63 protein-coding genes and 1 tRNA gene (1 of these 64 only partly in view) are annotated in these 53,625 nt (G+C 68.0%); 37 read left to right on the top strand and 27 right to left on the bottom strand.

The annotated features are described in order from the left end of the window. The 3 genes from ppsA to J7I44_RS00720 form a co-directional block, all read left to right on the top strand. Positions 1-1,514: the 3' portion of a phosphoenolpyruvate synthase gene (gene ppsA / locus J7I44_RS00730; RefSeq protein WP_209614546.1), read on the top strand. 874 nt of this gene lie to the left of the window's left edge; 1,514 of the gene's 2,388 nt are visible here — the last part of the coding sequence; its start codon lies off the left edge, out of view; it ends in the stop codon at positions 1,512-1,514. A gap of 85 nt (positions 1,515-1,599) precedes the next feature. After that, positions 1,600-1,689 (top strand) — tRNA-Ser (locus J7I44_RS00725). A 105-nt stretch (positions 1,690-1,794) separates the two neighbouring features. After that, positions 1,795-2,499, top strand: a complete 705-nt coding sequence (locus tag J7I44_RS00720) for a PP2C family protein-serine/threonine phosphatase (RefSeq protein ID WP_209614545.1) — start codon at positions 1,795-1,797, stop codon at positions 2,497-2,499. A gap of 190 nt (positions 2,500-2,689) precedes the next feature. On the opposite strand, the gene dnaQ is transcribed toward J7I44_RS00720, so the two are convergent. From dnaQ to J7I44_RS00705, 3 genes are read right to left on the bottom strand one after another with little or no spacing between them, the layout of a single operon-like run. Next, positions 2,690-3,424 (bottom strand): DNA polymerase III subunit epsilon, encoded by a 735-nt coding sequence (gene dnaQ / locus J7I44_RS00715; protein WP_209614544.1) that lies wholly within the window; start codon positions 3,422-3,424, stop codon positions 2,690-2,692. Next, positions 3,421-3,864 carry a ribonuclease HI gene (gene rnhA / locus J7I44_RS00710; protein ID WP_245187829.1) on the bottom strand — a complete coding sequence of 148 codons (444 nt, stop codon included), beginning with the start codon at positions 3,862-3,864 and terminating at the stop codon, positions 3,421-3,423. The genes dnaQ and rnhA overlap by 4 nt, the downstream gene beginning before the upstream one ends. 18 nt (positions 3,865-3,882) lie before the next feature. Next, positions 3,883-4,563, bottom strand: a complete 681-nt coding sequence (locus J7I44_RS00705) for a methyltransferase domain-containing protein (RefSeq protein WP_209614542.1) — start codon at positions 4,561-4,563, stop codon at positions 3,883-3,885. Between the two features lie 205 nt (positions 4,564-4,768). On the opposite strand from J7I44_RS00705, the gene gloB reads away from it, so the two are divergent. From gloB to J7I44_RS00685, 4 genes are all read left to right on the top strand, one after another. Beyond that, positions 4,769-5,533: a hydroxyacylglutathione hydrolase gene (gene gloB / locus J7I44_RS00700; protein ID WP_209614541.1), complete on the top strand. Its 765-nt coding sequence runs from the start codon at positions 4,769-4,771 to the stop codon at positions 5,531-5,533. Continuing rightward, positions 5,530-6,780 carry a transglycosylase SLT domain-containing protein gene (locus J7I44_RS00695; RefSeq protein WP_209614540.1) on the top strand — a complete coding sequence of 417 codons (1,251 nt, stop codon included), beginning with the start codon at positions 5,530-5,532 and terminating at the stop codon, positions 6,778-6,780. Before gloB ends, J7I44_RS00695 begins: the two co-directional genes overlap by 4 nt. A 250-nt stretch (positions 6,781-7,030) precedes the next feature. Further along, positions 7,031-8,359 (top strand): amidohydrolase family protein, encoded by a 1,329-nt coding sequence (locus tag J7I44_RS00690; protein ID WP_209614539.1) that lies wholly within the window; start codon positions 7,031-7,033, stop codon positions 8,357-8,359. 24 nt (positions 8,360-8,383) lie between these two features. Continuing rightward, a complete protein-coding gene (locus tag J7I44_RS00685; RefSeq protein ID WP_209614538.1) occupies positions 8,384-8,962 on the top strand; it encodes a DUF6624 domain-containing protein in 579 nt (192 codons plus the stop codon). 93 nt (positions 8,963-9,055) lie between these two features. On the opposite strand, the gene J7I44_RS00680 is transcribed toward J7I44_RS00685, so the two are convergent. Beyond that, positions 9,056-10,069, bottom strand: a complete 1,014-nt coding sequence (locus J7I44_RS00680) for a methyltransferase (protein WP_209614537.1) — start codon at positions 10,067-10,069, stop codon at positions 9,056-9,058. A gap of 478 nt (positions 10,070-10,547) precedes the next feature. Between J7I44_RS00680 and J7I44_RS00675 the strand changes: the two genes are divergently transcribed. The 6 genes from J7I44_RS00675 to J7I44_RS00650 all read left to right on the top strand — a co-directional run bounded on the left by J7I44_RS00675 (position 10,548) and on the right by J7I44_RS00650 (position 15,183). Continuing rightward, entirely contained in the window at positions 10,548-11,030 is a 483-nt protein-coding gene (locus J7I44_RS00675) for an Hsp20 family protein (protein ID WP_209614536.1), read from the top strand. Between the two features lie 162 nt (positions 11,031-11,192). Beyond that, complete coding sequence (gene msrB / locus J7I44_RS00670; RefSeq protein ID WP_209614535.1) at positions 11,193-11,654, top strand: peptide-methionine (R)-S-oxide reductase MsrB; 462 nt, start codon at positions 11,193-11,195, stop codon at positions 11,652-11,654. Then, complete coding sequence (gene msrA / locus J7I44_RS00665; RefSeq protein WP_209614534.1) at positions 11,651-12,160, top strand: peptide-methionine (S)-S-oxide reductase MsrA; 510 nt, start codon at positions 11,651-11,653, stop codon at positions 12,158-12,160. Before msrB ends, msrA begins: the two co-directional genes overlap by 4 nt. Before the next feature lie 366 nt (positions 12,161-12,526). Then, positions 12,527-13,615 carry a sugar-transfer associated ATP-grasp domain-containing protein gene (locus J7I44_RS00660; RefSeq protein ID WP_209614533.1) on the top strand — a complete coding sequence of 363 codons (1,089 nt, stop codon included), beginning with the start codon at positions 12,527-12,529 and terminating at the stop codon, positions 13,613-13,615. A gap of 21 nt (positions 13,616-13,636) precedes the next feature. Beyond that, on the top strand, positions 13,637-14,476 hold the full coding sequence (locus J7I44_RS00655) for an exodeoxyribonuclease III (protein ID WP_209614532.1): 840 nt from the start codon (positions 13,637-13,639) through the stop codon (positions 14,474-14,476). A 347-nt stretch (positions 14,477-14,823) separates the two neighbouring features. After that, positions 14,824-15,183, top strand: a complete 360-nt coding sequence (locus J7I44_RS00650; RefSeq protein WP_209614531.1) for a DUF1428 domain-containing protein — start codon at positions 14,824-14,826, stop codon at positions 15,181-15,183. A gap of 140 nt (positions 15,184-15,323) precedes the next feature. Here the strand turns inward: J7I44_RS00650 and J7I44_RS00645 are convergent, their stop codons facing one another. From J7I44_RS00645 to J7I44_RS00635, 3 genes are all read right to left on the bottom strand, one after another. Continuing rightward, complete coding sequence (locus tag J7I44_RS00645) at positions 15,324-16,877, bottom strand: POT-type proton-dependent oligopeptide transporter (protein ID WP_209614530.1); 1,554 nt, start codon at positions 16,875-16,877, stop codon at positions 15,324-15,326. Between the two features lie 114 nt (positions 16,878-16,991). After that, on the bottom strand, positions 16,992-17,447 hold the full coding sequence (locus J7I44_RS00640) for a hypothetical protein (protein WP_209614529.1): 456 nt from the start codon (positions 17,445-17,447) through the stop codon (positions 16,992-16,994). A gap of 104 nt (positions 17,448-17,551) precedes the next feature. Continuing rightward, complete coding sequence (locus tag J7I44_RS00635) at positions 17,552-18,175, bottom strand: TMEM175 family protein (protein WP_245187828.1); 624 nt, start codon at positions 18,173-18,175, stop codon at positions 17,552-17,554. A 187-nt stretch (positions 18,176-18,362) separates the two neighbouring features. Here J7I44_RS00635 and J7I44_RS00630 point away from each other — a divergent pair, with 187 nt between their 5' ends. From J7I44_RS00630 to J7I44_RS00610, 5 genes are all read left to right on the top strand, one after another. Further along, the gene (locus tag J7I44_RS00630) at positions 18,363-18,785 is read left to right on the top strand and encodes a DUF937 domain-containing protein (protein WP_209614528.1); all 423 of its coding nucleotides are present in this window, start codon (positions 18,363-18,365) and stop codon (positions 18,783-18,785) included. A 26-nt stretch (positions 18,786-18,811) separates the two neighbouring features. After that, complete coding sequence (locus tag J7I44_RS00625) at positions 18,812-19,219, top strand: DUF3597 domain-containing protein (protein WP_342451857.1); 408 nt, start codon at positions 18,812-18,814, stop codon at positions 19,217-19,219. Between the two features lie 467 nt (positions 19,220-19,686). Beyond that, entirely contained in the window at positions 19,687-20,409 is a 723-nt protein-coding gene (locus J7I44_RS00620) for a hypothetical protein (protein WP_209614527.1), read from the top strand. Beyond that, positions 20,406-20,855, top strand: coding sequence for a phage holin family protein (locus tag J7I44_RS00615; RefSeq protein WP_209614526.1), 450 nt, complete (start codon positions 20,406-20,408; stop codon positions 20,853-20,855). Before J7I44_RS00620 ends, J7I44_RS00615 begins: the two co-directional genes overlap by 4 nt. Further along, positions 20,852-21,571 (top strand): DUF3618 domain-containing protein, encoded by a 720-nt coding sequence (locus J7I44_RS00610; protein ID WP_209614525.1) that lies wholly within the window; start codon positions 20,852-20,854, stop codon positions 21,569-21,571. Before J7I44_RS00615 ends, J7I44_RS00610 begins: the two co-directional genes overlap by 4 nt. 242 nt (positions 21,572-21,813) lie before the next feature. Here the strand turns inward: J7I44_RS00610 and J7I44_RS00605 are convergent, their stop codons facing one another. From J7I44_RS00605 to J7I44_RS00590, 4 genes are all read right to left on the bottom strand, one after another. After that, positions 21,814-22,917 (bottom strand): glycoside hydrolase family 18 protein, encoded by a 1,104-nt coding sequence (locus J7I44_RS00605; protein WP_209614524.1) that lies wholly within the window; start codon positions 22,915-22,917, stop codon positions 21,814-21,816. Between the two features lie 64 nt (positions 22,918-22,981). Further along, on the bottom strand, positions 22,982-23,434 hold the full coding sequence (locus J7I44_RS00600; RefSeq protein WP_209614523.1) for a YybH family protein: 453 nt from the start codon (positions 23,432-23,434) through the stop codon (positions 22,982-22,984). A gap of 33 nt (positions 23,435-23,467) precedes the next feature. Then, positions 23,468-24,316: a methyltransferase domain-containing protein gene (locus J7I44_RS00595; protein ID WP_209614522.1), complete on the bottom strand. Its 849-nt coding sequence runs from the start codon at positions 24,314-24,316 to the stop codon at positions 23,468-23,470. A gap of 61 nt (positions 24,317-24,377) precedes the next feature. Then, entirely contained in the window at positions 24,378-24,887 is a 510-nt protein-coding gene (locus J7I44_RS00590; protein ID WP_209614521.1) for a DUF2938 domain-containing protein, read from the bottom strand. Between the two features lie 108 nt (positions 24,888-24,995). On the opposite strand from J7I44_RS00590, the gene J7I44_RS00585 reads away from it, so the two are divergent. Together J7I44_RS00585 and J7I44_RS00580 are read left to right on the top strand one after the other, a co-directional pair. After that, the gene (locus J7I44_RS00585) at positions 24,996-25,442 is read left to right on the top strand and encodes a helix-turn-helix domain-containing protein (RefSeq protein ID WP_209614520.1); all 447 of its coding nucleotides are present in this window, start codon (positions 24,996-24,998) and stop codon (positions 25,440-25,442) included. 90 nt (positions 25,443-25,532) lie between these two features. Continuing rightward, a complete protein-coding gene (locus J7I44_RS00580) occupies positions 25,533-26,087 on the top strand; it encodes a hypothetical protein (RefSeq protein ID WP_209614519.1) in 555 nt (184 codons plus the stop codon). 62 nt (positions 26,088-26,149) lie between these two features. Here J7I44_RS00580 and J7I44_RS00575 read toward each other — a convergent pair whose 3' ends face one another. After that, positions 26,150-27,592, bottom strand: a complete 1,443-nt coding sequence (locus tag J7I44_RS00575; protein WP_209614518.1) for a phospholipase D-like domain-containing protein — start codon at positions 27,590-27,592, stop codon at positions 26,150-26,152. Positions 27,593-27,712: 120 nt separating this feature from the next. Between J7I44_RS00575 and J7I44_RS00570 the strand changes: the two genes are divergently transcribed. The 3 genes from J7I44_RS00570 to J7I44_RS00560 all read left to right on the top strand — a co-directional run bounded on the left by J7I44_RS00570 (position 27,713) and on the right by J7I44_RS00560 (position 29,242). Beyond that, positions 27,713-28,177 carry an NUDIX hydrolase gene (locus tag J7I44_RS00570; RefSeq protein ID WP_245187827.1) on the top strand — a complete coding sequence of 155 codons (465 nt, stop codon included), beginning with the start codon at positions 27,713-27,715 and terminating at the stop codon, positions 28,175-28,177. A 96-nt stretch (positions 28,178-28,273) separates the two neighbouring features. Further along, positions 28,274-28,783, top strand: coding sequence for a hypothetical protein (locus tag J7I44_RS00565; protein WP_209614516.1), 510 nt, complete (start codon positions 28,274-28,276; stop codon positions 28,781-28,783). A gap of 150 nt (positions 28,784-28,933) precedes the next feature. Continuing rightward, a complete protein-coding gene (locus tag J7I44_RS00560) occupies positions 28,934-29,242 on the top strand; it encodes a YetF domain-containing protein (RefSeq protein WP_209614515.1) in 309 nt (102 codons plus the stop codon). Positions 29,243-29,358: 116 nt separating this feature from the next. On the opposite strand, the gene J7I44_RS00555 is transcribed toward J7I44_RS00560, so the two are convergent. The 3 genes from J7I44_RS00555 to J7I44_RS00545 all read right to left on the bottom strand — a co-directional run bounded on the left by J7I44_RS00555 (position 29,359) and on the right by J7I44_RS00545 (position 30,920). Continuing rightward, entirely contained in the window at positions 29,359-29,805 is a 447-nt protein-coding gene (locus tag J7I44_RS00555) for a BON domain-containing protein (RefSeq protein ID WP_209614514.1), read from the bottom strand. A 71-nt stretch (positions 29,806-29,876) separates the two neighbouring features. Then, entirely contained in the window at positions 29,877-30,302 is a 426-nt protein-coding gene (locus J7I44_RS00550) for a hypothetical protein (protein ID WP_209614513.1), read from the bottom strand. Between the two features lie 33 nt (positions 30,303-30,335). Beyond that, positions 30,336-30,920, bottom strand: a complete 585-nt coding sequence (locus tag J7I44_RS00545; RefSeq protein ID WP_209614512.1) for an HD domain-containing protein — start codon at positions 30,918-30,920, stop codon at positions 30,336-30,338. A 407-nt stretch (positions 30,921-31,327) separates the two neighbouring features. On the opposite strand from J7I44_RS00545, the gene J7I44_RS00540 reads away from it, so the two are divergent. Continuing rightward, on the top strand, positions 31,328-32,845 hold the full coding sequence (locus J7I44_RS00540) for a serine hydrolase domain-containing protein (protein ID WP_209614511.1): 1,518 nt from the start codon (positions 31,328-31,330) through the stop codon (positions 32,843-32,845). A 66-nt stretch (positions 32,846-32,911) separates the two neighbouring features. Here J7I44_RS00540 and J7I44_RS00535 read toward each other — a convergent pair whose 3' ends face one another. Together J7I44_RS00535 and J7I44_RS00530 are read right to left on the bottom strand one after the other, a co-directional pair. Beyond that, the gene (locus J7I44_RS00535) at positions 32,912-33,307 is read right to left on the bottom strand and encodes a DOPA 4,5-dioxygenase family protein (protein ID WP_209614510.1); all 396 of its coding nucleotides are present in this window, start codon (positions 33,305-33,307) and stop codon (positions 32,912-32,914) included. A gap of 98 nt (positions 33,308-33,405) precedes the next feature. Next, positions 33,406-33,609: a hypothetical protein gene (locus tag J7I44_RS00530; protein ID WP_209614509.1), complete on the bottom strand. Its 204-nt coding sequence runs from the start codon at positions 33,607-33,609 to the stop codon at positions 33,406-33,408. Positions 33,610-33,714: 105 nt separating this feature from the next. Here J7I44_RS00530 and J7I44_RS00525 point away from each other — a divergent pair, with 105 nt between their 5' ends. From J7I44_RS00525 to J7I44_RS00510, 4 genes are all read left to right on the top strand, one after another. Beyond that, on the top strand, positions 33,715-34,662 hold the full coding sequence (locus tag J7I44_RS00525) for a LysR family transcriptional regulator (protein ID WP_209614508.1): 948 nt from the start codon (positions 33,715-33,717) through the stop codon (positions 34,660-34,662). 171 nt (positions 34,663-34,833) lie between these two features. Continuing rightward, positions 34,834-35,118 carry a hypothetical protein gene (locus J7I44_RS00520; RefSeq protein WP_209614507.1) on the top strand — a complete coding sequence of 95 codons (285 nt, stop codon included), beginning with the start codon at positions 34,834-34,836 and terminating at the stop codon, positions 35,116-35,118. Positions 35,119-35,231: 113 nt separating this feature from the next. After that, positions 35,232-35,711, top strand: coding sequence for a VOC family protein (locus J7I44_RS00515; protein WP_209614506.1), 480 nt, complete (start codon positions 35,232-35,234; stop codon positions 35,709-35,711). Between the two features lie 275 nt (positions 35,712-35,986). After that, positions 35,987-36,196, top strand: coding sequence for a cold-shock protein (locus tag J7I44_RS00510; RefSeq protein ID WP_209614505.1), 210 nt, complete (start codon positions 35,987-35,989; stop codon positions 36,194-36,196). 70 nt (positions 36,197-36,266) lie between these two features. On the opposite strand, the gene J7I44_RS00505 is transcribed toward J7I44_RS00510, so the two are convergent. Then, on the bottom strand, positions 36,267-36,425 hold the full coding sequence (locus tag J7I44_RS00505; protein ID WP_209614504.1) for a hypothetical protein: 159 nt from the start codon (positions 36,423-36,425) through the stop codon (positions 36,267-36,269). Between the two features lie 247 nt (positions 36,426-36,672). Between J7I44_RS00505 and dbpA the strand changes: the two genes are divergently transcribed. From dbpA to J7I44_RS00490, 3 genes are all read left to right on the top strand, one after another. Continuing rightward, positions 36,673-38,052 (top strand): ATP-dependent RNA helicase DbpA, encoded by a 1,380-nt coding sequence (dbpA, locus tag J7I44_RS00500; protein ID WP_209614503.1) that lies wholly within the window; start codon positions 36,673-36,675, stop codon positions 38,050-38,052. A 99-nt stretch (positions 38,053-38,151) separates the two neighbouring features. After that, positions 38,152-39,009, top strand: a complete 858-nt coding sequence (locus J7I44_RS00495) for a PA4780 family RIO1-like protein kinase (protein ID WP_342451858.1) — start codon at positions 38,152-38,154, stop codon at positions 39,007-39,009. A 126-nt stretch (positions 39,010-39,135) separates the two neighbouring features. Beyond that, complete coding sequence (locus J7I44_RS00490) at positions 39,136-39,318, top strand: hypothetical protein (protein ID WP_209614501.1); 183 nt, start codon at positions 39,136-39,138, stop codon at positions 39,316-39,318. A 221-nt stretch (positions 39,319-39,539) separates the two neighbouring features. On the opposite strand, the gene J7I44_RS00485 is transcribed toward J7I44_RS00490, so the two are convergent. Then, entirely contained in the window at positions 39,540-40,235 is a 696-nt protein-coding gene (locus J7I44_RS00485) for an ion channel (RefSeq protein ID WP_245187826.1), read from the bottom strand. A gap of 474 nt (positions 40,236-40,709) precedes the next feature. Continuing rightward, complete coding sequence (locus J7I44_RS00480) at positions 40,710-40,922, bottom strand: DUF1328 domain-containing protein (RefSeq protein ID WP_245187825.1); 213 nt, start codon at positions 40,920-40,922, stop codon at positions 40,710-40,712. Positions 40,923-41,193: 271 nt separating this feature from the next. On the opposite strand from J7I44_RS00480, the gene J7I44_RS00475 reads away from it, so the two are divergent. Next, complete coding sequence (locus J7I44_RS00475) at positions 41,194-41,889, top strand: NAD-dependent epimerase/dehydratase family protein (protein WP_209614499.1); 696 nt, start codon at positions 41,194-41,196, stop codon at positions 41,887-41,889. 240 nt (positions 41,890-42,129) lie between these two features. Here J7I44_RS00475 and J7I44_RS00470 read toward each other — a convergent pair whose 3' ends face one another. From J7I44_RS00470 to J7I44_RS00460, 3 genes are all read right to left on the bottom strand, one after another. After that, a complete protein-coding gene (locus tag J7I44_RS00470) occupies positions 42,130-44,181 on the bottom strand; it encodes a M13 family metallopeptidase (protein ID WP_209614498.1) in 2,052 nt (683 codons plus the stop codon). 124 nt (positions 44,182-44,305) lie between these two features. Then, positions 44,306-45,283 carry a hypothetical protein gene (locus J7I44_RS00465; RefSeq protein ID WP_209614497.1) on the bottom strand — a complete coding sequence of 326 codons (978 nt, stop codon included), beginning with the start codon at positions 45,281-45,283 and terminating at the stop codon, positions 44,306-44,308. Next, the gene (locus J7I44_RS00460) at positions 45,280-46,107 is read right to left on the bottom strand and encodes a YaaW family protein (RefSeq protein WP_209614496.1); all 828 of its coding nucleotides are present in this window, start codon (positions 46,105-46,107) and stop codon (positions 45,280-45,282) included. The genes J7I44_RS00465 and J7I44_RS00460 overlap by 4 nt, the downstream gene beginning before the upstream one ends. Positions 46,108-46,285: 178 nt before the next feature. Here J7I44_RS00460 and J7I44_RS00455 point away from each other — a divergent pair, with 178 nt between their 5' ends. From J7I44_RS00455 to J7I44_RS00440, 4 genes are all read left to right on the top strand, one after another. Beyond that, positions 46,286-46,942, top strand: a complete 657-nt coding sequence (locus J7I44_RS00455) for a DUF3348 domain-containing protein (protein ID WP_209614495.1) — start codon at positions 46,286-46,288, stop codon at positions 46,940-46,942. An 11-nt stretch (positions 46,943-46,953) separates the two neighbouring features. Next, positions 46,954-49,050: a DUF802 domain-containing protein gene (locus tag J7I44_RS00450; RefSeq protein WP_209614494.1), complete on the top strand. Its 2,097-nt coding sequence runs from the start codon at positions 46,954-46,956 to the stop codon at positions 49,048-49,050. 124 nt (positions 49,051-49,174) lie between these two features. After that, positions 49,175-49,828, top strand: coding sequence for an OmpA family protein (locus J7I44_RS00445; protein WP_209614493.1), 654 nt, complete (start codon positions 49,175-49,177; stop codon positions 49,826-49,828). Continuing rightward, positions 49,818-50,342 (top strand): DUF2894 domain-containing protein, encoded by a 525-nt coding sequence (locus J7I44_RS00440; protein WP_209614492.1) that lies wholly within the window; start codon positions 49,818-49,820, stop codon positions 50,340-50,342. Before J7I44_RS00445 ends, J7I44_RS00440 begins: the two co-directional genes overlap by 11 nt. 126 nt (positions 50,343-50,468) lie before the next feature. Here J7I44_RS00440 and J7I44_RS00435 read toward each other — a convergent pair whose 3' ends face one another. From J7I44_RS00435 to J7I44_RS00425, 3 genes are all read right to left on the bottom strand, one after another. Continuing rightward, on the bottom strand, positions 50,469-50,957 hold the full coding sequence (locus J7I44_RS00435) for an SRPBCC family protein (RefSeq protein WP_209614491.1): 489 nt from the start codon (positions 50,955-50,957) through the stop codon (positions 50,469-50,471). Then, positions 50,954-51,295, bottom strand: coding sequence for an ArsR/SmtB family transcription factor (locus tag J7I44_RS00430; protein WP_209614490.1), 342 nt, complete (start codon positions 51,293-51,295; stop codon positions 50,954-50,956). The genes J7I44_RS00435 and J7I44_RS00430 overlap by 4 nt, the downstream gene beginning before the upstream one ends. A gap of 75 nt (positions 51,296-51,370) precedes the next feature. After that, on the bottom strand, positions 51,371-51,874 hold the full coding sequence (locus J7I44_RS00425; RefSeq protein WP_209614489.1) for a hypothetical protein: 504 nt from the start codon (positions 51,872-51,874) through the stop codon (positions 51,371-51,373). Between J7I44_RS00425 and J7I44_RS00420 the strand changes: the two genes are divergently transcribed. Continuing rightward, positions 51,861-52,958 (top strand): right-handed parallel beta-helix repeat-containing protein, encoded by a 1,098-nt coding sequence (locus J7I44_RS00420; RefSeq protein WP_209614488.1) that lies wholly within the window; start codon positions 51,861-51,863, stop codon positions 52,956-52,958. The two genes, J7I44_RS00425 and J7I44_RS00420, sit on opposite strands and share 14 nt — an antisense overlap. A gap of 55 nt (positions 52,959-53,013) precedes the next feature. Here J7I44_RS00420 and J7I44_RS00415 read toward each other — a convergent pair. Then, positions 53,014-53,625, bottom strand: a 612-nt coding sequence (locus tag J7I44_RS00415) for an ISL3 family transposase (RefSeq protein ID WP_209614487.1), incomplete at its 5' end; no start/stop codon positions are given.

The following is a 53,625-nucleotide window of genomic DNA, read 5'->3' as shown; positions in this document are numbered from 1 at the left end:
AGGACGTGCAGGAGCTGGCCAAGCAGGCGCTGGTGATCGAACAGCACTACGGCCGCCCGATGGACATCGAGTGGGCGAAGGACGGCAACACCGGCAAGCTCTACATCGTGCAAGCGCGCCCGGAGACGGTGAAGTCGCGCGCCCACGCCACGCAGCTGGAGCGCTTCCAGCTCAACGAGAAGGGCAAGGTGCTCGCCGAGGGCCGTGCCATCGGCCAGAAGATCGGCTCGGGCAAGGCGCGCGTGGTCAAGTCGATCAGCCAGATGCACGAGTTCCAGAACGGCGACGTGCTGGTCGCCGACATGACCGACCCCGACTGGGAGCCGATCATGAAGCGCGCCGCCGCGATCGTGACCAACCGCGGCGGCCGCACCTGCCACGCCGCAATCATTGCGCGCGAGCTGGGCGTGCCGGCAGTGGTCGGCACCGGCAACGCGTTGCAGACGATTCCCGACGGCGCGGAAGTGACCGTGTCTTGCGCCGAGGGCGACACCGGCACGATCTACGAAGGCAAGCTCGCCTTCGACCGCATCACCGCCGACCTGGGCGCCATGCCCGAGGCGCCGCTCAAGATCATGATGAACGTGGCCAACCCGGAACGCGCGTTCGACTTCGGCATGCTGCCCAACGCCGGTATCGGTCTGGCACGGCTGGAGATGATCATCGCCAGCCACATCGGCGTGCACCCGAAGGCCCTGCTCGAATACAACCGCCAGGACGCCGAGACCAAGGCCAGAATTGACGAGCGCATGGCCGGCTATGCCGATCCGGTGAGCTTCTACGTCGACCGCCTGGCCGAAGGCATCGCCACCATCGCCGCCTCGGTGTACCCGAAGCCGGTGATCGTGCGCCTGTCCGATTTCAAGTCGAACGAATACGCCGGCCTCATCGGCGGCTCGCGCTACGAGCCCCACGAGGAGAACCCGATGATCGGCTACCGCGGCGCCAGCCGCTACGTCGATGCGGGCTTCGCCGAGTCCTTCGCGCTGGAATGCAAGGCGGTCAAGAAGGTCCGCGAGACGATGGGTCTGTCCAACGTGTGGGTGATGATCCCGTTCGTGCGTACCCTGGGCGAAGGTCGCAAGGTGATCGAGGTGCTTCAGAAGAACGGCCTCAAGCAGGGCCAAAGTTTTGATGGAGAGCCGGACCTCAAGGTCATCATGATGTGCGAGGTGCCCTCCAACGCCCTGCTCGCCGACGAGTTCCTGGAGATCTTCGACGGCTTCTCGATCGGCTCCAACGACCTCACCCAGCTCACCCTGGGCCTGGACCGCGACTCGGGCATCGTCGCCAGCCTGTTCGACGAGCGCGACCCGGCGGTGAAGAAGCTGCTCGCGATGGCCATCAAGACCGCGCGCGAGAAGGGCAAATACGTCGGCATCTGCGGCCAGGGCCCGAGCGACCATCCGGACCTGGCCGAGTGGCTGATGGACCAGGGCATCGAGTCGGTCTCGCTCAACCCCGACACGGTGGTCGACACCTGGCTGCGGCTGGCCAAGAAGAAGGCCGGTTGAGGTCGGCGCGGGGGTGCCGGGAGCGCTTGTCAGGACTCCCGGCTCCACGTAAAATCGCCGGCTCGCGTCGACCCGCGACCTTTTCGGAGAGGTGGCAGAGTGGTCGAATGTACCTGACTCGAAATCAGGCGTACGTGTAAGCGTACCGTGGGTTCGAATCCCACCCTCTCCGCCAGTGAAGACAAACGCCCCCTCGTGGGGCGTTTTGTTTTTCCGCCGTTGCTTTTGCGGAGCGCGGGGCCATGGCATGCTGCGTGGCGCTCGCACCTTCAGGCACCCCATGATCGAGTTCGGACACGGTACCCACGTCGGCCTGCGCCGCGCGCGCAACGAGGACACCTATTACGCCGATCCGGCGTTGGGCCTGTTCCTGGTCGCCGACGGCATGGGTGGGCACCAGCATGGCGAGGTCGCCTCGGCGCTCGTGCGCGATGCCATCGTCGAGCAGGTCGCGCGCGGGCGTGGGCTGGTGGAGGCGGTGCGTGGCGCCGGCGAGCGGTTGTTCCGGCACTCCAGCGCCACGGCGGACCAGTTCCCGATGGGCACGACGGTGGCGGCTCTGCGGCTGGGTGGCGACCGCTACGAGGTGGCCTGGGTCGGCGACAGCCGCATCTACCTGTGGCAGGGCGGCGCGCTGCGCCAGGTCAGTCATGACCATTCGCTCGTGCAGGAATTGGTCGCGGCCGGCCAGCTCGATCCGGCGCTGGCCGACAGGCATCCACAGCGCAACGTGCTGACCCAGGCGCTGGGGGTGACCGCGACCGAACAACTCCATATCGGCATGGCCAGAGGACCGGCCGAGCCAGGCAGCCGCTTCATGCTTTGCAGCGACGGCTTGACCGAAAGCCTGTCCGACGCCGCCATCGCGCGCATCGTCGGGCGCACCGACCTTGCTGCGCAGGAATGCGTCGATCACCTGCTGTTGGCCGCACTGGACGGCAGCGCGGACGACAACATCACGGTGATCCTGGCGCGCGTCAGCTAGCGCTTGCGCGTCCCATTTCCTGTAAGCCGGGGAAGTGAGTATCGCGCGCCCCACAGCCGTCAAAAACCGCACAGCTCAACGCGCCCGACGCGCCATGTAGGAGCGCCCCTGGGCGCGACCGCCATGCCACATCGGACGCCGCGATCGCGCCCAAGGGCGCTCCTGCAAAAAGCGGCGTATTCGGCGGCGATCAGGCCTCGGCCAGCGCCGGCTCGGGTTGTTCCAGGCGACGCCACACGCTGCCGCCCTGGGCGGCCTTGTCCAGCGCATCCAACCGGCTTTCGTGCGCGGCGATTTCGCTCGCGTCTGCGCGCAGCACGCGCGGGCGGCGCAGCAGGGTGACCGGGGCCAGCACGGCTGCGCCGGATTCCTCGTGGGCGCCCTCGAAGGCCAGGTCCAACGCGACCTGGCCGGAGGTCATGTAGAGGTAGACGTCAGCCAGCAGCTGGGCGTCGATCAGTCCCCCGTGCAGGTCGCGCGCGGAGTTGTCCACGCCCAGGCGCTTGCACAATGCGTCCAGGCTGTTGCGCTGGCCGGGGTAGCGCTCGCGCGCCATCGCCAGCGTGTCGATCACGCGGCAGCGATCGGCAATGCAGCCCAGGTGTGCACCCACGCGCGCCAGCTCCGCGTCGAGGAAACCGACGTCGAAGCTTGCGTTGTGAATGATCAGTTCGGCGTCGCCGATGAACTCGAGGAACTCCGCGGCGACCTCGGCAAAGCGCGGCTTGTCCAGCAGGAACGCGTCCTCGATGCCGGTAACCTGCCGCGCGCCCTCGTCGATCGCGCGCTCGGGGTTGAGATAGGTCTGCCAGTGCCGACCGCTCGGTCGGCGCTCGATGAGCTCCACGCAGGCGATTTCGATCAGCCGGTGACCCTGGCGCACTTCCAGGCCCGTGGTCTCGGTATCCAGAACGATCTGTCTCATGCCCTGCCCCTGTGGCGCTCGGCCTGCTCGCGCGCGGCGGTATCGACGCGCTCGTTTTCCACGTGGCCCGTGTGGCCGCGCACCCACGCCCAGCGTACCTGATGCGGCGCCTTGGCCGCTGCCAACCGCTCCCACAGATCCTGGTTCTTCACCGGCTTCTTGTCGGACGTGCGCCAGCCGTTGGCGACCCACTTCGGCAGCCACTGCTCGATGCCCTGCATCACGTAGCGCGAGTCGGTGGTCAGCACGACCTTGCATGGACGCGTGAGCGCCTCCAGTGCGCCGATCGCGGCCATCAGCTCCATGCGGTTGTTGGTGGTGTCCGCCTCGCCGCCGGAAAGCACACGCTCGACACCCTTGGCACGCAGCAGTGCGGCCCATCCGCCCGGCCCGGGGTTGCCCAGGCACGCGCCGTCGGTAAACGCTTCGACTTCAGTCATCATTCCTCGCGAAGAAAATCAGGCGGCGGCGCTGCGGCGCGCACCCGGCGCCAGACCGGCGACCGGCGTCGCGGCAATGGCCCGCGGGCGCAGCCGGATCGGCGCGGCGGCCAGTCGACGCTTGCGCGCGATCAACAGATAACCGCCGCCGAGCGGACCGCCGTGGTGGGGCACCACGGCCGAGCTCGGCCACATCGGACCGACCCGTTGCACGCGCTCGACATTGAGTTCGACCCCGCGCAGCCAGTGGCCGATGCGCAGCGGGGATTCCAGATTCACGCCGCGCTGGCGGCGCCAGAGCAGCCAGGGCAACCAGCCGCTGGCCGGATGCATGCCGGTGAGCGCGAGTATTCCGCCCGGAGCAAGCACGCGGGCCGCCTCGCGCAGCAGGAACGGCGGGTCGGACGCCACCTCCAGGGCATGGCTGAGCAGCACCAGGCCGAAGGCGTCGTCGAGGAAGGGCAGCGGCTCGTCCAGGCGCATGCGCAGGTCGCCCGCGCCCTGGTTGCCGTCCAGGTGCAGATGAACCCAGCGGTCCAGCATCGGCAAGGCCGGCGGCCGGGCGCGCGCGATCGCCGATACCTGCAGCGCATACGCGCCGGCACAGCGTTGCAGCTCCGGAGCGAGCGCCTGCGCTTCTGCGGCGAGCAGGCCGCGCATCGGCTTGCTGTCGTAGACATCTTGATTGCGCTCGGCCATATCGCGCCCGTTTTGCCGCAAAAGCGAAGTGTAGCCGCTGGCGGTCGCAAGCGCGTCACAGGTCGCGGAACCGGCCGCCTGCCTGAACACAGGTCACACATTTAACGGCTCACTAACGAGCCACCGGCATACGGCACTTATAGTCGGCCGGTTCGCGCAAGCCGGATGCCTGCGCCAGTCGATACGAAGACTGCGGAGACCCTCCTTGCACGTCGTACCGTTACCGGCGCTTGCCGACAATTACATCTGGTTGCTGCACGACGATGCCGGCCAGGCGATCGTGGTCGACCCGGGCGACGCGGGCCCTGTCGAGGCCGCCCTGTCCGGGCGAGCGCTGCAGTTGCGGGCGATCCTGCTCACCCATCATCACGGCGATCACGTCGCCGGTGCCGCCGCATTGCGCGAGCGCCACGGCGCGACCGTCTACGGCCCCCGCGACGAACGCATCGGCGCGGTCGACCGCCGCGTCGGTCAGGGCGATGTGGTCTCGCTGGACCGTCCGCGGGCGCGCTTCGAGGTCATCGACGTTCCCGGCCACACCCGCAGCCACATCGCCTACGCCGGCGAAGGCCTGCTGTTCTGCGGCGACACCCTGTTCAGCCTCGGCTGCGGGCGCCTGTTCGAAGGCACGCCGGCGCAGATGCTTGCCTCGCTCGAACGGCTTGCCGCGCTGCCGGGCGACCTGAAGGTCTGCTGCGGCCATGAGTACACCCAGGCCAACGGCCGCTTCGCGCGTGAGGTCGATCCGGCCAATCCCGCGTTGGCCGCCCGCTGCGAGGAGGCCGCCGAGGCACGCGCGCACGGCCGCCCCACCCTTCCCGTGCCGCTGGCCAGCGAGCTGGCCTGCAACCCCTTCCTGCGCATCGACAGCGAGCCGCTGACCGACTGGGCCAGCCGCGGCCACGCCGGTGGCAGCCGGGTCGAACGCTTCGCTGCGCTGCGCGCCGCAAAGGACGCCTTCCAAGGATGAAACATGTACTGCGACCCCTGCCGCTCCTCCTGCCGCTGCTGCTGGCCGCGTGTGCCACCGCGCCGCTGCCGCAGGCCGAGCCGCCCCGTGTGGAAGCACCCACGGCCACGGTGCCCGAGGTGACCGCCGCGCCCGGCGCGGCGCAACTGCCGGTGACCACCACCAACGTCTGGGAACGCCTGCGCGACAGCTTCGCGATGACCGATTGCGCGGCCGATCCGGCGATCGACACCTGGGCCCGCCGCTACACCCGCTCGCCCAGGCACTTCGAGGCGCAGATGCAGCGCATCCTGCCCCGGCTGGTGTACGTGGAGGCGAGCGCCATGCGCCATGGCGTACCGGGTGAGTTCGCCCTGCTGCCGTGGGTGGAGAGTCACTTCAACCCGGTCGCGCCGCAGCACAAGCGCGCTGCCGGCATGTGGCAGATCATGCCCGGCACGGCGCGCCACATGGGTCTGAGCGTCGAACCCAGCTACGACGCACGGCTCGATCTGACCGAGTCGACCGACAAGGTGATGGCGCTGCTGAGCCACTACCACGACTACTTCCAGGACTGGCGCCTGGCCGACTATGCCTACAACGCCGGTCGTTACGGCATCGACCGCCTGGTCAACCGCGAAGGAGCACCGGCGGCCGAGCCCGCGGTGCCCACGCTGCCGGTTCGCGCGAGCACCCGCGCGCACCTGGTCAAGCTGATGGCGATCGCCTGCGTGGTCCAGCAGCCGGAGCGTTTCCACGTCACCCTGCCCACGCTCGATACCGACCAGCAACTGGTTGCCGTCGAAGTGAACCGGCGCATTTCGCTGAAAACCGTGGCCCGCCAGGTGGGCCTGCCGCTGGAGGCGCTGACCGTCATCAACGCTGGCTACCGCAACGGCATCATCGACACCCGGCACGGCGGTCGCGTGCTGTTGCCGCGCCGGCATGCCGACCGGCTGCGCACGACGTTGCTGGCGCAGGCGGTCGGTGACTCCGACGATCGGGTCGCCAGCGTGAGTGCGCGGCCTGCGCTACCGGAGCTGGGCGACGACGATGTTCCCGCCACCCGCAAGGCGGAGCACATCCCGGCCACGCCCGCGGCCGGAGCGGCGGATCCGCCGGCGGTCCACGTGGTCCATCGCGGCGACACGCTGTTCGACCTCGCCCACCGCTATCACGTGCAGATCGCTCAGCTGAAGCGCTGGAACCACCTGCGCGGCAACGCGATCCGCATCGGGCAGAAGCTCAGGGTCAGGGCGCCCGAGTGAGGCCTCACCCGATGCTACCGACACGCGTAGCCCAGCCAGGCCGGGAGCACCAACCCGTCCCATGGATGCGCGTGCCGTCGCCCGCATCCTGCAACGACACGCGTGCCTGGAAAACCGGCAGCCCCGTGTAGCAGCACGCCTGCGCGCGATCCGGATCGGTCGCCCGCAAGGTGGTCGGCACAGGCCCTTCGGAAGCAGCCAGGTCGGTGATACAACAGTCGGCCTGCTTCCACGGGAAAGGAACACGCCCATGCCATTGCCGTGCCTCCACCGCTCCCTTCCCGCGCTGCTCGGCGGTCTCCTGCTCGCAGGCGCCGCCAGCGCTACCACGCCCAAGGCCGCCGACCACCCCTGGCTGCTCAAGGCCGACCGCGTGTTCGACGCCCGCAGCGAACAGGTACACGCAGGCTGGGTGGTGCTGGTCCAGGGGGACAGGATCGCGGCGGTCGGTCCGGCATCGCAGGTGAAGCTGCCGCCCGGCACGCAGACCATCGACCTGCCCGGCACCACGCTGCTGCCCGGACTGATCGACGCCCACTCGCACATCTTCCTGCACCCGTACAACGAGACCCTGTGGAACGACCAGGTGCTCAAGGAAACGCTGCCCTACCGCACCATCCAAGCCGTGCAACATGCACACGACACGCTGATGGCCGGCTTCACCACGCTGCGCGACCTGGGCACCGAAGGTGCCGGCTACGCCGACGTGGACGTCCAGCGCGCCATCGACCAGGGATTGATCCCCGGCCCGCACCTGTTCGTCGCCACGCGCGCGACCATCGCCGCGCACTGTTATGGCCCCGGCCCGACGGGTTTTCGCAGCGACCTGGACCTGCCGCAGGGTGGCATACCGGTCAGCGGCGTGCCGCAGATGATCGACGCGGTGCGCGACCAGGCCGGCCACGGCGCCGACTGGATCAAGATCTACGCCGACTACCACTGCGGCAAGAGCCACGGCTCGGTCCCCACCTTCAGCGAGGAAGAACTCAAGGCCGGTGTGGAGACCGCCCACTCGCTCGGGCTACCGGTTTCGGTGCACGCCACGACCGCCGAAGGCATGCGCCGCGCCGTGCTGGCCGGCGTCGACACCATCGAGCACGGCTACGGCGGCACCCGCGAGGTGTTCGAGCTGATGAAGCAGCATGGCGTGGCCTACCTGCCCACGCTGGAAGCCGAAGCGGCCTACGCCCAGTACTTCCGCGGCTGGAAGCCCGGCCAGCCGCTGGATGCCGACATGCAGCAATCGGCCCGTGCCTTCAGGCTGGCGCTGGACGCCGGCGTCACCATCGGCAACGGCAGCGACGTGGGCGTGTTCACCCACGGCCAGAACTACAAGGAGCTGGAGTGGATGGTCCGCGACGGCATGCGCCCGGCGCAGGCGCTGCTTGCCGCCACCGCGGTCGACGCGAAGATCCTGCGGCAGCAGGACCGGTTCGGGCAGCTCAAGCCAGGACTGGAAGCCGACATCATCGCCGTGGAAGGGAATCCCACCGGCGACATCGGCGTGTTACGGCACGTGTCGTTCGTGATGAAAGACGGGGTGGTCTACAAACAAGGCGCGACGGAAAAGCCGCGCTGACCGTTCACTTCGAAGGAACCCATCGTGGACAAAGCGCTGGAAAAGCAGCTGATCGACCTCGACGATCACGACCAACGGATCCGGGCAGAGCTCGCGGCGGATGGTTCCTTGTTCGATGGCTACCATTCGCGGATGGAAGCGGTCCATCGCGCCAATGCCGCTCGGCTTCGGGCGATCATCGCGGATCACGGATGGCCTGGATTCTCGCTGGTCGGAGAGCGCGGCGCCCAGGCGGCCTGGCGCATTGCACAGCACTCGATCGGCGAACCGGCTTTCATGCGTCAATGCCGCGATCTCCTACGCCAGGCAAGCGCAAACCATGACGCGCATGCCTGGCAGCACGCATACATGGACGACCGGATCAGGGTATTGGAGGGTCTGCCCCAGCGATATGGGACGCAGTTTCGCGATGGTGACCACGGCCCCGAGCCATTTCCCATGGAAGACCCCGAGAACATCGAAGCGCGGCGGCAAGCGCTGGGCCTGCCACCTCTCACGGAAATCGTTGCTCGGGCCGGCAAGAATCCATCGCCGGTTCGAGGGGATCCAGCCACCCGCGAAGCCGAAGAGCTGGCTTGGCGCAAACGTGTGGGTTGGGTCTGACTCCCGCCCAGACCATGAACCAAGCGACGGCGACCTTGCCGGGTGCGAGATCGCACCAGCCCTGGAGTTTCCGCCCGGATCGTCGCGCCACAGCTACCGTATTCCCACCACCATCGAGTCAGGCCCCACCAGATGTTCGACGCGCGTCTGGCGAAAGCCCGCCTCTTCCATCCACCCCGCGCAGTCGGCCCCGGTGTAGTCGAACCCGCCGGGCGTCTCGATCAGCATGTTGAGGCTCATCAGCAGGCCAAACGCGTTTTCCCTGCGCTCGTCGTCGATGATCGACTCGTACACCACCAGTGCGCCGCCCTCGGGCAACGCGTCGTAGGCCTTGCCGATCAGCATGCGTTTGGTCGGCAGGTCCCAGTCGTGCAGGATGTGGCCCATCAGCACGACATCCGCCTTCGGCAACTCCTGGTCGAAGAAGCTGCCCTGGGCGAACGCCACGCGGTCGTCGACGCCGATTGCGCGGATGTAGTTCTCGAAGATCGGACGTACCCCCGGCAGGTCGAAGCCGGTCCCGCGCAAGTGCGGGTTGGCGAGCGCGATCTGCGCGGCCAGGTCGCCCTGCGCGGTCCCCACGTCCACGAAACTTCGATGGTCCTTCCACGGGAACTTCCGGGCGATCGCCAGGTTTGCGCCGCGGCTGATGCCGGTCATTGCGGCCAGGAACTGTTCCAGCCGGGCGGGATCGGCATACAGCGTGTCGAACAGGTTGGGGCCGCCGTGCGCGACCTCGTTCTGCGGCAGGCCGGTGCGCAGCGCCAGGGTCAGGCCGCGCCAGAACGGATACAGGCGGGTGTTGGCCATCTCCAGGATGCCGCCCACGTACGACGGCTTGGCGCGATCGAGGAACAGGTCGGTTTCGGCGGTGTTCGCGTACACGCCATCGGTGCGCACGAGGAACCCGAGCGCAACCAGTGCGTCGAAGAAGTCGCGCGCCGAGCGCGGGTGCAGGCCCAGCGCGTCCCGCAGCCCCACCAGATCGGCTGGCCCGCGCGCGAGCTGGGTGAACACGCCGAGCTCGATCGCGCTCAGCAGGGTCTTGGAAGCCCAGAACGCCAGGCCGGTCTGCAGGATGGCATCGGGAGAAGGTTGCGCTTGCATGGGCTCGCTCCGTCCGTAACCGCGCTGGCGGTGGTGGGTGCGTCGGCCCGAGGGCATGCGTAACCGGAACCGGGGGGTCGGCGAAGCATCGTATGTTCCCGTCCGGATGTGCGGTCGGGCGGCACATCATGCCACCGGTTTTGTCGAAGGCTCTTCACATGCGCCTATGGCTCTCTCTAGCCGGTTCCTGCAGCCGCCAGGGCCTGCTCATCCAGTGGCAGGAGGGCCTGCCGGCGCCCTTCGTGAGGCGCCAAACAGTCCGGCTGCTACCGGCAGCTGCTGGCGCGCGTCCGCGAGGTCGCGCCGCGGGCGAAACCACTGGCATCCGCTACCACGTTTGGCCACCTAAACGTCCGCTGAAACGGTGAACTTGAAAGTCGACGCGACGCACCCAAGTGCCGATCGCCAGCTCGTAGCTGGCACCACCGGGCCTTCGGCCGGTGGTCCACTCCATGTTGCTCTTGAGGAGGATATGGTCATGCGCACGATGTTCGATCTGGCCCCGCTGCATCGGTCCAGCATCGGGTTCGACCGCATTTTCGACATGCTCGAAAACGCCACCCGCGTCCAGGCGGCGGATAACTGGCCGCCCTACGACACCGTCAAACTGAGCGAGGACCGCTATCGCATCACCATGGCGGTCGCGGGCTTCCGTCGCGACGAACTGGACATTGCGTTGCAGCCCAACCTGCTGGTGGTCACGGGCGAGCGCAGGAACAGCGAGCAGCAGGGCGACTACCTGTACCGGGGCATCGCCAGTCGCTCGTTCTCGCGGCGCTTCGAGCTTGCCGACCACGTAAAGGTGACCGGCGCCAACCTCGCCGACGGTCTGCTTACCATCGAGTTGGAACGCGAGATCCCCGAGGCCATGCGACCGCGCCGCATTGCCATTGGCAACGCGGGTGCGGACGCCGCGCTCGAATCGAGCGGCCAGCGTCAGCTCGAGGCGCAGGCTGCCTGACCTCCGTCCGGCTCCGGACGCGCCGGAGCCCGGCGACTGCGGTGAACCTTGGCGGCCCGCCCGGCGGCGGGCCGCCTTTTTCCCAGCCGCCGACGCTTGGACCGAATCGGCTCGCCCCCATGTCCTTCCCTGGACCCACACATCGGACTCCCGGAGGCCGCCATGCCCGACTACCGCAAGACGCCCGAGGCGCTCGCCCGCCTCACCCCCGAGCAGTTCCGCGTGACCCAGCAGAACGGCACCGAGCGGCCGTTCGACAACGCCTTCAACGACCACCACGAGCCTGGCCTCTACGTCGACGTGGTCTCGGGCGAGCCGCTGTTCACCTCGCTGGACAAGTTTGACGGCCACTGCGGCTGGCCGAGCTTCAGCCGCCCTGCCGAGCCGGCGCATGTGCTGGAGAAGCGCGACATGAGCCACGGCATGATCCGCACCGAGGTGCGCTCCAGCCACGGCGACAGTCACCTGGGCCACGTCTTCCCGGATGGCCCGCGCGAAACCGGCGGCCTGCGCTATTGCATCAACTCCGCCTCGCTGCGTTTCGTCCCGCTCGACGCGCTCGAGCGCGAGGGGTATGGCGACTACTGCAAGCTGTTCGACACGACGAAGGAGGCCCACCGATGAGTACCGAACGTGCCGTCCTCGCCGGCGGCTGCTTCTGGGGCATGCAGGAACTGCTGCGCCACCAACCGGGCGTGATTTCCACCCGCGTGGGTTATGCCGGCGGCGACGTGGCCAACGCCACTTACCGCAACCACGGCAGCCACGCCGAGGCGGTAGAGATCCTGTTCGACCCGCAGAAGATCAGCTTCCGCCGCCTGCTGGAGTTCTTCTTTCAGATCCACGACCCGACCACGCCCAACCGCCAGGGCAACGACCGCGGCACCAGCTACCGCTCGGCGATCTACTACACCACCGAGGAGCAGGAGCGCGTGGCCGAGGAGACCCTGGCCGACGTCAACGCCTCCGGCCTGTGGCCGGGCAAGGCGGTGACCGAGATCGAGCCGGCCGGCGATTTCTGGGAGGCCGAGCCGGAGCACCAGGACTACCTGCAGCATTACCCCACCGGCTATACCTGCCACTTCGTGCGGCCGGACTGGAAACTGCCGCGGCGCGCCGAGGCCCGCTGACGATACGGAGGCATGGCGGTCGCGCACAGGGTGCGCTCCTACAAGGGAGGGCGAGGTCGCCTGTAGGAGCGCCCCCTGTGCGCGACCCCGGGTCGCCCCGCACTGCCCATTCACAACGCCTTGAACTCGCGCCCGGTATCACGCGCAGGCCCTTCCCGCACGCAAGGGCAGCCAAGAACCCCGGAACCGAACCGGGCCCCGCCTGACGATCGAGGAAGCCATCCACGCCGCGGCCTGGCGCGTCACCAGCAAGCATCTGCCGCCTGCCCCGAGCGCTCGACCGGACACGGCCACTTCCGTTACCGACACCGCTGCGGCCTCTGCTGCAGCGCCTTTCGTCGTTCCCCGCCGAGGAACCGAACGCCGATGTCCCTGTTCCCCAAGTCACTGAAGAAGACCAGCCTGGCCGCCGCCAGGCGCCTGTACACCGAGCTGCAGCAGACGCAGCGCCAGGCGCACTACAACCAGCAGGCGCAAGCGGTGCTGCGCGCGGTGGAAAGCCAGCGCGGGCCCACGGACCGCTCGGCCGTGCGGCAGGCGGACGAGTACGCGCGGGAGGTGCTGGGCAGCACCCGCTACGCGCCCTGGCTGCACGTCTACGCTGCGGTGAGCGGCAGCTTCCGCGAAGGCTGGATTCCCGACAACTACTACGGGCTGGTAGTCGATCCGCACAAGAGCGGCGAAGTGGCCAAGGTCGCACTGATCAAGTCCTTCACCAACCGCATCCTCAACACCGAGGCGCTGCCGGACCTCGCCTACGTCATCGACGGCCTCTGCTACGCGCGCGACTACCGCCCGGTGTCGCAGCGCGAACTGGCCGACATTCTCTTCGCGCGCGACGACCGCGCCGTGTTCAAGGCCGACAACTCCTACCAGGGCCGCAGCGTGAGCTTCATGACGCGCGAGGACTTCCCCGCGGAGGGCCATCTGCCACTGCCCGACGGCGTGTTCCAGGCACCGATCCGCCAGCACGGCTTCTTCGCCGCGCTGAGCCCGAGCGCCACCGCCACGTTGCGCATCACCACCGCCCGCGAGCTCGACGGCAGCATCGCGGTGAAGGCCGCCTACCTGCGCCTGGGTCGCGTCGATGACGACATCGTGCGCAGCCGCAGTCACGTGCGCGTGGCGGTCGATCCGGCCATCGGTGCGCTGGACGAGACCGGCTTCCTGCACGACTGGCGCACCATCGACGCGCACCCGGATACCGGCCTGCGCTTCGCCGGCCGGGTCATCCCGCACTTCGCCACCGCCACGCAGCTGTGCCGCTCGCTGCACCAGGGTTGCCCGCACATGCCGTGCCTGGGCTGGGACCTGTGCATCGACGAGGACGACCAGCCGCGGCTGATGGAGTGGAACGCGCGCTACAACGACATCAAGTTCTCCGAGGCCACCCGCGGCCCCTGCTTCCGCGGCCTGGGCTGGGAGAACCTCTGGAGGCAGCACGCGGCGGCCTGAGTCCACGCACCCCGGCAGCCGATGCGCATCGTTTCCTGGAACGTCGAGAACCTCGCGCCCTGGCTGGCGGAAGGCACCTCCGGCTTGCCGGACCTGCATGCCCGGCTGGGCTCGCCTGACGTGCTGTGCCTGCAGGAAGTGCGCATCCGCCCGCAGGACCAGGCACTGGTCGCTCGGATGCAGGCCGCCCTGCCCGGCTTCACCTGCCACGCCTCGCTCAACCGCGATCCGCACAACGGCCGTTTCCGGGGCGGTCGTGCCTACGGCGTGGCGACCTGGCTACGCGACGGGCTCGAGGCGACGCCCCTGCGTTTCCCCTGGGATACCGAAGGGCGCGTGATCGTCTCGGGCCTGCCCGCGCTGGGCATGGCGATCGCCAACGTCTACGCGGTCAACGGCACCGCCCGCCCGCACTGGGACACCGAGCGCGACGCGCCGCACGGCGACCGCCACCAGTTCAAGCAACGCTTCATCGAGCGCCTGGGCGAAGAGATGCGGGTGCTGCAGGCCGGCGGCATGGAGCTGGTGCTGATCGGCGACTGGAATGTCTCGCGCACGCGCCAGGACACCACGCCACGGCTGCGCACGGAGGAGCCGCATGCGACCGCGCGGCGGCGCTTCAACGAGGAGTTCGTCGTCGGCCTGGGACTGATCGATGCCTTTCGCGAGCTGCATCCGGACACCCGCGCGTACACCTGGTTCCACCCGCGCAGCCGGCATCGGCTGGATGCGGCGCGGGTGGATTTCGCGCTGCTGGGCGAGGGGCTGCTGCCGCGCCTCGCCGGCGCCGGTATTGATGACGACCCGGCCCTGCGCCCTGGCAGCGACCACGCGCCCTTGTGGGTCGAGCTCTGCGGGTGACGGAGCGGGACACCCGGCACAGCCGCCACTCCCCGCAAGCCTTGGCCCCTCACCCCAACCCTCTCCCCGCAGGGGAGAGGGAGCAGGGGCACGCTTCTGCCCCCCCCCCGCGGGCGCAGAAGCTCGCAACAAGCTCCCTCTCCCCTGCGGGGAGAGGGTTGGGGTGAGGGGGCGGGGCTCGCCTCGAACTCCCCTCGTGCGGACGCGCACACCGAGCTCCCTGTCCCCTCCGGGGAGAGGGTTGGGGTGAGGGGCCGGGCTCGCCTCGAACTCCCCTCGTGCGCGCGTGTCGATTTTCCACGGCCTCGATCGTCTACAAGAGGCAACCGGCCAGAGGAGTCCATGCCATGTCCTACATCGACGGTTTCGTGATCGCCGTGCCCACGGCCAACCGGGACAAGTTCATCGAACACGCCCGCACGCTCGATCCCTATTTCCTCGAACACGGCGCCACGCGCGTGGTCGAGTGCTGGGGCGAGGATGTGCCCGAGGGCAAGGTCACCGACTTCCGTCGCGCCGTGCAGGCGACGTCGGAGGAAGCGGTGGTGTTCTCCTGGATCGAATGGCCCGACAAAACCACCCGCGATGCCGGCATGGAAAAGATCATGAACGACCCGCGCCTGAGCCCGGAGAAGACCCCGATGCCGTTCGACGGCAAGCGCATGATCTTCGGTGGGTTCCTGCCCGTGGTGGAAGTGGGCAAATAAGCACGGGCGCTCGCTCCGGGCGCCCTATCCACCCTGCGGGCACTCCCCGTGATGGGGGAAGGATCGATATGGCTCATGACCCTTCCCCCGCCTGGCGGGGAAGTTGCCCCAGAGCGGTGGGGTAGCCGTGCCTCAGGCCATCACCCCGCGCGGTAGTAGTCCCGCTCCCGGTAGCTGCGCGCGTACAGGCCGAACGCCAGCGCTGCCACCAGCGCAAACGCGGCAAAGAAAAACATCTGGAACGCCACCGTGCTCATCCCGGTGCGCGCGATCGAATCGGTCACCGCATCGTTGCGCACGGCCGCGTTCGCCAGCAGCACCCACAGGTTGCCAACGGTGGTGGTGAGGTTCCAGAAGCTCATCACCACGCCCTTCATCGATGCCGGCGCCTGGCTGTAGGCGAACTCCAGGCCGGTCGCCGAAACCAGCACCTCGCCGAAGGTAAGCAAGGCATACGGCAACACCTGCCATACGATCGACAGTGCATCGCCGCCGTCGATCGCCAGCTGCAATCCGCCCACCACGATCCACGCCAGTCCGCTGAAGGCAATCCCCGCCGTCATCCGGCGTAGCGCGGTCGGCGCATACCCCCATCGCCGCAGCAACGGGTAGAGCACCAGGTTGTTGAACGGGATCAGCAGCATCACCAGCATCGGGTTCAGCGCCTGCATCTGCGCCGGGTGGAACCAGTCGGGCATGCTCATGCGCCCGCCCTGCACCACCCAGGTCGACGCCTTCTGGTCGAACAGCGAAAAGAACGGGGTCGTCAGCGCGAAGATCACCAGCACGCGCAGCACGTTGCGCGCGCCGTCCACCGCCGCGTCCGGATGGGCGCCACGGGCGCGGTCCATCTGCATCCAGGCCCCGCCGCCGATGCCCGCGATCGCCGCGACCAGCGCGATGCAGGCGGCAATGACGAAGCCCAGCGCCGGGATCAACGCAAAGGAAGCCAGCGCCGCGACCACGCCGGCGCCCGCCACCCACAGACCGGGCCGCGCCTGCCCCGGCTGCCGGCTGAGCAGCGCCGTTCGCACCACCCGCGAGAACGCATCCCGGTCCGGCGGCGCGGGCGGCACCATCACGTACTGGTGGCGCCCGAGCCAGAACACGACCGTGGCGACGAACATGAGCGCGCCGGGAATGCCGAATGCCACCGCCGCGCCGAACTGCCGCAGGAAGATCGGCATCAGCAGCGAGGCGAAGAACGAGCCGAAGTTGATGATCCAGTAGAAGGCGTCGAACACCACCTTGGCCAGGTGCTTGTTCGACTGGTCGAACTGGTCGCCCACGAACGACGCCACCAGCGGCTTGATTCCCCCGGCGCCCAGCGCGATCAGGCCCAGCCCGATGAAGAAGCCCACGCGGTGGTCCTCGAACATCGCCAGGCAGGCGTGGCCCAGGCAATACACCAGGCTCATCCACAACACCGTGTGGTACTTGCCGAAGAAGCGGTCGGCGATCCAGCCGCCCAGCAGCGGGAAGAAGTACACGCCGATGACGAAGCTGTGGAATACGTCCTTGGCCGCCAGCGTGCGCTCGGCCTCGGGCATGTAGGCCAGCAGGCTGCTGATCAGGAATGGCGTGAGGATGTTGCGCATCCCGTAGAAGGAGAAGCGCTCGCAACCCTCGTTGCCGATGATGTAGCCGATCTGCCGCGGCAGGCGGCCGCACGGTTCGTGGGTGGTGGTGGTCATCCGGACTCCCGTGGTGCGGGAGGGCCGCCGCCGGCGCCTCCCCAGCGCCCGACTGTAGCAAGAAGCTCCGGCGTCCCGGGCGCCGTCTGCCGGCACCCGGGACGCGGGCGCGGCTTACTTGCCTGGCGCCATCACGGCCTTGAGCTTGTCGTTGTCCAGGTACTTGCTGAAACCGGCGAAGCCGGCCGTCACGTGCGGATCGGACATCAGGCCACGCATCGCCACCTGACCCAGCGTGCCGAAGCTGGTTTCGATCGCCTGCGGGCCTTCGTACTGCACGGCGTCGTGGGTCTGCTTGCCGCAGCTGTCGGTCATCAGGCGCACCAGCAGCTCGGCCATGCCGCGGTCGGCGGTGTCGCGCTCGGCGCTGCTGACCTGCGAGATGTCGCTGACCGCCGGATGCAGCGCAGCGACCAGGAAGATCCAGCGCACGAGCTGGATACGGTCCTGCTCGGAGGTATGTGCCACCAGGCAGCGCCCGAGGTCGTCGGTGTAGACGCCCGCGTGGCTGGCCTGGCTGGCCATCAGACCCACGCCCACGGCCAACGCCTTGACGAAATGACGATTCATTGGTTCCCCTGTGGCCCAGGCGGGCCTGCGTGGTTTACAGCGCGACCATCGCGCCATTCGTTCCCACCGGCCGCGATTATGCGTCAAGCAGACGCGGCCATCGGCTAGGCGTTCTGGTCGTCGCCGACGATGCCCTCGATCCGCCGGTCGGGCACCAGCCACATCACGGCCACCGCCGCGTACAGCGCCTGCGCGATCCAGGCTGCCCACAGGGTGGATACGATGCCGAGCGCGTAAAGCACCGGGGAAAGCTTGCCCTTCCAGTCGCTGCCGATCGCACGCAGCAGCACCGAATCGGCGCCCTGCACGCCGATGAGCGTCCGCTGCAGCAGCCAGTACGCGATCGCCGCCATCAACAGCACCACGCCGTAGGCAGCCGTGGGCGCGGCAGCGAAGTGGTTCTCGCCCATCCAGGCGGTGGCGAAGGGGAACAGCGACAGCCAGAACAGCAGGTGCAGGTTGGCCCACAGCGCGCCGCCGGACACGCGCCCGGACACCGCCAGCATGTGGTGGTGGTTGTTCCAGTAGATGCCCACGTACACGAAGCTCAGCACGTAGCTCAGCAGCACCGGCAGCAGCGGCGCCAGGGCCTCGGGCGAGCTGCCGTGCGGGACCTTCAGCTCCAGCACCATGATCGTGATGATGATCGCGATCACGCCGTCGCTGAAGGCTTCCAGTCGGCCTTTGCCCATGCCAGGCCGGCGACCGTGGTGTTTGCTGGCTTCCATCCGATCCCCTCGTGGTCTGGTCGGGCTGCCACGAGCGCGGCGCCGGATGCTCGCGGACTCTATCAAGAAGAAGCCTGCGGCATGGCCCGCATGTGACGCGCCCCTCACGGCCTTTTCAGCCCCGGCGCGGGACCCTCGTTCGCCACGCCGGACTGCCGGCGTCCACCACCGCGAGGATGCCGCCGCCATGTCGCTCATCGATCTTGTCATGCAGTACGTCGGCACGCCGGCGCTGGAAAAAATCGCCGCACGTTTCGACCTTTCGCCGGCGATGGTCGAACGCGCCGCGCAGGCGCTGCTGCCGGCCCTGGCCGGCGGGCTCATGACGCATGCGCAGGCCGGCTCCCTGCCCGCCGCGCCACCGGCCGAGGCGCCACCCGGCAGCGACGCGGCGCGGGCCCACGGCAACGATGTGCTGGGCGCGGTCCTCGGTTCCAGGGATGCAAGCCGGTCGCTGGCGCAGGAAGCCAGCACGCAGACCGGCATCAACGTGGACACGCTCAAGAAGCTGCTCCCGCAGTTCGCCAGCCTCGCCGCGAAGGCCACCTCGAACGCGCACGCGCAGGGAGGCCTCGGTGGCCTCGCTTCCCAGCTCGGCGGCCTGCTCTGAACCCCCACCCGACTGAAGGACACCCCGTGAGCATCTTCGGCACCATCCTCGACAAGATCTTCCACCGCGCCCCGGCGCCTGCGCCTGCCCCCGCTCCCGCACCGACGGCGGGCCATGCCACGGCGCCGGCGCCAGCCCCTGCTCCTGCTCCCGCCCCGGCGCCGACACCCCAGCAGCCAGTCGACGTGGAAGCCGTGCTGACGAAGATGGCGGCATCCAAGGGCAACGCGGGCAACTGGCGGCAATCCATTGTCGACCTGCTCAAGCTGCTGGACATGGACTCCAGCCTTGCCGCGCGCAAGGAGCTGGCCAACGAGCTCAACGTGCACGTGGGCGCCGACGGCAGCGCGGAGGAGAACATCGCCCTGCACAAGGCGGTGATGAAGAAACTCGCCGAAAACGGCGGCAAGGTGCCGGACAGCCTCAAGCACTGACCTCACCTCCGGAAGCGGTCCGCCGGGCGGGCCGCTTCGTGCATATCGGGCATCGACGCTTACGTCCGCTTCAGTTTCCCGATGGGCCCGATGGCCGGCCTCGATGCTCGCAAACAGCGCCACCGCTGCGCAGAAGCTCGCCACCGCGCGACTTCCGGCCACGCCAGTCAGGCGCCTGCTTGCCTGTCCTGCGCCTGCTCTTTCCCTGCGTCTGCCTGGGCCCTCCCGTGACGCGGGATGAAGCGCATTTAGACGGGCCTGTCATCGCGCGTGCTTCATCCTTTCCACGTCATGGCACATGACGGAATAGACGGCCAAACGGGTGACGGCACCACGCCTCGCCACCGGCCGCAGGCGGCGGAGACCGCCATAGACAAACCCATGGACACCACCGACACCCGTGGCGCGGCAGGGACGCAGGGAGGGTCCGCGCACGGGCGCCGCCGGTCCATATCGAGGAGGCGCAGATGAACACACCCCAGGACAGCAACCGCCCGTCCGCCCGCGGGCAGGCCACGGGCCCTGGCGTCGGCCCGGATCCCGGCCTCGGCGATGGTGCCGAAGACATGGCCGACAAAGTGCGGGCCGAAGGCCAGGAGCAGGTGCAGCACTACCGCAACGCGGCCGCCGACAAGGTCGACACACTCGCCGACAGCGTCAAGGCCGCCGCGGCCCAGATGCACGACGACGACGTCGCCCATCTGTCGCAGCACGTCTCGGACATGGCCGGGAGCCTCGGGCGCATGGCCGACGGACTGCGTGAGAAGAGCGCGGACGAGATCCTGCACGACGTCCGCCGGATCGCACGCGAGAACCCCACGCTGTTCATCGCCGGCAGCATCGCGATCGGTTTCGGCCTGACCCGCTTCGCACGTGCATCGGCCCACAACACCGCGGATCGCGAACCACGTTCGTACCCGGCGACCAGCGAACGCGCGGGCACCACCCGCTGGACCGACGCCGACGCGGCCGTCCCCGGCACCACCGCGCGCCCGGCGACCGGCAACGACACGATCGACACCGCCGCACCCGGCGGCCTGACCGGCGCCATCCCCGCGGTACCCGGCCCGTCGGCTTCCACGGCCGATGCCATCTCGGCCCGGGCCGGCGCGGCCGCAAGCGACGACATCGACGGCAGGCAAGACGGCCTGTCGTCCACCGACACTTTGCGCGGGAGGAACCAGCCATGAGCAAGTCTTTCGAACAACCGCAGACCTTCGAGAACCGGCCGGCGCTTCGCGCGGTCCCCTCGCGCGAGGACGACAACTCCATCGGCGGCCTGCTCAAGCAACTCGCGCGCGAGATCCCGGCGCTGTTCACCAAGGAGCTGGCGCTGGCCAAGGCCGAGATGCGCGAGAACCTGCGCGCGACCAAAGCGGGCGTGGCAGCGGTGGCGACTGGCGGCGCGGTGATGCTGGCCGGGCTGATCATCCTGCTGATGGCCGGCGTGTACGGACTGAGCACCGTGCTGGCGCCGTGGCTGTCCGCGCTGATCGTCGGCGCGGCGGCACTGGTGGTGGGCTGGATCATGGTCACGGCCGGCAAGAAGCAGTTCGAGCCCGGCGCGCTCAAGCCCGATCACACCATCCACTCGTTGCAGAAGGATGCCGATGCCATCCGTGGGAGGACGCCATGAGCACCGCAGAACGGATCGATGCCGAATCGCACAAGGATCCCGCCCGCCTGGAGCGCGAGATCGACCAGCAGCGCGCGGACATCAACCACATCGTCGATGCGCTGGAGAACAAACTCTCGCCGGGCCAGCTGTTCGATCGCATGGTCCACTTCGGCAAGGGCACCGGCAGCGAGTTCGCGCAGAACATCGGCAATGCGGTGAAGGCCAACCCGGTGCCCGCGCTGCTGACCACGGTCGGACTGGTGTGGCTGTATGCCAGCCGCAACGAGCCGGCGCCGCTGCGCAGCCCCTATGCGGCCACGGGCGCCGACGACGGCACCGGCGTGATGGACCGCGCGCGGGAGATGGGCAGCGAGGTGTCCGAGACGGTGTCGAGCACATGGAACCAGGCCAGGTCGCGCGTGGCCGACACCACCGCACGCATGGCCGACACGGCCCATGACGCGCGCGAAACGCTGATGCACCAGAAGGACCGCGCCGTGCAGGGCTACAACACCCTGCTGCGCGACAATCCGCTGGCGCTGGGTGCCATCGGCATCGCCGTCGGCGCGCTGCTTGGCGCGGCCCTGCCCACGACCGAACCGGAGAACCGGCTCATGGGCGAGGCCAGCGATCAGCTTGCCGACAAGGCAAAGGAAGCCGTGCAGACCGGCGCCGACAAGGCGCGCGACGTCATGCACGACATGGGTGAGCCGAAGGACAACGTGCGGCACTGAGGCCGGTCAACGCGATCACGCCAAAGAGCCGCTGCCTCCCGTAGGAGCGCCCTTGGGCGCGACCGCAGGGCAGCGGCTCGCCTGGAACGAACCCGATACCCGGCGATCGCCACCAGTCGCTGCGCGGGAGGCGATGAGCGACGGAGCCCCCTGCGCCTCTCCATCCGCCGCACCCGCCGCACGCGCGGTCAGATCTCGCCGTGCCCGAGGGCGCGCCTGCCGGGAACCGTGCGGGTTGGGCGTCAGTGCAGCCCCTGCCAGATGGCATCCACCAGTTCGCCTTCCGGATCGTGCATCTGCTCCCAGTACATCATCCCGCCCAGCCGTCCGGCCTTGACGTAACCGGCCTTGGCGGCGATCGACCGTGGATCGTCGTAGGTGATGAACTCACGCGTGCGCGCATTCCACAGCCACGGCGCCCTGGCCTTCGCGTCCCACTGGCGCGCGAAACCGTTGCGATCGATGAAATCGCGCTTGAGCTCCGGCCACGGGTGCTCGCCCTGGTAGTGGCCGTAGGGCTGGTAGAGCCCGTCGTGGTCAGCTTGCACGTCGCCGAACTTGCGCCCATAGAAGGCGACACCGAGCAGCAGCTTTTCCGGCGGCGCGCCGGCAGCGAGGAACTGGCGCACCGCACCGTCGGCCGTACGGGCGTCGGCCGGCGCCAGGCGAGAGCGGTACAGCCCCGCGTGATGGCCGGTGGTCGGCGTCATCCGGTTGACGAAGTCGTAGGTCATCAGGTTGAACCAGTCGACCACGGGCGCGACCGCGGCGATGTCGATGCCATCGACAAACGGCCCGTCCGCGACCGCGATGCTGAGGGCGTAATGCCGGCCCTTGCCCGCCTGGCGGTCGAGCGCCTGGCGCAACGCTTTCAGCAGCAGGGTGAAGTGGGCACGGTCGTCAGGGCTGGATGCGATGCCTGATTCGCCATGGCCGGGGTACTCCCAGTCCACGTCCAGCCCGTCGGCTCCCTGCGCTGCGACCAGTGCCGCCGCGCTCTGCGCGAACGCCTGCCGACCTTCGGCCGTGGCGGCCGCCTCGGAGAAGCCGCCCGCGCCCCAGCCGCCCACGGCGATGTTCACCTTGAGCGATGGCTTGATGCGCTTGAGCGCAAGCAACCGCCGCAGGCGCTCGGGCGCGTCGCCATCGAGCACCACGCGCCCGTGTTCGACGTGGGCGAAGGCGAAGATCAGCGTATCGATGCGCTCGAGCGTGCGCGCCTGCGTGGCGTTCCAGTCGGTGGCATAGCCGACCACGCGGTAACCGGTCGCCTGTGCCATGCCGGCCAATATCGCCAGCGCACAGGCCAACACGATGGGGACGAACCTCGATGAGCGCAGGCACATGAATACGGGTCTCCGGGAGAACGTGGACAAGCCACTGGCGAGGTCGTGGGCCAACGCATGAAACCTAGCTGGAATGGTCGAGGATGATCTTCCAGCCCGCGGCGGTCTTCTCCCACAGCAGCGAATAGACGCCATCGTCCTGCGCGACCTCGCCATGCGCCCTGCGGTCGAGGTGGAAACGCCCGGTGACCACGGCGTGGCGCACGTCGCCCTCCGCGCAGGGCAGAAGCCGCACATCCACATCCGAGAATGTGAGCCGGCCCATCTGCGCCTTGTTCGCGTAGTGCTTGCGGTAGCTCGCCAGGATTGCCTGGTAACCCTTGCGCATCGTGCTGCCCACGAAGGTGGTGTCGGGGGCGTCCTTGTAGCCTTGCATGAAGGCTTCCACGTCGCCGCGGTTCCACGCCGCCTGCTGGTCGGCCAGCACCTGGCGGATGGCGGCGGCATCGTCGGTCGCGGCCATCGCGGGCACGGCGAGGATCAACGAGCACAGGACGACCCAGCGTGACAGTTTCATCGCGTGCTCCGTGGTGGCCAAGATCCTTGCAGCTTAATGGTTGCTGGGCCTGGCGACCTGGAAGACGGCGACCCGGTCTGCCCTCGTCGGCTCGTCCGTGCGCAGCCAGGCCTCACCGGCGATGACGCCCGTGCAGGGGCCGAAGGTACACACCTGGATCGGACGTCGCCTGCCTTCCTCACGCAGCGCCTCGAGCATGGTGCGAAGCACCGAGCCCACGAACGGGGTGTAGAGAAAAAACACGGTGCCGAGGGCGAGGTCCGCATCGCGCGCGTCCTGCGCGCGGAACTCGACATCGTGCAGTCCCAGCGCGCGCGCCGCATGCCGGGCGACCTGGACATGCGAAGGTTGCCACTCCACCCCCACGGTGCGGGCACCGGTGCAGATCGACGCCAGCATCGGCACGTGTCCGAGCCCGGAACCAAGGTCGACCAGAACGTCGCGCGGGCCGAGGCGGCTGCGCGCGAGCATGTCCAGCACGTGGCGCGCGGGGGTCGGCTGATAGAACACCATCTCCGGTTCCAGCGGGCGCGATCCGGCGCCCGGGTCCGCCAGCCGCAGGACGCCGGCCAGCAGTTCGTCGAGTGCGTCGTAGCCCTCGCCCTCGATGGGGTCCCGGCGTTGCTGCTGCCAGCGCCCGAAGAGCCCGGGCCCGAGCCCACGGCGGATCGCCGCACGCAGGCGCCCGTACAGCGCCGCGTCGGCCCGTTCCAGTCGCGTGCGCAGCGCCTGCGCGCGATCGGCGACGCCACCTGCGAGCACGGGCGAGAGGCTGTCGAGCCAGTCCAGGACATCGGCGCGCCAGCGCCAGCGATCCGCGGACTCAAGCGAGGCATCGCAGGCCAGATCGTCGAGCCGGTCATGGATACGGTCGGTCGTCATTCGCCCAGCATGGCAGCGGACGCGATGCGCCGCGAGGCCCGGTGGGCCCCTGAAATCCTGCCTAGCCCGCCAAGCGGAACAGCAGCATCCAGCCCTCGCCGGCCAGATAAAGGCCCAGACCAAACACCAAATGGGTAACCAGGCTGCGCCGCCGTGCCACGCCCGGGCGCGGCGTCCGCGACGCGGCGATGCCCGCGCCGAGCGCCGGCTGCAGCACCAGGAACGGCGCCAGCACGCTGACCAGTCCCATTGCCAGGGCGGGACCGGGTGACGGCGCATGCGCCCACTCCACGCCGGCCACCGCGAGCAGCATGGCGGCGATGCCGACGCCGATCGCGTAATGCGCCATCCAGCCGATCGCACGCTCGCCGGCCACGCGTGGTGCGTCCTTGATCGCGTCATGGCGCAGGCGTCCGCGGACCAGATGACCGAGCCAGCGACCGACCATCGCATAGTCCAGCACCGGCACGCCGAACAGGTGCTTCTGGCACAGCCACCAGGCATCCATGACCAGCGTGGCGCCCATGCCGACCACGGCAGCGTGGAAAAGGAAGTGCGCAAGCTCAGCCATGGTCGTGCTCCGACAGGTGTTGCGTCGTCTGGTGTTGCGTCGTCATAAGGCTTGTCTCCCGATCGCGATGGGGGGAGCCTACGAATTCAAGTCCACTTGAGGTCAAGCATGAAATGGCTCGATATCGCGGAGGTCGCCCGGCGCACCGGCCTGCCGCCTTCCACGTTGCGCTTCTACGAAGCAAAGGGGCTGATCACCTCGGTCGGCCGCCACGGCCTGCGGCGGATGTTCGGGCCCGACGTGCTGGAGCGGCTGGCGCTGGTCACGTTGGGGCGCAGCGCCGGCTTTGCGCTGGACGACCTGGCCGGGCTGTTCAAGTCCGGGGGCAAGCCGCGCATCGACCGCGAGCAGCTCGCGGCCAAGGCCGACGAACTGGACCGGACGATCCGCCGGCTGGCCGCGGTGCGCGAGGGCCTTCGCCATGCGTCGACCTGCCCCGCGCCGAGCCATCTCGAATGCCCCAGGTTCCAGCGCCTGCTGCGCGTCGCCACGGCGAACCAGGTGCGCCATCCGACCAAGGCATCGCCTCGCCGCAAGACGCCACCGCGCCAGTGACGCGCGCTTGATCGGCCGGTAACACGCGCGGGCACAGGATGCCGCCGGGAAACCCGGGCTGGCCGCGCTGTCACCTGCGGGAGGCCTCTCATGCCTGCCTCGATCGCTCCACTTGTTCTTGTCGCGACCCTGTTCGTCCTGCCTATGGCGCAGGCCGACAATCCCAAGCAACCGTCCGATGCCCAGCTCATCGCCAGCGCCATGCGCGCGGCGCCCGCCGGCGTAGGGCGCCACGCCACCATCATGGCGATGCAGCCGGATGGTTCCATGCGCACCCTGCGCCAGGGCAGCAACGGCTTCACCTGCATTCCCGATGCGCCCGCCACGCCCGGGCCGGACCCGATGTGCGCGGACAAGGCCGCGATGGGCTGGGTGCAGGCCTGGCTGACCCACGCCGCGCCGCCGGCCGGCAAGGTCGGCCTGATGTACATGCTCGAAGGCGGCACCGACGCCAGCAACACCGACCCCTACGCGAGCAAGCCGCAGGGCAACCACTGGATCAAGACCGGCCCGCACGTGATGGTGGTCGGCGCCGACCCGGCCTTCTACGACCAGTACCCGAAAGCCGCCGATCCCAGAACGGACGCGCCCTACGTGATGTGGGCCGACACGCCCTACCGGCACCTGATGGCGCCGATCCGCTGAGGCGCGGGATCGTCGCAGGGTGGGCTTCAGCCCGCCACGGCATGCAGCACGGACGGGCGCCGTTACAACTGAGAGGCGAATTCGGCCCAGAAGCGGTCGGTGACCTGTTGGGTCCACGGCCGCTGTTGCAACTTGGCGATCGTCACCGGCGTCGACACGCCCAGGTCGCGATCGAACACATCCACCATCCGCCGCGCGAAGGCGCCGTCGTAGATCGCGATGTTGGCTTCGTCGTTGAGGTGGAACGAGCGGCTGTCGAAGTTGGCCGAGCCGGCAAGGGTCAGGTAGTCGTCCACCACCATCAGTTTGTTGTGGAACAGCGACGGCGCGTAGCGCGCGATCTGTGCACCCGCAGCGAGGAAGTCGGCCCAATAGGTGCGCGAGGCATCGCCGACCATGTGGCCGTCGACATGGTCGCCTTCCACGATGATGCGCACGCGCACCCCGCGTGCCAGCGCATCGAGCAGCGCCTGGCGGACCGCCGCGTCCGGCACGAAGTAGGACGCCTCCAGGTCGATCGAGCGCCGTGCCCCGGCAATCGCCAGCAGGAACATCCGCTGCGAGTTGTACTTACCCACGCGGTCGGTGCTGGCGATCACCTGCACCGGCAGCGAGCCCGGCGCCACGGAGGGCGACGCTTCAGGCGGCGGCAGACGCTGGCCGCCCGTGGCCAGCCAGTGTTCCTCGAACACGCCACGCATCTGCGCCACGGCCGGGCCCTGCAGGCGGAACATCATGTCGCGCTTCTGCCGGCCGTTGCGGGCATTGCCCAGCCAGGCGTCGTCGATGCCCATGCCGCCGGTCCAGGCCACGCGGTCGTCGACCACCATCAGCTTGCGATGGGTCCGCTTGTTGAGGCTCGCCAGCTGGCCCAGCCGGACCGGCCGGTAGAAGTGGAAATCGACGCCCGCGTCGCGCAGCCGCTCGGCATCGGCGACGTTGCCGCGCGAGCCCATCCAGTCGATCACCACGCGCACCTTCACACCCGCGCGTGCGCGCTCGGACAGTGCGTCGACGAAGACGTCCGCGATGTGGCCCCGGCGCAGGATGTAACTCTCCAGCTCGATGCTTTTCCGCGCCGAGCGGATGTCGGCCAGCATCGCCGGGAAGTAGACATCGCCGTTCTGCAGGTCCACCGCCGCGTTGCCCTGCGTGATGGGGCTACCGAGCAGGGCTTCGGCCTGTTGCCGGAACGCCGCGCTGTCGACCGGCGCGACGTGCGCCGGCGCCTGCGCCAGCCCCGGTCCCTCGGGCAGCACGTTGGCCGCGGTCAGGCCGGCCAGGCCGACCGAGCCGGCAGCGACCAGCAAGAGCCCGACCCTGCGCCAGGTCCGGCACAGATGCGCGCCGACCCGCCGCACGCCCCACCGGCCGGAGGCGTTGCCGGTCGGTTCGGGGGCGCTGAAGTAGCCGGGGCCATGGCGCGTGCGCGAGTCGCGCAGGTCGTTTGATGCACACGCGGAAGACCGGCTGGCGGCCGAGCGCGCGCTGGGGAATGACTGCATGCGGGTTTTCTGGCCAAACTGTCATCGAATCATGAGGTTGTGCCGATGAACCCCAAGCAAGCACGGCTATTGCACGCGACTCGGCCGCATCTTTTTCGCTTTCGCTACGGAGAGAACCCAATGCACGGCATTCCCATGCGCTGCACGCTCGTTTCGGTGATTCCCGTTCGCGGCGAGGGCGACCACGCACGCACCCTGCTCCTGCACCGCGCAAAAGCCCACCTGCACGGGCTGTGGACCTACGCCGCCGGGCATTTGGAAGCAGGCGAAAAAGCATGGCAGGCAGCCGTGCGCGAGCTGGCCGAAGAGACCGGCCTGCGTCCGACGGCGCTCTACTCGGCCGACCAGTGCGAGACCTACTACGACTTGCGCGAGGAATGCATTGCGGTGGTGCCCGCGTTCGTCGCCTACGTCGACACCGATGCCGCCGTGCGTCTGGACGCCGAGCATGACGACCATGCCTGGCTGCCCTTCCCCGACGCCATCGCGCGCCTTCCGTTCGGCGGCCAGCGTACGCTCTATGCGCACGTGCACCAGGAGTTCGTCCTGCGCCCGCCAACGCCCGCCTTGCGCATACCGTTCTAGCTGCCGTCAGGCGCCCGGGTGCCTGCACCACAGGCTGTTCACGCCCAACAGGCGGCACGCGTCGTATCACGGGTTTGTTGGACTGACGGCAACCCCATGGCGCAGACGAGAGACGACGGCCTCCAGATCGAACAGGATCGCACCCACTCCCGGCGCGAGTGGCGCATCGAGCGCGTCGGCTGGGCAGTCATGGCGATCCTGCTCGCCGCGGGGCTGCTCGGACTGCTCGGTTACGGTCCGCTGAGTCAGGCGAATGCCGGCGAGCCGGGCAAGCTCACGCTTGCCTACGACCGCCTGCAGCGCGCCAGCGCGCCGAGCGAATACCACTTCACGGTCGCGCCCTCGCTGGCGCGCGACGGCGTGTTCCGGTTGCGCTTCGACAATGCCCTCCTGGACGAAGTCGAGCTCCAGTCGATCATCCCCGAGCCTGAACACGTGCGCGCAGGCCCCGGCTACACCGAGTACGTCTTCGCCATGGAAGCCGCCGAAGGCTCGCCCGCGCGCATCCAGTTCCAGTTCGAACAGGCCACGTTCGGCCACGTGCGCGGCAACGTCACTGCCGACGGCGCCGCTCCCCTGGTCATCGACCAGTTCATCCTTCCCTGAGGACGGCCCATGGAATCGGTCATTCGCGGCTTTATCGTCTACACCTTCCTGTTCCTGATCTTCCGCATCGCCGGCTAGCGCACGCTCGCGCAGACCTCGCCGTTCGAGCTGATCCTGCTGCTGATCATCTCGGAGACCACCCAGCAGGCCATGGTCGACAGCGATCATTCGATCACCAACGCCTTCCTGCTGATCATGACGCTGGTCGGGCTGAGCATCATCCTGTCCGTCATCAAGCACCACTCGAAGACCGCCAGCCGCTGGCTCGAAGGGCTACCGGTACTGGTGCTGCGCAATGGCGCGTGGGACAAGGAAGCCGGCGACAACACGCGCGTGGACCCGTCCGAAGTCGTCGCGGCGGCACGTTCAAAGCAGGGGCTGGAGCGGCTGGACGAGGTCAAGCACGCCGCGATCGAAAACGACGGCACGATTTCCATCGTGCCCCGCGAAGGCAGCTGAGCAACGCCGCCTTTTTGCAGGAGCCCGCTTGCGGGCGGTGCGCGTTCTCGCCGATGCAACAGAAACACCGCCCGCAAGCGGGGCCCTACACAGGCGCATGGCCGGCCTGTCGGCGCTCAGTGCCTGCGTTCGCTCGAAGGCGACGGCTCCGACGCGTCCAGCCGGTTGTCCACGTGCGCGACGCCAGGCATGTCGGTCAGCGCCGCGACCAGGCCATCGACTTCGGCGCGACCTACCGAACCGCCGAGGGTCACCAGGCCATCCTCCACGTGAACCTCGACCCTGCCGGGCTGGGCTACCAGGTGTCCCAGCTTCGAGCGGATGCGGTCATGCAGTTGCCGGTCGTCCGAGGGTGCGTGTCCCTGCAGATGCGACGCCGCCCCGTGCAGCCGATCGGCCGCATGCCGGACCTTGTCCTGGGCGAAGTCCTGGATGTCCTGGCCCGTGGCACGCACCCTGTCGCGCGCCATGGCCCGGCGGCGGCGCCCTGCCACCGGGTCGAGCAGATACATCGCCGCCGCGCCCGCCGCAAACGCAGCGGCAAGTTTCAGTAGCCGTGCCACGACCGCTTCCTGGAATGAGTGGATCCGAGACGAGCGATGCTGCGCGAGGCCGTGGCAACGGCACGCGAAAGTCAGCCCTTGGCGCCGGACCCCGCCGGCGTGTCCGCTCCGAACGGCCCGCGCAGGAGCAGCGCGCCGTAGACCAGCGTCAGCGCCCCGAACAACACGGCGACCGACAGCAGCACGGGCGACGCGCCACCGGCCATCGCCGGATGACGCAGGCTGGACGCGCTCACCAGGTAAAGCATGAAGTTGGCCAGCACGGTCGGACGTCCATAGATGCCGCCGACGAGCATCCGGCGCTGGTTCCAGTTGAGCCAGGCCATGGCCAGCCAGCCCGCCGAGGTCAGCTGGCCTAGCACCGTCAGGCTGGCCGGTGTCCCGGGCATGAACCGCGGAAGCAGTTCGTCGGAGGCGAACAACAGGGCCAGACCTCCGGCGGCCAGGACAACGGCACTGAAGGTCGTGATGAGGGAAGACGTACGTGCAGCGTTCATTCCATGGGCTCCACAGGGTGGGTTGGTCGTTGATCAGGCGCGCAGCTGTTCGATGGCACGGGCCAGGTTCGCCCTCGCCTGCCCTTCCCGCAGCGCGAATGGCGCATTGGCGTAGATTCGCGGGCGCGTCAGGAATTGTTCCAGCAGGCGCGACCTGCCGGCCCGATAGAGCGGGCCCGGCACGTGGCGGTATTCGCGCCGGATGGCTTGTTCGAAGGCGTCGTACACGACCGGCTCGGCGCCGAGGATCGACAGGTCGATGTCGACCACGAAGGACTCGTCGTTCGTGCGCGCAGGCGCGTCGTGCCGCGTGACCATCACCAGCTTCCCGACCCGCGCGATGGCCTCGGCCGGCACCTGGCGACGTGCGAGGAAATCCTCCGCCCAGCCGGCGCTCTTCCGTTCGTTCTTCGACGACAGCGGGTTGTAGACCGCGTCGTGAAACCACAGCGCCAGTTCGACCTCGCGCGGATGGTCGAGCGCCTGCACGCACGCATCCAGATGACGCAGGCAGGCGTCGATGTGCGCACCGGTGTGGTAGTGCCGGTGCGTCTGCCCGTATGCGGCCACCAGCTCGCACCACGTGTCCTCGTTCGGCGGCAGATCCCAGGCCTGCATCAGGGACAGCCATCGCGCGCGGGGCATTGGCTCGCGTCGAACCGGCGCTTCTTCTTTTCCGCCAGCATCAGACAAGGCCACGCTTTCGATCTCCCCATGCATCGGTATCCCTCTCTGCGCGCAGACAGCCGGAAACCCGGCCCACCTACCCCACGGCCAAGCTGAAGCCCGGCCTGCGTAGCTTAGGCAGAAGCGGTCTGGTCGCCTATCGGTCAACGCTCGGAGGCAGCGAAGCCCGAGGCGGCCCGCTTACCTCCGGCGGGCTCGCCTGCTTCGGGAAGGCGGTTATGCCGGCGTCGGGGCCCGGGCCACGCAACGGTTTGCGACACACTATTGATCCATCGGTCGCAACCAGACCGGCGCGAAACGTCTCTCTGACAGGCATCCATTGCCGCAGACGAACACTCATGAAACCACTCGCGCCCATCCTCGCCGCCGTCGCCTTGGCGTTGACCCAGCCGGCACGCGCCGACCGTCCCCCGCCCGATTTCAGCCCGCTCGCGAAGCTCGTGGCGGCGACCGACGCGTCCATCGGCCACCCGACCGGCATGGCGATCGCGGTAGTGCACGATGGCAAGGTCGTCTACCAAGGCTACTTCGGGTTGGCCGATATCGCGCGCCGCACGCCGGTCACCGCGCGCACCGATTTCTACATCGCCTCGGCCACCAAGCCGTTCACCGCCCTGGACGTCTTGCTCAAGGCGCAGCAGGGACAGGCGAACCTGGCGATGCCCATGCAGGACATGTTCCCCGGGCTGCATGTCGCGGGCATCGACGCCGGCACCGTCACCCTGCGCGATCTGCTCGTGCACACCTCCGGCATCGACAACGAGCCGCTGGTCTGGGCCACTGCGTTCAGCGGCTTGCATGATCCGCACACGCTGCGCGCGCTGGTGGGACGGTCGGGCACCGACGCCGAGGCCGCGCACGGCACGTTCAAGTACACGAACGTGGGCTACAACATCGCCAGCGTCTGGCTGGACGCGCGGTTCAAGCGTCCCTGGCAGCAACAGTTGCAGCACGATCTCTTCGAGACGCTGGGCATGCAGCAGACCTCCGCCTACATCAGCCAGGCGCGGGCGCGCGGCTGGACGATGGCTTTGCCCTATTCGCTGGCCTCCGCCGATCCGCAGGCGCCGCTGTACCTCACCAAGGCCGACGACACCATGCAGGCAGCCGGCGGCATGGTATCCACCGCGCCGGACCTGGCGCGTTTCCTGATCGCGCAACTGGATCCACCCGGCCGGAACCACCCGTTGCTGGCCCGCGCCATCGGGCGATCGCATGAAACCCAGGCAAGCCTCCAGGCGCACTACCTCGACTTCGAGCGCACCGGCTATGCGTGGGGCTGGTACACGGGCAAGTACAAGGGCCACCGCATGCTTCACCACTTCGGCGGCTTCGCAGGCTTCCATGCCCACCTGTCGTTCATGCCGGACGAGCACGCCGGCCTGGTCATCCTGTGCAACGAGGACATGCTCTGTCCCCGCGTGTCCAATCTGATCGCCGATTACGTGTACGGCGTGCTGCTGCACACCGGCAACGAAGCGACGGTCGCAAAGCGCTTCGCCGCGCTGCCGGGCGAAGCCGCCGAGTTGCGCCGGCAGGTACGCGCGCAGCGTGACGCGATCGACGCCCGTCCCTGGCACCTCACGCTACCGCGCGCGGCATACGCCGGCACCTACGCGAACCCCTTGCTCGGCACCATGCGGATCGACGTCGACCGCCACGGCACCATGGCGGTCCACTGGGGCCGCCTGCACGCCATCGCCACCGGCTATCCCAAGGACGACCAGGTCCGCGTGGAACTGGTCCCCAACAGCGGCAACGTGCTGACCTTCGAGCCGGACCACGGCGAGGTGGTCGCAGTCCGGCTCGAGGACATGGTTTTCGCACGACAGCACGACACCGCGGACCCACGCTGATCAGCGGCCCCTGCGATCGCATCCGGGATCGTCACCGCCGGGTCGTGTAGTCACGCCCCCGGGTGACTAGAAATCCGACAACCCGAAACGCGCAACGCCTTTGTTGCGGCCTGGCGGATCGAGCGTGTCCAGTGCCAATGCCAACGGCGTGCCGATCCATTCGGCCAGGCGCGTGTGATCGGCGAGGTCGTCGTCGGTCAGCGGATGGATCAATGCGGTCAGTCCGGACGCCCGGATGATCTCGCGTATTACCGCCAGGCCCTCGGCAGTGAAGTGGATCTCGAACTGCGGCAGGGGATGCGGCCCGGCCTTGCCATCCCTGAGGCTGCCGACAAAGCGCAACGGCGCGAGTTCGCCGGCGGCCATCCGATGGCTCAGCACGCAGCGCATGGTCTCGGCGAGCGGGCGGCTGGCTGCTTCGTAGTAGATGTGCGCGTGGTACGGCGCGTGCGCATCGCTCATGGTGTTCGCCCCTGGGGAAAGACTCGCCGATATGGCCGGACGCCTCCCCGGCGCGTGGACCCGAGCGTCTTTTATATCCGCACCGGCACGGGTCCACCTCATGCCATGGCTCCGGCAAGCCCGCCAGGCCGCAGGATCGGCGGCTGGACCTCACACGCCGAGCGGTCGCGCGGTACCACCGCAGGCGTGGGGGGAATCTGCGCGTGTTCGGCGGGGCGCCCCTTGCCGCTGCCGGGCTTTTCGCCGCGCGTAGGACGCGCGATCCAGTCGATGCTGGGGATGTCCAGATGAAGGCTCGGCATGGCGACGCTCCTCGCTGCGGAAGGGTAACCGGCATGTTGAGGCCGCACCAGGACGAGATAAACGTGCCAGACTTTGCTTGATAACCAACCCCATGGTTTTGAATCATGAACAAGCTGGCTGGCATGGAAATGTTCGTGCGCGTGGTGGACTGCGGAAGCTTCGCCGCCGCCGCCGAAGCCAGCGGCGTCTCCGCGACCATGGTCGCCAAGCACGTCGCGGCGATCGAGCAACGGCTGGGCGCCCGCCTGCTCCACCGCACCACGCGCAAACAGCAGCTTTCGGATGTGGGGCGGCTCTACTACGAGCGCTGCAAGCAGGCTCTGCTCGAAGTCGCACTTGCCGAGGCAAGCGCGCTGGAACTGCAGGCCGCACCGAAGGGGCGACTGCGACTGGTGGCGCCGGTAGGTTTCGGCAGCCACATGGTGCCCGCGCTGGCCGAGTACATGGCATGCCATCCCGAGGTGAGCGTCGAGCTGACGCTGGACAACCGTCCGCCGAACCTCGCCGACGGTGGCTTCGAACTGGGCATCCTGGTCGGCGACGTCACCGAGCCGGGCGTGGTCGCACGGCCGTTGCGTCACTACCGGCGCATCCTGGCCGCCTCGCCCGCGTACCTGGCCCGCCACGGCCACCCCGCGCGACCGGACGACCTGGCCCATCACGAATGCCTGGGCATGTCGTACTGGCGGCGATCCGACGTGTGGCGGCTGGTCGGGCCGGATGGCATCACCTGCGCCGTCACCGTGGGTGGGCGCTTCACCGCCAACCAGGGCAACGCGCTTCGCCTTGCCGCGCTCGGCGGCATCGGCATCGCGCTGCAGCCCGAACCGTTGCTGGCCGAGGACCTGGCCGCGGGGCGACTGCTGCGCGTCCTGCCGGGCTGGTCGCTCACGCCCTCCCCGATGCATCTGATCTACGCGCAGGACCGTCATCCCACGGCCAAGCTGCGCAGCGCGATCGACTTCCTGCTGGCGCGCTACGGACAAGATCCTTCGGCCGCATCGCCGGAATCCACGATCCGGCCTGCCCCGACCGCAAGAACCCGCCGCTGACGCCCATACACGACTCCGGTTGCCTGAACTGCCCGCAACGCAGGACTTAACCGGCGCTGTCATTTGGCGCCCGTTAGCCATAATCAGCCGTTGCGGGACGGCCTTTTGACAGCTGCTGGACCGGCCCGCAGGACTAATCACCCACTGTCTGAAAGCTCAACGGGACACGTCATGCTTGATAGCGCTGAACTACTCGGCCAGACCCTGGGCGACTGGTCGGGCCACCCCAACAAGGCATACGTCGGGAAGATCGACCGGGTACAGGCATCCTCGACCCAAGCGTGGACGCCGGAGTACTACATCGATCACTACCTGCAGTCGCACAACCGACCGGTCACGCACTGGAACCGCAACGTGGTATCCGCGGCCCTCGGCAAGTTCAGGGGGCGGGCGCCGTTCAAACGGTGGGAGCTGGACGAGTTTCTCGACAACACCTGGCGCTTCGCACCGGACTGAGCCACTGGCACGGTCGGCATCGGGCACGATTGCTCACACGCGTGTCGATCGGCCCGCCCTTCATCCGTCGACAGACTGAAAGCCCCCTCGCTGTCCGAACCTGGAGAAGGAACATGCCCGCCAAGAACACCATCTGCCTGTGGTACGACGGCACTGCCCTGGACGCCGCCACGTTCTACGCCGAGACCTTTCCCGACAGCACCGTGGGCAACGTCCACCGCGCGCCCGGCGACTTCCCGGCCGGCAAGCACGGCGACGTGCTGACGGTGGAGTTCACGGTGATGGGCATTCCCTGCCTGGGCTTGAACGGCGGACCGGCGTTCCCGCAGACCGAGGCGTTCTCCTTCCAAGTGGCCACCGAGGACCAGGCCGAAACCGACCGCCTGTGGAACGCCATCGTCGACAACGGCGGCCAGCCGAGCGCCTGTGGCTGGTGCAAGGACAAATGGGGCCTGTCCTGGCAGATCACGCCACGCGCCCTTACCGCTGCGATCACCGATCCGGATCGGGCGGCGGCCAAGCGCGCATTCGACGCCATGATGGAAATGACGCGGATCGACATCGCGGCCATCGAGGCCGCGCGACGAGGCTGAACGGCCCGGCTGTCGCGACAACTGCGGAACGCGGTGGCAAAAAGCGTGTCCCGCGCTGTAAACCTGCCCGCGACAGGTAAATGCCCGTTCACGAAAGTATTTGATTCCCGGCCGCACAGTTATTACTGTGCACAGGCTGGGTTTCAAGGGTCACGTGAACTGTGGCCCGTGCTGTAGAGGCAGTTTCACCTACACCGTTGCACCCGTTTCCTCCTTGTGACCAGCAAACCGCCGCATCCATGCGGCTCATCCATCCGCTCCAAGGAGATACAACGATGTCGCAACCTGAAACCGGTACCGTCAAGTGGTTCAACGATGCCAAGGGCTTTGGCTTCATCAGCCGCGCCAGCGGCGATGACGTGTTCGTGCACTTCCGCTCGATCGTGTCCTCGGGCTTCAAGAGCCTGCAGGAAGGCCAGAAGGTGTCCTTCGTCGTGACCCAGGGCCCGAAGGGCCTGCAGGCCGACCAGGTCCAGCCGCTCTAAGGCTTACGCCTGTTCCGAGAAAAGCCCGGCCTGGTGCCGGGCTTTTCTTTTGCGTGCGTTCCCGACGTCTTCAGGGCGACCGCGACGGCTCAGTCGGGCTGGTGCCCGGCCCATCTTCCTGCCTGTCGCCTTCGCGCACGGGACGCTTTTTCGCCTGCTTGGCATCCTGCTGCTTTTTCTTGGCCAGTTCGCGCTGGCGCTTTTCGAACGCATAGTTGATCTTGGGCAATCGGGAGTCCTCTCGGCTGTGGTGAAGGCTGCCATCGCCGCGGGCGGCCGTCGTGTGCAACGAGCGCCGCGGTGGGCGGCGGGGTCCGGCATGTGCGGATGAGTGCGTTTGCGACAGGCCGCCAGCGGCCACGAAGGGCGCACGGGGGATGCGGATGGCGACAAGGCATCCTACACCGTCGCCCGCGAGGGCGCCTTGCAGACGATCTTCGCGCCGGCTGCCCTGCCATTTGATGCGATCATGACGAATGACTGATTTCTCCTCCCTTCCCCTCAAGCCCGCCCTGCTCGTCAGCCTCGAAACCCACGGCTACGCCGCCATGACCCCGGTGCAGGCGCAGAGCCTGCCGCCGATCCTCGCCGGACGCGACGTGATCGCCCAGGCGCGCACCGGCAGCGGCAAGACCGCCGCTTTCGGCCTGGGCCTGCTGCAGGCGCTGGACGTCGACACCATCCGGCTGCAGGCGCTGGTGCTGTGCCCCACCCGCGAACTGGCCGACCAGGTGAGCAAGGCGATCCGCCGGCTCGCCGCCGGCCTGCCCAACGTCAAGCTGCTGACCCTGTGCGGCGGCATGCCGCTGGGACCGCAGCTGGCCTCGCTCACGCACGATCCGCACATCGTGGTGGGCACGCCCGGCCGCGTGCAGGAACACCTCAAGCGCGGCAGCCTGCACGGTGGCGGCATCAAGGTGCTGGTACTGGACGAGGCCGACCGCATGCTCGACATGGGCTTCGGCGAGGCCATCGACGACATCGTCGGGCGCATCGCCAAGCATCACCAGACGCTGCTGTTCTCGGCCACTTACCCCGAAGCGATCCGCACGGCCAGCCGTCGACTGCAGAACGACCCGATCGAGATCACCGTGGAGACGCCGGCCGAGGCTACGCCGGCGATCGAGCAGCAGTTCATCGAGGTGGAGCCGGTGCAGAAGATCGACGCGCTGGCCCAGCTGCTGGCCCGCGACCACGACCAGCACGCGCTGGTGTTCTGCAACATGCGCCGTGACGTGGACGCGGTGGCGCAGGATCTGGACCGCCGTGGCTTTTCCGCCCTCGCCCTGCACGGCGACATGGAGCAGCGCGACCGCGACGAGGTGCTGGTGCGCTTCGCCAACCGCAGTTGCAGCGTGCTGGTAGCCACCGACGTGGCCGCGCGCGGCCTGGACATCGCCGCGCTGCCGCTGGTGGTCAGCTACGACATCGCGCACGACCCGGACACGCACACCCACCGTATCGGCCGCACCGGCCGCGCCGGCCAGTCGGGCGTGGCGATCACGCTGTGCACGCCGCGCGAGCGGCCCAAGGCCCAGAACATCGAAGAAGCCCTGGGCGAACCGCTGCCCTGGCGCGCGTTCAAGCTCGCGCCGCCACGCGGCAAGACGCTGCACCTGGCGCCAATGAAGACCCTGGTGATCGACGCCGGGCGGCAGGACAAGCTGCGCCCCGGCGACATCCTGGGCGCGCTCACCGGTGAGGCCGGCCTCGAGGCCGGGGACATCGGCAAGATCGACGTCTACGCCACCCGCGCCTACGTCGCGATCACCCGCGCACTGGCGAACAAGGCGCTCGAACGCTTGCGCGCCGGTCGCATCAAGGGGCGCAACTTCCGGGTGCGTCCGCTGGGCTGAGCAAGGCCGTGCGGCAGGTCACGGCTGGTCGCAAGGCCCAGCTGGCAGTCATGCCCCAGCGGTCATAATCCGCCCTTCCATGAGCACCCATACCCACGCATAAAAACTCCCACCGGCCTGCAGGAGCTGATTGACGACGGCGTCATCGACGAGGTCCTGCGCCCGCTCAAGAGCGGCAAGGAAGCGTCCGTCTACGTCGTGCGCTCGGGCGAACAGGTGCGCTGCGCCAAGGTCTACAAGGACATGGCACAGCGCAGCTTCCAGCAGCGCGTGCAGTACCAGGAAGGCCGCAAGGTGCGCGGCAGCCGGCAGGCGCGGGCCATCGGCAAGGCCAGCAAGTTCGGTCGCAAGGAGGCCGAGGCCGCCTGGAAGAACGCCGAGGTGGACGCGCTCTACCTGCTGGCCGACGCCGGCGTGCGCGTGCCCAGGCCCCATGGCTACTTCAACGGCGTGCTGGTGATGGACCTGGTCACCGACGCCGATGGCCAGTCGGCGCCGCGGCTGGGCGAGGTGGAGCTGTCGGCCGACACCGCCCGCGACTACCACCGCACCCTGGTCCGCCAGGTCGTGCGCATGCTCTGCGCCGGCCTGATCCACGGCGACCTTTCCCCCTACAACGTGCTGGTGGCGCCCGACGGTCCGGTGATCATCGACCTGCCCCAGGTGGTCAGCGCCTCGGGCAACAACGCCGCCCGCACGATGCTGCGCAGGGACGTGGGCAACATCACCATCAGCCTCGCGCGTTTCGCGCCGGAACTGCTGGACACGTATTACGCCGAGGAAATGTGGGCGCTGTTCGAGCAAGGCGAACTGCGGCCGGACAGCGAGCTGAGCGGCCGCTTCGCATTCGACGAAAGCGAGGTCGACGTGGACAGCGTGATGCAATCGATCATCGACGCCCGCGAAGAAGCGATCATCCGCCAGCAGGGGCGCGAGGCGGCGCTGGCCGGGGACTGAGCAGGCCGGAGCTGAAGGAACGCCAAGGCGCTTGACCGTCTCCTCACCGCGTCATAAGGCGGGCTGTCCGACGATGCGCCCGGCGCGGCAGAAAGCCCGTGCCTTCCCTCATTCCGGAGTTCGGATATGGCCAACAGCGACAACACCCGTGGCGGCTCGCACGAGCAGCACGTCAAGGCAGGCGAGCAGAGCCACAAGAACGACGACAGGTCGAAGTCGGCAGGCAGCTCGTCCGGCAATCACGGCAGCCAGGGCGGCACCCACGAGCAACACGTGAAGGCCGGCCAGCAGAGCCACAAGAACGACTGATCCATCCCACGCAACGATGTCGCATCGAGAGGCGCTACGGCGCCTCTCCGCGTTCCAGCCGGACCCGGCGGGCCGAATCCGATATTCGCGTGGAAGCCTGCCTGCGCCGCCTTGGTACCGATCCGGCCCGGGTGAGTATCGATGCACGTCAACGCCGATCGCGCGCAGCACAAGCCACGACGGCTACGGAACGGTGTGCGCGGGACGCGTCAACCCGCCCGTCAATCGCGCCGCTGCGCCACCGACAGGCCAATCAGCCGCGAGACCACCAGCGCCAGGTACATCACTCCGGTGAACATCTCCAGGCTGGCGATGGCGCGCGCCAGCGGGCTGAGTGGGATCACGTCGCCAATCCCCGTGCTGGTGAACAGCGCGAAGCTCAGGAACACCAGGTCGGTCCAGGCCCGCGGCGCGCCGACGTCCACCGCACCGCCGAACGCGCCGGGCTGCCATGCCTGGCACAGCACCAGCAGGTAGCTGAAGGCCCACACCAGCAGGGTCAGCGTGGCGCCGGCGGCGTAGAGCTCATCGGTGGTGGCGCGCCGGTCGGCCAGCATGTACGACACCAGGCTACCGGCCGCATAGAAATAGAACGCCGCCTCGAGCGCGGCCTGCCAGGGCAGCAACTGCTCGATTCCCAGGCCGATGTACAGCGCGTTCAGCACCACCGCGGCGGCCGCCAGGCACAGACCCGGCCACAGGCGCGCCGAGGTGTGGCCGATCATGCGCAGCGCCAGCAGCAGGATCAGTACCCCGAAAGCGCCAACCAGGATGCGTGCGGCATGCGTCTGTTCCACGAACGGATAGAGCAGCACGCAGGCCAGTTGTGCCAGCAGCAGCAACGCCGAAGGATGTCGCCGCAGCAGCACCCGCCATCGTAAAGATCGACGGTGGGAGGATGCTTGGGAAGCTGGCATGTCGACTCCGGTTGGGAAGGGAATGGCTCCCGGCCCGCTAGGTTACGTCGCCAGCGCAATCCACGGCAGAGCCGCCTGCTTCGCACCGGCGGCTGCGGGATGCCTCGGACAGGCGCAGTCCGGGCTGCCAGGCCCCCGATGGGGAATCGAAGCGGGGCTGTTGCCGGACATCCGCGAACGCCTTTCACCCAAATCAGAAAGCAAGGAGGATCCCCTCGTACGAGGACAACCGCCGACGTGCTGGCGTGTTCCGCATCGAGATCGCCCATCGTCGGGCAACCCCACTACCGGCGATGATGGAACGTTCACCGACAACAGGCGCTTTGAAGCCCCTCGGCACAATCCACCGCTGCGTCAGCGGCGCTCCACACGCGAGCGCCGGCGACACGGCGCATCCGCGCGACATGCGCATCAGGAGGCGCCATTGCCGGGTGCGTTCGCTCGACGGAAACGGGTCCCCTGCCTCGCAGCCGGTCAGAAAATGCTGAGCACCCCGAGCATGCCGAGCAACGCCAGCACGAAGAGGATGACGAAGACCCAGAACAGGATTTTCGCGATGGTGCCGGCGATACCGGACAGCGTGCCAAAGCCCAGCCAGCCGGCGATGAGCGAAACGATGGCAAGAATGATGGCCCAGGTCAGCACAGGCTTTTCTCCTCGGGTATGCGTGTGCAGGACAGCGGTCATTGCACGGTGAAAGGAAACAGCGACGGCAAGCGGCCAACCTACGGGCGGTCCCGTGAATGCGCTGCGCAGGAAATCGCAAGGCAGGCGTCCCGCCGCACTGCGGCGACTTGCCAAAGCGCTCCGGTCCGCCGGAGAGGGTCGCTGCCGACACACCAACGCGAACCCAGCGAGCGCAGCCCGACGGCACGGCCAGGCAGGCGCGTGGCGTCTTCGCATCGACCTCCCCAAGGCGGACTATGCTCGCGGATATGGTCACGAGTGGAGACGACCCATGCGCATACTCATCACCGGCGCAACCGGCCTGGTCGGCCAGGGGGTGCTGCGCGAGTGCCTGCGTGCCCCGGACGTGGCGCAGGTGGTCGCGTTGGTGCGACACGCCACCGGCATCCAGGACGCCCGGCTGGAGGAACTGCTCTGCCCGGACTTCGCCAAGGTGGAAATGCTGGGTGATCGGCTGGCGGGTTTCGACGCCTGCCTCTACTGCGCCGGCGCACCGCTGGTGGGGATCACCGCGGAGGCCTATCGCCATGTCACGCTGACGCTGACCCTGAAGGTGGCCGAGGCCTTCGCCAGGCACAATCCGGAGGGGCGCTTCCTCTACATCTCCGGCGCCTATTCGGACCCGGGCAGCCGGATGATGGTGGCAAGGGCCAAGGGCGAGACCGAGCGTGCCCTGGAGGCCTTGCCGATCACCACGGTCATGCTGCGGCCCGGCGGCATCCGCCCGGTGGAAGGCATCCGCTCCTCGCACAAGCCGCTGGACCTTTTGTATCGGCTCGGCTCGCCCGCGCTGGCCCTGGCGGTGCATCTGCTGCCCGGCCAGATGACCACGACCGCCCGCGTCGGCAGGGCGATGCTCGCCCTGGCGCGTGATCCGTCGCCGCCGCCGGTGGTGGAGAACGATGCGATCAATCGCCTCGGGCGCGAGCCTTCGCCCACCGCAGAGGCGCCAAGCCCTCTTCCCTGAAGGCGAATCAGACCCTTCGCTGGATGGTTCGTAAACCCCGTCGTCCCGAGAGGCTCGCACCGATCCTTCCCCCGCGCGCGGGGGAAGGTGCCCGCAAGGGCGGATGGGGGAAGCCTTGCCAAGAGGTGCCATTCCTCTCGCGTGCGCTCCACCAGCAGGTCCAGTTGCCGGCAGGAGGCCAAAGCGCACTCCTGCCGGCGTGCGGCGGCGAATTACCTGAAAGGCCGCCCCGCGCGTCGGTCACCAGATGCGCACGCGATCCTGCGGCGCACGCCACATCGGCTGCCCGGGCTTCACGTCGAACGCCTGGTAGAACGCGGGGATGTTCGACATCGGCCCGAGCACGCGCCACTTGGCCGGGGCATGCACGTCCGACAGCAGCCGCTGGCGCAGCCGCTGCTCGCGCTGCTGGCTCATCCAGCCCAGCGCGTAGCCCAGGAAGTAGCGCTGCGTCGGCGTCAGCCCGCCGATCCTTTTGCCTTGCTTGAACTGCGCCGTCTTCTCGAAGGCTTCGAGCCCCAGCAGCACGCCGCCGTAATCGGCGATGTTCTCGCCCAGGCTGGCCTTGCCGTTGATGTGCAGGCCGGGCAGCGGTTCGTAGCTGTTGAACTGGTCGACCATCTTCTGCGCGGCCGTATTGAAGCGCTCCGCGTCCTGCGTCGTCCACCAGCCCGACAGGTTGCCCTGCGCGTCGTACTGGCGGCCCTGGTCGTCGAAGCCGTGGGTGATCTCGTGGCCGATCGTGCTGGCGGCGACGTAGCCGTAGGCGACCGCATCGTCCACCTGATCGTCGGGTACGCCCGGCACCATGAAGATCGCCGCCGGCAGCACGATCTCGTTGTTGGACGGGTTGTAGTAGGCGTTGTAGGTCTGCGGGGTCATGTCCCATTCGGTGCGGTCGACCGGCTTGCCGAACTTGGCCAGGTTGTCCTGGAACTGCCAGCGGCGTGCCGCCATGACGTTCGCGGCATAGGACTGGCGGCCCACCACCAGCGCCGAATAGTCCTTCCACTTGTCGGGGTAGCCGACCTTGGGCGTGACCGCCGCGAGCTTGGCCAGCGCCTTGGCCTTGGTCTGCGGGCTCATCCAGTCCAGACGCTCGATGCGGTCGTGGAAGGTGGCGCGGATCGCCTCGACCATCGCCTCGTAGCGCTGCTTGGACGCAACAGGAAAGTACTGCTTGACGAAGATGCGCCCGAGCACCATGCCCATCGCGTCGTTCTCTTCATCCAGTACACGCTTCCAGCGCGGGCGCTGTTCCTGCTGGCCGGACATCGCGCGGCCGTGGAAGTGGAAGTGTTCCTCGTCCAGCGCGGTGGACAGGAACGGCGCGTAGCCGTCCACCAGGTGATAGCGCAGGTAGTCCTTGAGCACCGGCAGCGGCGTCTCGCGCAGCAGGCGGTCCTCGGCGGCAAAGAACTCCGGCTGGCCGACAATCACGTAGGTCGGATGGATGGCCCACCCTGCCAGCCGCGCGTTCCAGTCGATCAAGGGCGTGTATTTCGCGGTGAAGTCCGCCGGCGCCAACTTGTTGTAGTTCTTCTCCGGATCGCGCAGGTCCTCGAGCCTGCGCGAGGCCTTCGCCAGCGCCGTCTCGAAGGCCATCACCTGCGTGGCGGCCGCGTTTGCCGCGGCGCGGTCGCGACCGAGCAGTTCGAAGGTGCGCGCCATGTGCTGGACGTAGGCGGCGCGGATTTTCGCCACGCCCGCTTCGGGGTTGAAGTAGAAGTCGCGCTCGGGCAGGCCCAAACCGCCTTGGTAGATCTGCACCGCCATGGTCGCGCTGTCCTTGTCATCCTGCGCGACGCCGATGCGGAACAGCGCGCGATCGCCGATCGGCTTGAGCGCGAACACCGTATCGAGCACGCCCGCGGGTGAGCTGATGGCGTCGATGCGCGCCAGCTCCGCATGCAGCGGCTGCAGCCCCAGGCGGTCGGCCCTGGCCACGTCCATCGCGGTGGCCCAGAAGTCGCCGATCTTCTGCTGGTCGCTCCCGGGCGCCGCCTTCTGCCTGGTTGCGGACTCGCTGATCCCGCGCAGCCGCGCATACAACGCGTCGTCGACCTCGTTGCCGATCCCCCACGCCGCCTCGGACGCCGGAATCGGATGCGCCTTCAGCCAGGCACCGTTGGCGTACTGGAAGAAATCCACGCCCGGGTCGACCGAGGTGTCGATGTGCGACGCCAGGAAATCGCCGGAGGACGCGCGATCCGCGGCACAAGCGCCGGCGGCATGGAACACGAGCACCGCCGACAGCAGCGTGACGCGGAGAGAAGTTGCCAGACGAGCCATGAATTGCTTCCGAAAAAGGGGGAGGGCAACCTTGCGCGCAGCAAGGTCATGCGTGAAACCGTGGAGTGGCGGTTTGCCGCAAGCGGAGAGCGAAGCCCAAGGGACTTCGCCCCCCGCCATGCGCCTACGGGATCACCCGGTCCGGTTCCGTCGTGGAGGGAGGACTTTCGACAATTTGAACCGCAGCGTTGGTGATCTCTGTGGCCAGTACGGCATCGAAACCACCGAGCAGCAGGTCATGCGTGGCCACGTTGAACAAGCGGTTCAACGCCGGCCGCTGCGCCAGCAGTACGTCGGCAAAGCCGCCCTGGCCCAGCGCCAGCCGTCGATATTGCCCTTCGCACCACTGCCGGAACGACTCCAGCACGTCACGGAACTGGGGGCCGGCATCGTTGATGCGACTCCTGGCCAGCGCAGGCTTGTTCGCGGCCAGACACAGTTCGCGCTCCACGGCCAGCGCCGCAGGAATCAGATCCAGCATGCCCAGCATGAACTGAAGGGCCAGTTCGTATTGCGCCTGGGTCGTCTGCTCCGGCGATTCGACCAGCTGCGGCAACCCCCGGATAAACACGAGCAACTGGTGTCGCGACCTGGCCAGATCGTCCAGGCGCAGCTCGGCCTGGCTGGCCATCTCGCCTTGCGGCGCACGCGATTGCAGCAATTCGGAGGCGGCCTGGATGGCGCCGGTGTAGTCGCTCATGCGATCGAGATACTCGCGACGATCCTGCTGATCGACGGTCAGCGCGACGCCCTTCACCGCGCGCTCCACCGTGTCGATCTTGCGCGCGAGATAGGCCGTGGCCACCACGATCGCGCCCACGACGACCGCCGTGCTCACCGCCGTCGCCGTGACCGCTGCCGCCTGCGCCCCTTGGACGGCCCGGCCGATCTGCAGCAGTTGCTCGGCAGATTCCAGCTCCTGTGCGCTCACCGGAACCAGGGGCAGCTGCGCCACGATGCCCGTCTTGCCGGAATCTGCTGCCCAATAGACGTTGCCGTTCGAGGCGGACAACGTCATCGTCTTGGCTTTCAGGCCCTCCAAAACGTGGGCCGAGACGCGCGACAAATCCACGCGCAACAACGAATCAAGGACGGCGCTCATGCGACCTCCCTCGCGTCCATGGGCGACAGCAGAACCCGACGTCGGATACGGATCACTTCGAGCACGGCCGGCAGGGTCACCCGGTAGGCCGGGCTGGTGAGCAACATCAGCGCCGAGGTCGCCGCGGCAACATTCAATCCCGGCACCAGCGCCGCGCCCATGCGGGGCGCCACCACCGCCAGTACGGTCGGCAAGGTCAGACGTGCCAGGAAGGGAAGCGTGGTGGAGGCTATGGCCGGTGCGGCGAGTGCCGCCAGGTACGAAACCTTTGCATCGATGGCGATGCGCTGGAGCAGGTCGTCGAGCGCCACGTTTCCCTGCAGGCATTCCTTCAAGCCGGCGCCGTCAGCCACCTCCTCCATGATCCGGGCCAGGTTTTCCGGCTCGAACTTGTCCTTCCCGCCGCAGATCAAGGCGACCAGCAACTGGTCCTCCAACTCCTTGATGTCGGTTGACGGTTTGACGCCGAGTTTCAGATGGTCGCAAATGTCGATGACGATCTCGCGGTAGGCCACCCCGGTGTGATCCTGGGTGAGGCTGCGCCAGGCGTTGGCGATGGAGTCGCCGCCATACGCCTGCAGTTCGGCCGCAATGGCTTTCCAGGCCGGCCGCAGGTCCCCCTGCCCGGCTGCCGCCCGGTAGGACGGATCGTCCAGCAGCTGTTGCGTGCGACGCTTTTCTCCGTCGGACTCGTCATGGGTAAGGACGCGAACCAGCCGTTGCAGGTCGTCATGACCGGACAGGGCCAACACCGCCAGACCCTCGTCCTTGCGATACTTCAATGCCATCGTTTCCCCTTTGCTTGAAAAGCTGCTGTGCGCCATCGCCGGTGCGGCGGGAGCGCAGGGAAGATTACCCGCAACCGTCCCGCCCGGCGTACGCGCTGCGGCAAGGGTGTCCGGCAGGTGCCACCGTCCGCAGGCATGCGCGCCAGAAGCACGACCGGCCTGTCCACACCGGCGCGCGCTCCCGCGCTAAACTATTGGTTTTGCCCCGAAAAGCATGGCGCAAGCTGCACTCCGCCCGACGGTTCGCGGGCCCACGTTCATCCGTCTGCTGGCGCGCCTGGCAGAGGTCGACGTGGCCGCGCCCGGCCCGTCGTTGCCCGACCGGCTGGGCCAGTGGCTGGACTGGAACCACGCGCTGTCGCTGGCGGCAGCGCTCGATGGCAAGCCCGCATCACCGCCGGCCGACTCACCGCCCGCCGCGGACCTGCACGCCGAGTGCATGCGGGCACGCGAGGCGCTGGCGACGGCGATCCAAGGCGATCCACTGCTGGCGCCTGCGTCGGCCGATACCGGCCACGACTTTGTCGCCTATCGCCAGCTTTGCCTCGCTCGCCAACGCGCCCTGCAAGCGACCACCGGTCGCCTGCGCGGCAAGCTGCGCGACGCGCTCATGCAGGCCTCGCCCGAGCTGGTGCGGCTGGCCGAGGTGGACGCGGTGATGGAAGCGACACTCACCTCGCGCGAGCACACGCTGCTGGCCAAGGTGCCCGACCTGCTGCACCACCGCTTCGAACGCCTGCGCGCCGCCGGGCACGCCTCTCCTACCTGGCTCGATGGCTTCCGCCGCGACATGCAAAGCGTGTTGCTGGCCGAGCTCGATCTTCGTTTTCAACCGGTCGACGCGCTGCTCGCGACGCTTCGCACCTCCTGACACGGTTCTCCATGTTCAAACGTCTGCTTCTTCTTTCCGTATTTGCCCTGGGCCTGGCCGCGATCGGCTGGATCCTCCTCGGCTACGTCGGCAACAATCCGCTCGGCATGGCCGTCGCCTTGCTGATCGGCGCCTGCTACCTCGCCGGCGCATTCGAGCTGTTCCGCTACCGGCAGGCGACCGCGACGCTGCGCCAGGCGGTCGATGACCTGACCGAGTCGCCCGCCGATCTCGGCCGCTGGGTCGAGCGCCTGGCCCCGGGCCTGCGCCACGCGGTGCGCCTGCGCGTCGAAGGCGAGCGCGCCGCGCTGCCGGCACCGGCTATGACGCCGTACCTGGTCGGCCTGCTGGTGCTGCTGGGCATGCTAGGCACCCTGCTGGGCATGATGGCCACGCTGCGCGGCACCGGCACGGCGCTCGGCAGCGCCAGCGACCTGCAGGCGATCCGCGGCTCGCTGGCCGCGCCGGTCAACGGCCTGGCCTTCGCCTTCGGCACCTCGATCGCCGGTGTCGCAAGCTCCGCCATGCTCGGCCTGCTCTCCGCACTGGTGCGCCGCGAACGGCTGCAGGCGGTGCACGCGCTGGACGGGAAGATCGCCAGCACCCTGCGGGTCCACTCGCAGGCGCACCAGCGCGAGGAAGCCTTTCGCCTGTTGCAGCAACAGGCCGCCGCGATGCCCGCGCTGATCGATCGCCTGCAGGCGATGGCCACGGCACTGGAGCAGCAAGGCGCTGCCGCCCACGAGCGCCAGCACGCCGATCGCGAGGCGTTTCACCGCCACACCGAAGAGGCGTACACGCGCCTGGCGCGTTCGGTCGAACAGTCGCTGCAGGCGAGCGTGACCGATAGCGCGCGCACCGCCGGCAGCGTGCTGCAGCCGGTGGTCGAATCCACCCTGGCCAGCCTGGCCCGCGAGAGCGCGGCCATCCAGGCCAGCGTAGGCGACGCCGTGCAGCGCCAGCTCGAGGGCCTCGCGAGCGGCTTCGACACCACGGCCCGCACCGTCACCGGCATCTGGAACGACGCGCTCGTGCAGCACCGTCAGGCCAACGAAGCCCATGCACAGGCACTGGGCGACGCGCTCGCCCGCTTCGCCGACACCTTCGAGCAGCGCTCATCCACCCTGCTCGATGGCGTCGCCGCACGCCTGGACGAAAGCGCCGAACGCACTGCCGAAGCCTGGCAAGGCGCACTGTCGAAGCAGGACGCGGTCCATGCGGAACTGGCCGAGCGCCACCGGCACGCGCTGGCCGCCGCCAGCGAAACCTTGCAATCGCACGCGACCGCGCTGGTGCAGGCGGTCAACCGTTCGCACCTGGAATTGCAGTCGGCGCTGCAAGCGCGCGACGAGGAACGCCTGGCCACCTGGGCGCAGAAACTCGACGCGCTCACCGCGGAACTCGGCGCCCAGTGGCAAGCGACCGGCGACGCCACCGCCAGCCGCCAGCAAGCCATCTGCGACACGCTCGAAGAGACCGCCGGCGCCATCGCCACGCAAACCCAGGCCGCCGCCAGTCAGACCCTGGCCGAGATCGCCCGTCTGGTCGAAGCGGCGTCCGAAGCGCCGCGCGTGGCGGCCGAAGTGGTCGGCGAGCTGCGCCAGAAACTTTCCGACAGCATGGTCCGCGACACCGCCATGCTGGACGAACGCAGCCGCCTGCTGGCCACACTGGAAACCCTGCTCGATGCGGTCAACCATGCCTCCACCGAGCAACGCAGCGCGGTCGATGCACTGGTCAGCACCTCCGCCGAGGTGCTCGACCGCGTCGGCAACCGCTTCGCCGCGCAGATCGAAACCGAGACCGGCAAGCTCGACACCGCGGCCGCGCAGGTCACCGCCAGCGCGGTGGAAGTGGCCAGCCTGGGCGAAGCCTTCGGCGCCGGCGTGGCGCAGTTCGGCGCGGCCAACGACGCGTTGATGGAGCGCCTGCAACGGATCGCCGGCGCGCTCGACGCCTCGCTCGCCCGCAGCGACGAGCAGCTTGCCTACTACGTGGCGCAGGCAAAGGAAGTAGTCGAGCTCAGCGTGCTCTCGCAGCAGCAGATCATGGCCGACATGCAGCAGCTCGCCGGCCGCCGTTCACCCGGCAAGGCGAGCCAGGCATGAACGCCCTTTCCCACCCCGGCAGGAGTCCGCTTACGGGCGATGCTCCTTTCAAAAAGCTGCACCAGACACCGCCCGCAAACGGGCTCCCACAAGCATCCACGGCGCGGTCGTCCGGCGGCAGGCCATGAGCCACGAAGTCGAGTTCGAGGGTGAATCGACCGCCCCCATCTGGGCCTTCGGCGACCTGATGTCGGTGCTGCTGGGCGCGTTCGTGCTGATCCTGGTCGGCGTCATCGGCGTGCAGCTGCAGCTCTCGCACAAGCTCGAAGTGGCCGAAAAGCAGCGCCTGGCCGAGCAACAGCGGCGCACCACGCTGGAACAGGCGCTCGCCACGCCGCTGGCGCAGGGCCGCGTGACCCTGGTCAACGGCCGCATCGGCATCCGCGGCAACCTGCTGTTCGCGCTCAACTCCGACCAGCTGCAGCCCGAGGGGCGCGAGCTCATCCAGAGCCTTGCCGCACCGCTGGCGCAGTACCTGCAATCGCGCGACGAACTGCTGATGGTCAGCGGTTTCACCGACGACCAGCCCGTGCACGGCGACAACCGCCAGTTCGCCGACAACTGGGAGCTCTCCGCCCAGCGCGCGCTGACCGTCACCCGCGCGCTGATCGGCGCCGGCGTGCCAGCCAACGCGGTGTTCGCCGCCGCTTTCGGCGCGCAACAGCCGGTCAGCCCCAACACCGACGACACCGGACGGGCGAAGAACCGCCGCGTCGAGATCGCCCCGATCCCGCGTTCCTCGGCCGCGAACGCCACGCCGACCACCGATGGCCGCTGACGCGACCTCAGCCATCCGCGCGCAGTTGATCGCGGCGATGGAAAGGCGCGCGGCCGCTCTCGACGGCGAGGCGCGGCGCACCCTGGAGGCGCGGCTGGCCGAGCTGCGTGTTGCATCCACCGTGGTGTCCGACACCCACGCGGCCCCGTCTCCCGCGGGCCCGCTGCGCGAACTGCTCGACCACCTTGCCGACGGGGTCGTCCCCGGCCGCGCCGCCTATCCGGACATCCCCGCGCTGGCCGACTTTCGCCAGCTCTGGGCCACGCTCCGCGCCGAAAACCAGCTGCAGCAGTCGGTGGCGCACGTCCCCACCGACGCCGGCCCGCTCAACTCCACCGCCCTCGCCAGTCGCGCCATCGCGCTGATGCGCGAGCTGTCGCCGACCTACCTGAGGTCGTTCCTCGCCTACGTGGATGAACTGTCGTGGCTGGAAAACCTCGGTGGCACGGGTGCGGCCACCACCGCCAGCGCGGCGACGACCAGAAAGCGCGCCCGCCGCAAGCCGCAGGCGTGAGCCTCGACGTTCCAGCGAATCGACCTGGCCACGTCCTGGAGCGCGATGGATGCCCGCTTTCGCGGGAATGACGCTCCCAAAATCCGGGCGTGCGGGTTCATTGGAGGTTCGTCTTCAATCCCCAAATCACTTGATCGAGGCCACGTGCTCGACCAATTGATCCAGGGCGATGTCGGTGCCCTCTTTCCAACCCGATTCCTTGTTGGCGGCAACGTCGGCCTCGTTCCGGTGGAGCGCGGTGAAGACGTAGCGCGTTCCCGCTCCCTGCGGTTCGAGCGTCATGATCGCGGTGATCGGAACATCGTCGAAGACGGCCGGGCGATAGCCGGGAAACAACATGGACGTCCAGACCAGCCGTTCCATCGGCACGACGTCCAGGAAGCAGCCGAGGTTGGGCACCTCCCGGCCATCCCCGACTGCGATGTCGATGCCGAAGACGCCGCCTGGACGCAGGTCCATCTCGCAGCGCGCGACGCGCCCCCACGCCTTGGGCATGTACCACTCCTTGACGTGCTCGGGCTGGGTCAAGGCTTCCCACACCAGTCGCGGCGGTGCGTCGACGAACCGTTCGAAAACGATGTCGAGCCTGGGATCGAACGCAGATGGCTTGCTCATGCTTGCGATTCCTTTTCCTTGAGTTGTCTGACGTATTCGTCGAACCGGTCGAGCCTTGACTCCCACAACTTTCGCCTCTCGGCGAACCAGTCTTCGGCGGCCTTGAACTTCTCCGGTGCGATCTCGTAGGTCCGCACCCTCCCCTGCTTGCTGGATTTCACCAGGCGGCTGCGTTCGAGCACGGACAAGTGCTGCACGAACGAAGGGAGCTTCATGTCGAAGGGCGCGGCCAGCTCGCTAACCGTGGCCGGGCCGCTGGACAACTGCTCCAGGACCTTTCGTCGGGTCGCGTTGGAGAGGGCGTAAAAGACGTCGTCGACCGTGGCTGCTTGAGACATGTGGATGCCGGCAATGGAGGATCGGATCGGATCCGACGGCCGCAGTCTGGCAGTCGGCTTTACTTAGGTCAATACCTAAGTTTCGGCGCAGTCCACTCCGGTGACTGGCCCATCCGCCGCCCAGCGCAACCGCCCCAACCCCCGGCCGGGCCACCCGCGGATCGACGCGTCTTCAGCTACGGAAATGCTGGCCGACAGCATCAGACACGTTCCATCAACCGTGTAGGGAACTTCCCGTTCCGCGGAAGATGTGATCGCTGCCGCGTTCTCCTGCCCAAGCGCGCCGGTTTTTAGTGTGACGTGGTTCGCATTGCACTCGTCAAGTGCGTCGGGCCATCGGGCCCTTTCTGCCAACGTGGTCATAAATCTGCGGTTCAGGCGTTCCTGTCGAGCTTGCTCAGACACGTGAAGGATGTGCATTTTTGTCGTGAGCTTCGCGTGACGAAGTTTGCCCGACAAAACGACCTGAGACCTGCCTAAAATGACTTTTTTTGTTAAGAACCAAAAGCTTGCGACCGTTTCTCGGACGTCCGTCTCTGCAAAGCGCTTTGTGAAGAAGCCGTTGATGCTGGCGTTCACTGCCCTGGCCCTGTCTGCCGTCGCAGCCCCCTCGGTTGCCGCCAACTGGTGGAACCCCAAGCCGCGCACCGTCATCGGCGGCGCCTATGTGAACGTGCACCAGAAGGGTGCGCTGGGCAACGGCGTGCATGACGACACCGCCGCCATCCAGGCCGCGGTCGACTCGCTGCCGACCTCCGGCGGTACCGTCTTCATTCCGGCTGGCCACTACATGGTCAACGCCACCAAGCCGATCAAGCTGCGTTCGCACACCCGCCTGAAGCTCGACCCGGCCGCCACCCTGGAAGTGATCCCGACCAGCGCCGGCCGCTACATGGTCATCCAGATCTACAACGCCACCGACGTGCGCGTGGTCGGCGGCAACCTGGTCGGTGACCGCGCCAAGCACAAGGGCACCACCGGCGAGTGGGGCTACGGCATCAACGTCACGGCGTCGAAGAACGTCGTGCTGAAGAACATCAACCTGTCCAACTTCTGGGGCGACGGCATCTGGGTTGGCGCCAAGGACGTCGGTCGCGAGCACGTGCGTTCGGACTACGTGACCATCAACGGCATCGTGTCCAGCAACAACCGCCGCCAGGGCATGTCGATCGGCCCGGCCCAGCACGTCTACATCGTCAACAGCACCTTCCAGAACACCAACGGCACGCTTCCGGAGGCGGGCGTCGACATCGAGCCGATGAGCGAAGGCCTGACCAACACCATCCGCCTGGAAAACAACAAGTTCATCGGCAACAACGGCAACGGCATCGAGATGCACGCCCACATCTCCGACATCGCCATCGTCGGCAACACGATGCAGGGCAACCGTGGGTTCGGCGTGCTGGGCGTGTCCGCGCCGGGCGTCGTCGTCACCGGCAACACCATGACCGAGAACGGCCTGGCGGGCGTGCGCCCCAGCGGCAAGTCGCATGACTGGTCGATCACCGGCAACACGCTCAAGTACAACAGCACCCGCTACATGTCCGCAACCAAGAACGGCGGTGCGCTTAGCCGCGACCTGCAGTTCGGCGCGAACACCTACAACATCAAGGTGTCGAACAACATCTTCTCCAACGCCAAGTACAACACCTACACCCGCTAAGCCTCATCGGCTGGGTACTCCGCGGGGCAGCCTTCCGGCTGCCCCTTTTTTTGGTTCATCGCGGAATGCCGGGGAACGCGGCACGGATCTTCAGGAAGAAATATTCCTGATCCCGGTAGCCGTAAGCCCTGCGCTTGATGACCTTGATGGTGTTGTTGATCCCTTCGACGACGCTAGTGTTGAGCGGGTGCCGGCATCGGGAAAGGATGCCGTGCAGATAGGCCTTGAGCCGTTGCGCGAAGAGCGCCAGGGCGGCGATACCGCTGGTTTGGGCCTGCTCCAGCCAGTGCTCCCACGCACGCTTGGCCCCGCCGGGCCGGCGGTGAAACCACAGCCGTTTCAGCTCGTCCTGCATGAGATAGGCGGTAAGCAGGGGTTGGTTGGCCTGCAGCAGCTCCTTGAGCTGCACCTCCTGGGAAGGCTCCAAGTTGTCCCGATTACGCAGCAGCAGCCAACGGCTGGATTTGATGACATGACGCGCCGGTCGGTCATGACGGAGCTTGTTCGCTTGGTCGACGCGGACGCGGTCGATGACTTCGCGGCCGTACTTAGCGACGACGTGAAAGAGATCGAAGACCACCTCGGCGTTGGGGCAGTGAACCTTGATCTCCAGCTCATAGGCCGTCGTCATGTCGATCGCCACGGCGTGGATCTGCTCGGCCACACC

The organism is Frateuria flava (genome assembly GCF_017837635.1).
GTDB lineage: Bacteria > Pseudomonadota > Gammaproteobacteria > Xanthomonadales > Rhodanobacteraceae > Frateuria_A > Frateuria_A flava.
This window is presented reverse-complemented; position numbering and strand designations above follow the sequence as displayed.

Coding starts and splice junctions, on each gene's coding strand:
- J7I44_RS00460 (WP_209614496.1), bottom strand. CDS start 46,107: ATGGCGCACAGCAGCTTTTCAAGCAAAGGGGAAACGATGGCATTGAAG.
- J7I44_RS00550 (WP_209614513.1), bottom strand. CDS start 30,302: ATGAACGCTGCACGTACGTCTTCCCTCATCACGACCTTCAGTGCCGTT.
- J7I44_RS00580 (WP_209614519.1), top strand. CDS start 25,533: ATGCCTGCCTCGATCGCTCCACTTGTTCTTGTCGCGACCCTGTTCGTC.
- J7I44_RS00660 (WP_209614533.1), top strand. CDS start 12,527: ATGTCCCTGTTCCCCAAGTCACTGAAGAAGACCAGCCTGGCCGCCGCC.
- J7I44_RS00585 (WP_209614520.1), top strand. CDS start 24,996: ATGAAATGGCTCGATATCGCGGAGGTCGCCCGGCGCACCGGCCTGCCG.
- J7I44_RS00435 (WP_209614491.1), bottom strand. CDS start 50,957: ATGAGCAAGCCATCTGCGTTCGATCCCAGGCTCGACATCGTTTTCGAA.
- rnhA (WP_245187829.1), bottom strand. CDS start 3,864: ATGACTGAAGTCGAAGCGTTTACCGACGGCGCGTGCCTGGGCAACCCC.
- J7I44_RS00455 (WP_209614495.1), top strand. CDS start 46,286: ATGGCGCAAGCTGCACTCCGCCCGACGGTTCGCGGGCCCACGTTCATC.
- J7I44_RS00470 (WP_209614498.1), bottom strand. CDS start 44,181: ATGGCTCGTCTGGCAACTTCTCTCCGCGTCACGCTGCTGTCGGCGGTG.
- J7I44_RS00420 (WP_209614488.1), top strand. CDS start 51,861: ATGCTGGCGTTCACTGCCCTGGCCCTGTCTGCCGTCGCAGCCCCCTCG.
- J7I44_RS00705 (WP_209614542.1), bottom strand. CDS start 4,563: ATGGCCGAGCGCAATCAAGATGTCTACGACAGCAAGCCGATGCGCGGC.
- msrB (WP_209614535.1), top strand. CDS start 11,193: ATGCCCGACTACCGCAAGACGCCCGAGGCGCTCGCCCGCCTCACCCCC.
- J7I44_RS00640 (WP_209614529.1), bottom strand. CDS start 17,447: ATGAATCGTCATTTCGTCAAGGCGTTGGCCGTGGGCGTGGGTCTGATG.
- J7I44_RS00570 (WP_245187827.1), top strand. CDS start 27,713: ATGCACGGCATTCCCATGCGCTGCACGCTCGTTTCGGTGATTCCCGTT.
- J7I44_RS00720 (WP_209614545.1), top strand. CDS start 1,795: ATGATCGAGTTCGGACACGGTACCCACGTCGGCCTGCGCCGCGCGCGC.
- J7I44_RS00430 (WP_209614490.1), bottom strand. CDS start 51,295: ATGTCTCAAGCAGCCACGGTCGACGACGTCTTTTACGCCCTCTCCAAC.
- J7I44_RS00565 (WP_209614516.1), top strand. CDS start 28,274: ATGGCGCAGACGAGAGACGACGGCCTCCAGATCGAACAGGATCGCACC.
- J7I44_RS00540 (WP_209614511.1), top strand. CDS start 31,328: ATGAAACCACTCGCGCCCATCCTCGCCGCCGTCGCCTTGGCGTTGACC.
- J7I44_RS00535 (WP_209614510.1), bottom strand. CDS start 33,307: ATGAGCGATGCGCACGCGCCGTACCACGCGCACATCTACTACGAAGCA.
- J7I44_RS00650 (WP_209614531.1), top strand. CDS start 14,824: ATGTCCTACATCGACGGTTTCGTGATCGCCGTGCCCACGGCCAACCGG.
- J7I44_RS00480 (WP_245187825.1), bottom strand. CDS start 40,922: ATGACCGCTGTCCTGCACACGCATACCCGAGGAGAAAAGCCTGTGCTG.
- J7I44_RS00645 (WP_209614530.1), bottom strand. CDS start 16,877: ATGACCACCACCACCCACGAACCGTGCGGCCGCCTGCCGCGGCAGATC.
- J7I44_RS00485 (WP_245187826.1), bottom strand. CDS start 40,235: ATGCCAGCTTCCCAAGCATCCTCCCACCGTCGATCTTTACGATGGCGG.
- J7I44_RS00635 (WP_245187828.1), bottom strand. CDS start 18,175: ATGGAAGCCAGCAAACACCACGGTCGCCGGCCTGGCATGGGCAAAGGC.
- J7I44_RS00615 (WP_209614526.1), top strand. CDS start 20,406: ATGAGCAAGTCTTTCGAACAACCGCAGACCTTCGAGAACCGGCCGGCG.
- J7I44_RS00510 (WP_209614505.1), top strand. CDS start 35,987: ATGTCGCAACCTGAAACCGGTACCGTCAAGTGGTTCAACGATGCCAAG.
- J7I44_RS00560 (WP_209614515.1), top strand. CDS start 28,934: ATGGTCGACAGCGATCATTCGATCACCAACGCCTTCCTGCTGATCATG.
- J7I44_RS00690 (WP_209614539.1), top strand. CDS start 7,031: ATGCCATTGCCGTGCCTCCACCGCTCCCTTCCCGCGCTGCTCGGCGGT.
- J7I44_RS00490 (WP_209614501.1), top strand. CDS start 39,136: ATGGCCAACAGCGACAACACCCGTGGCGGCTCGCACGAGCAGCACGTC.
- J7I44_RS00520 (WP_209614507.1), top strand. CDS start 34,834: ATGCTTGATAGCGCTGAACTACTCGGCCAGACCCTGGGCGACTGGTCG.
- J7I44_RS00630 (WP_209614528.1), top strand. CDS start 18,363: ATGTCGCTCATCGATCTTGTCATGCAGTACGTCGGCACGCCGGCGCTG.
- J7I44_RS00445 (WP_209614493.1), top strand. CDS start 49,175: ATGAGCCACGAAGTCGAGTTCGAGGGTGAATCGACCGCCCCCATCTGG.
- msrA (WP_209614534.1), top strand. CDS start 11,651: ATGAGTACCGAACGTGCCGTCCTCGCCGGCGGCTGCTTCTGGGGCATG.
- J7I44_RS00610 (WP_209614525.1), top strand. CDS start 20,852: ATGAGCACCGCAGAACGGATCGATGCCGAATCGCACAAGGATCCCGCC.
- dbpA (WP_209614503.1), top strand. CDS start 36,673: ATGACTGATTTCTCCTCCCTTCCCCTCAAGCCCGCCCTGCTCGTCAGC.
- dnaQ (WP_209614544.1), bottom strand. CDS start 3,424: ATGAGACAGATCGTTCTGGATACCGAGACCACGGGCCTGGAAGTGCGC.
- J7I44_RS00545 (WP_209614512.1), bottom strand. CDS start 30,920: ATGCAGGCCTGGGATCTGCCGCCGAACGAGGACACGTGGTGCGAGCTG.
- J7I44_RS00450 (WP_209614494.1), top strand. CDS start 46,954: ATGTTCAAACGTCTGCTTCTTCTTTCCGTATTTGCCCTGGGCCTGGCC.
- J7I44_RS00530 (WP_209614509.1), bottom strand. CDS start 33,609: ATGCCGAGCCTTCATCTGGACATCCCCAGCATCGACTGGATCGCGCGT.
- J7I44_RS00595 (WP_209614522.1), bottom strand. CDS start 24,316: ATGACGACCGACCGTATCCATGACCGGCTCGACGATCTGGCCTGCGAT.
- J7I44_RS00605 (WP_209614524.1), bottom strand. CDS start 22,917: ATGTGCCTGCGCTCATCGAGGTTCGTCCCCATCGTGTTGGCCTGTGCG.
- J7I44_RS00475 (WP_209614499.1), top strand. CDS start 41,194: ATGCGCATACTCATCACCGGCGCAACCGGCCTGGTCGGCCAGGGGGTG.
- J7I44_RS00655 (WP_209614532.1), top strand. CDS start 13,637: ATGCGCATCGTTTCCTGGAACGTCGAGAACCTCGCGCCCTGGCTGGCG.
- J7I44_RS00680 (WP_209614537.1), bottom strand. CDS start 10,069: ATGCAAGCGCAACCTTCTCCCGATGCCATCCTGCAGACCGGCCTGGCG.
- J7I44_RS00590 (WP_209614521.1), bottom strand. CDS start 24,887: ATGGCTGAGCTTGCGCACTTCCTTTTCCACGCTGCCGTGGTCGGCATG.
- J7I44_RS00600 (WP_209614523.1), bottom strand. CDS start 23,434: ATGAAACTGTCACGCTGGGTCGTCCTGTGCTCGTTGATCCTCGCCGTG.
- J7I44_RS00515 (WP_209614506.1), top strand. CDS start 35,232: ATGCCCGCCAAGAACACCATCTGCCTGTGGTACGACGGCACTGCCCTG.
- J7I44_RS00620 (WP_209614527.1), top strand. CDS start 19,687: ATGAACACACCCCAGGACAGCAACCGCCCGTCCGCCCGCGGGCAGGCC.
- J7I44_RS00465 (WP_209614497.1), bottom strand. CDS start 45,283: ATGAGCGCCGTCCTTGATTCGTTGTTGCGCGTGGATTTGTCGCGCGTC.
- J7I44_RS00575 (WP_209614518.1), bottom strand. CDS start 27,592: ATGCAGTCATTCCCCAGCGCGCGCTCGGCCGCCAGCCGGTCTTCCGCG.
- J7I44_RS00525 (WP_209614508.1), top strand. CDS start 33,715: ATGAACAAGCTGGCTGGCATGGAAATGTTCGTGCGCGTGGTGGACTGC.
- J7I44_RS00695 (WP_209614540.1), top strand. CDS start 5,530: ATGAAACATGTACTGCGACCCCTGCCGCTCCTCCTGCCGCTGCTGCTG.
- J7I44_RS00675 (WP_209614536.1), top strand. CDS start 10,548: ATGCGCACGATGTTCGATCTGGCCCCGCTGCATCGGTCCAGCATCGGG.
- J7I44_RS00440 (WP_209614492.1), top strand. CDS start 49,818: ATGGCCGCTGACGCGACCTCAGCCATCCGCGCGCAGTTGATCGCGGCG.